This is a genomic window from Burkholderia sp. BCC0398 (assembly GCF_902833245.1).
Classification (GTDB): Bacteria; Pseudomonadota; Gammaproteobacteria; order Burkholderiales; family Burkholderiaceae; genus Burkholderia; species Burkholderia sola.
Window position 1 is genome coordinate 228,934 of the sequence record NZ_CADFEM010000011.1, and the last position, 55,946, is coordinate 284,879.

The window sequence follows — 55,946 nt, forward strand, 5'->3', positions numbered from 1 at the left end:
CCCCTGATCTTCGTACCACTCGGCCGCATGCGCTTCGCCGGTCGCGATCAGCGATTCCGCGAGGCCGCGGTTCGCCTTGCGCGCGACCAGCGAATAGCCGCCCATGCCCGGGAACAGGTTGAACGCGATCTCGGGGAACCCGAGTTTCACGCCCTTCTGCGCGAGCACGTAGTGATGCGCGAGCGCGGCCTCGAAGCCGCCGCCGAGCGCGCTGCCCTCGACCATCGCGATCGAGATCGCGCCGGTGCCGAAGCCGGTGTAGATCTCGTACACGCCGTCGATGCACGAGCGCGCGTAGGCCATCAGTTGATCGCGCCGGCCGCTGCGGATCGCGTCGACGAAGAAGCTCAGGTCGCCGCCGACGTTGAACAGCTCGGGGACGAGCGAGCCCGTCACCCAGAAGTCGAACGTGAGGCCCGAGTCGCGTGCGACGCGCGCGAGATGGATGATGTCGGTGACGAGTTGCTGGTTGAAACACGGCCGCGGCTCCGATCGCAGCATCATCCACATGACATTGCGGCCTTCTTCGTAGAAGGCGGTCAGTTGCGAGAGTTCGCCGGCTTCGTAAAACGGGCGGCATGCCGGATGAGATTGGAGTTGCATGGTATGTCCTCGTGAGATGTGGTTTTTAAAGCGCGCCGCGCCAGGCGCCATGCGGGAATCGGGTCGCCTGCATGGCGCCCGGCGCGAGGCATCGCCATTGTTGCGCGCGCACAAATGTCGAATTGCGGGGAAAAACGCACGACCGGGACGCCGGTGCGGATCGCGTTCGGGCGAAGCGGCGGGGACGACGGACGGCGGAACGAGGGGCCGACGTCGGCGGGGCGGAGGGGGCTGGCGCGGAGCGGGCGCGGCGGCGATGACGCGGCCGGCGTCGCCGGTCGCTTACGCGCCGGAAAGCGCGTCGGGACGCCGATCGGCCGTGGCGGGTCGGGCGACCGGCGTCGGGGCGGCTCGTCTCGCCGCGAGCGTGAGAGATCGCGCGGCGCACATGGCCGCGCGGTGTCGATCGGTTTCGGACGCCGCCGCTCGAGATGCCGCGCCGTCGGCAAGATGCCGAAGCCGATCACGCCGCCCGCGACGCGAACGCAATCACGCGGTCAACGGATCTCGAAAGCGCCGTCGCTCGGCATCACGTTTCCTTCCCGACGGCGCGGCTTGACGCTCGCCGGCACGGCGCCCACACTGGGCCGCACGACGGCCACGCGCGCGGGTGGCGCGGGCGGCCGTCATGTGCGCGTCATGCAGGCACGGCTGCCGCACCGGCGCGCGGCGCTGGCGTCCGGCAACGAACGCGCGGAGAACTTCGACGTGGTGCGTTTTCCTTCCCGATGGACCGGCTGCCTGTTCGCGTGCGCCGTGGCGCTCGGCGCGGGTACGGCCGTGGCCGATATGCGCGACACGGGCGGCATGGGCGACATGAGCGACTCGCGCGCGGCAGCCGATGCGGCGCCCGTCACGCTCGTCAGCGACGTCCACGAGTTCGTGATCCAGCACGACGGTTCGCTCGACGAGCACGACGATTCGACGCTGCGCGCGAACGACGCGAACGGCATCGACGCGGTCGCGCAGCGCTACGTGTGGTTCGACAGGAATCTCGAGAAGGTCGAGCTGGTCGCGGCCGAGACGATCGACCGCGACGGCGTCGCGCATCCGGTCGGTGCGGACGGCATCCGCGACGTGCAGGAGCCGCGCTCGGCCGGCGCGCCGACGTTCCAGGACGGGCTGCTGCGCACCGTCGTGTTTCCCGGCGTCGAGGCCGGGTCGAGCACGCGCGTCGCGTTCCGCAAGACCCGCACGAAGCCGGTCAATCGCGGCTATTTCGGCTACACCGTCGAGCCGTCGCGCGAGCCGGTCGACAGCCAGCGGCTGATCTTCGACCTGCCGGCCGACATGCCGCTGTATGCGGATGCGCGGGGCTACGTCGCGCTGCCGCCCGTCACGGCGAACGGCCGCACGCGCTACGAATTCGACTACCGGCACGGCGCGTACGACCGCATCGAGAGCGGCGCGGTCGGCTATCCGACCTACGGCGACCGGCTCGTCGTGTCGACGCTGCCCGACTACGCGGCGTTCGCCGCACGCTACCGCAACGCGGCCGTCGACCCGCGCGCGAACGATCCGGCCGTCGTGCAACTGGCGCGCGCGCTCACCGCGAATGCCGTCGATCCGCGCGACAGGGCGCGCATCCTGTACGACTGGGTGCAGGCGAACGTGCGCTACGTCGGGCTGTTTCTCGGCGAAACGGCCGCCGCGCCGCATCGCGTGACCGACATCCTGCGCAACCGCTACGGCGACTGCAAGGATCACGTCGCGCTGTTCGGCGCGTTGCTCGCGGCGGTCGGCATTCGCAGCGAACCGGTGCTGATCAATCTCGGCGCCGTGTACACGCTGCCGTCGGTGCCCGGCTACGGCGGCGGCGCGATCAATCATGCGATCACGTGGCTGCCCGATCTCGCGCTCTACGCGGATACGACGACGGCTGGCATCGCGTTCGGCTACCTGCCGCCGATCGTGATGGACCGCCCGGCGCTGCTCGTCGATACCGGCGTGCTGTCGCGCACGCCGGCCACGCAGCCGCGCGGCCGCACCGCGCGAATCGCGATCGATGCCGCGCAGCCGGGCGCCGCGCGTGTTCAGGCTTATGTCCGCGACGACGGCTGGACCGCCGAACTCGAACGCAACCTGTTTCGCCGCGCGTCGCGCGACCGCCTCGCGCAACTGGCGAACGAGCGCTTGCGGCAAAGCAGCCTGCGCGGCCGCGCGCAACTGTCGACCAGCGACCGGCGCGCGACCGACGGGCCGTTCGATGTGACGATCGCCGGCACGCTCGATCATTTCGTGTGGCCGGACGGCACGACCGCGTTGCCCGCGCTGTCGAGCCTGACGGGCGGTATCGCGACGCAGGTCGAAACCTGGCTGGCCGAGCCCGTGCGCACGCAGCCGTGGGGCTGCGTCGGCGGCACGTTCGACGAGACTGGCCAGATCGTGCTGCCGGCGGGCGTGGTCGTGACCGACCTGCCGGCCGATGCGGCCGTGCACGACCGCTTCGTCGATTTCACGTCGCATTACGTGTTCGATGCGGCCGCGCGCGTCGTGCAGGTCACGCGGCGGATGAGCGCGGATTTCGGCCGTCAGGTATGCACGCCGGACGAGTTCGCGGCGCTGCACGCGTCGCTCGAGCGCATCGAGCGCGACACGCAGGCGCAGATCGTCGTGCGGGCGAAGCAGCGTTGAACGGCGCGGGCACGGCATTCGCTCCGAACGGGCGAATCACCGGAATCGCCGACGCGCAGGAGGACATCATGACGGAACGGGATCACGAGATCGCCGAACTCTCGAAGGAATTGCTGGGCAGGATCGTGCAGGGCACGGTCGCGACCGGCGCGGCAGTCGATGTGGAGCAGTGCACGGCGCTCGCCGTGCAGTGCGCGACGGCGCTGGTCGACCGGCTCGACGCGTTGAAGTGATGCAGGGCGGCCCGGCGCCGACGCCGCGCGCCGGGCGTTACGCTTCGGCGCGCACGTCGCCGTCCGCGCGCACGGCGCCCGGCGGCTTGCCGACCACGCGCTTGAACGCGCGGCTGAACGCGGCGAGCGAACCGTAGCCGAGCCGGTACGCGACCGCTTCGATCGTCTCGCGGTCGCGTGCGATCCACTGCGCGGCGAGCCGCATCCGCAGTTCGGTCAGGTAGCGCACGGGCGTCATCCCGGTCGCCGCGAGGAAGCGCTCGGCGAACACCGAGCGCGACACGCCCGCTTCGGTCGCGAGCTCCGCGACGCTCCAGTTGCGGCCCGGGTCGCGATGCAGCGCGACGATCGCGCGGCCGAGCTTCGGCTCGCGCAGCGCCTGCACCCAGCCGGTCGCGTCGCCGCATCCGCACTCGACCCAGCCGCGCACGATGAACGCGGCGACCACGTCCGCGAGCCGCGCGAGGATGCCCGCGAAGCCCGCGCGCGCCGTGCACGCTTCGCGCTCCATCGCGTCGAGCATCGGACGGATCTCCGGGTAGCGCGCGAGCAGCGTGCCCACGTGCATGAACGCGGGCATCGTGCCGACCAGCGGCTGCATGCCGCCGAGGTCGAGCTCCATGCACGCGCTGAAGATCAGCGCATCGCCGGCGCCGGGCTCCGTCGTCGCGCAGGTCGCGGGCGACACGCCGGCCGACGCCACCGACGCGACCGTATCGCAGATCTTCGCGATCTCGAAGCCGTTGATCTCGCGGCATGGCACATCCGGATCGGATACCAGCGCGTGCATGCCGCCGTGCGGCAACAGGATCGCGTCGCCGGCCTCGAGCCGCATCGTCTCACCCGACGCGTCGCGCAGCAGCACCGGCCCGCGCACCACGAAATGAAACTGCGCGCGGCCCGGCGCATGGCCGAAATTCAGCCCGAACGGCCGCGCGACCTGGATGCGGCGGTACTGGACGCCGCTCAGGCGCATCCCCAGCAGCAACTCGCTGACGAGGTCGTGCGCGTCGGGGATCGGGGGAAGCAGGGGCTCGGACATGGCGAGATTCGGACGAACGATCAATAACAACGGATTGTATGTCATAGACCGTCCTGCCGCTGTTCCTTACGATACGCCCTCATCAGTATTTTCCCTAACCGACACGGAATCCCGCATGAATCCCGGAATCTCCTCGGCCGCCTCGACGGCGGCCCCCCGCGAACCGGCCTGGGGCGCGGTATTCGCGATGGCGCTCGGCGTGTTCGGGCTCGTCACGGCCGAATTCCTGCCGGCGAGCCTGCTGACGCCGATGGCCGACAGCCTCGGCGTGACCGAAGGCGTGGCCGGGCAAGCCGTCACGGCCACGGCCACGGTCGCGCTCGTCACGAGCCTGCTGATCTCGGCGCTCACGCGCACGATCGACCGGCGGCGCGTGCTGCTCGTGTTCTCGGTGCTGCTCGTCGCATCGAACCTCGCCGTCGCGTTCGCGCCGAACCTGGGCGTGCTGCTGTTCGGCCGCGTCGTGCTCGGCATCGCGCTCGGCGGCTTCTGGACGATGGCGACCGCCACCGCGATGCGGCTCGTGCCGACGGCGATGGTGCCGCGCGCGCTGTCGATCATCTTCAGCGGCGTGGCGGTCGCGACGATCGCGTCCGCGCCGATGGGCAGCTACTTCGGCCACCTGATCGGCTGGCGCAACGTGTTCCTGATCGCGGCCGTGATCGGCGGCATCGCGTTCGTGTCGCAGATCCTCACGCTGCCGTCGATGCCGCCGAGCGGCACGACGCGACTGCGCACGCTGATCGACGTGCTGCGCCGGCCGACCGTCGGCCTCGGGATGTTCGCGACGATCCTCGTGTTCACCGGGCATTTCGCGTTCTTCACGTATCTGCGGCCGTTCCTCGAACAGGTGGCGGGCGTCGGCGTGAACGGACTGTCGGCGATCCTGCTCGGCTACGGCATCGCGAACTTCGTCGGCACGTCGCTCGCGGGCCGCGTGCTCGAACACCGGCTGCGGCCGATGCTGATCGGCATGCCCGCGTTGATGGTCGTGCTCGGCATCGCGCTCGTCGTGCTCGGCCGCGCGCCGATGATCGACGCGGTATTGGTCGCGTTGTGGGGGATGGCGTTCGGCGGCGTGCCGGTCGCATGGTCGACGTGGGTGACGCGCACCGTGCCCGACGAAGCCGAGAGCGCGGGCGGGTTGATCGTCGCGGCGATCCAGCTTGCGATCGCGACGGGCGCGGCCGTCGGCGGCGTCGTGTTCGACGCGAACGGCGCGGCAGGCGTGTTCGTCGGCGCGGCGATCGTGCTCGCGGTGGCGGTCGCGACGATCGTGACCGGCGTGCCGAAGCGGGTCGGCGTGGTCGCGTCCTGACCGGCTGGCGGCCTAGCGGCCTAGCGGCCCGGCGGCTCGTGTCGCACGGGCTACCGGGCGATCGGCCGCACGTCAGGCCGCGCCGGCGTCCGCGATGCGGTCGAGTGCCGCGAGCGCGTCGGCCGGCAGATCGAGATCGGCCGCCGCGAGATTCTCGCGCAGATGCGCGACCGACGACGTGCCGGGAATCAGCAGAAGATTCGGCGCGCGGCGCAGCAGCCACGCGAGCGCGACCTGCATCGGCGTCGCGCCGATCCGGGCCGCGACGCCGGACAGCGTCGACGACTGCAGCGGCGAGAAGCCGCCGAGCGGAAAGTACGGCACGTACGCGATGCCGTCACGGGCCAGCGCGTCGATCAGCGCATCGTCGCCGCGATGCGCGATGTTGTAGTGGTTCTGCACGCAGACGATGTCGCAGATCCGCCGGCCTTGCGCGACCTGTGCGGGCGTGACGTTGCTCAGGCCGATGTGCCGGACGAGCCCGCGCCGCTGCAGCTCGGCGAGCGTGGTCAGCGGCGCTTCGATCGATCCTTCGGCCGGCCCGTGCGTGTCGAACATGATGCGCAGGTTGACGATGTCGAGCACGTCGAGCCCCAGGTTGCGCAGGTTGTCGTGCACGGCCCGTTCGAGTTCGTCGGGCGCGAAGGCGGGCAGCCACGATGCGTCGTCGCCGCGCCGCGCACCGATCTTGGTGACGATCACGAGATCGTCGCGGTACGGATGCAATGCGTCGCGAATCAACTGGTTCGTGACATGCGGGCCGTAGAAGTCGCTGGTGTCGAGATGGTCGACGCCGGATTCCACGGCTTCGCGCAACACGTTCAATGCGGCCTCGCGATCTTTCGGCGGGCCGAATACACCGGGGCCCGCCAGCTGCATCGCGCCGTAGCCGATCCGTTTGACGTGGCGATCGCCGAGCCTGAAGGTGGCGGTGTGGCGAATATCGGGCATGACCTTGCTCCTGTCGAAGAGATGAATGCGTTCAGCATAAGGACGAGTCGGCTGCGCGATAAGCGGGCATAATTCGCACGGGTTGTACGAAAAGGCGAACAATGCAAACCGATCTCGGCGATCTGAACGCATTCATGGCCGTCGCACGCGCGAGCGGCTTCCGCGACGCCGCACGCGTGACGGGCCTCAGCGCGTCGGGGCTGAGCGAGGCCGTGCGCCGGCTGGAAGCGCGGCTCGGCGTGCGGCTGCTGCATCGCACGACGCGCAGCGTCGTGCCCACCGAAGCCGGCGAGCGCCTGCTCGCGCGCCTCGGGCCGGCGCTGACCGAAGTGGCGGCGGCGCTCGACGGTATCGACGAGTTCCGCGGCCGACCAGCCGGCACGCTGAAGCTCAACGTGCCGGTCAGCGCATCGCGGCTCGTGTTGCCGGCGATCGTGCCGCGCTTTCTCGATGCGTATCCGGACATCCGGCTGGAAGTGACGGCCGACGAAAGTTTCGTCGACGTGCTGGCGGCCGGATGCGACGCGGGCATCCGCTACGACGAACGGCTCGAACAGGACATGATCGCGGTGCCGATCGGCCCGCGCATCCAGCGGTTCGCGACCGCGGCGGCGCCCGGCTATCTCGACCGGCACGGCCGGCCGCAACATCCGCGCGACCTGCTCGACCATCGGTGCCTGCGCGGGCGTTTCGCCAGCGGCGCGATGCCGCCGTGGGAGTTCGAGCGCGACGGCGAGGTCGTGCGGGTCGAGCCGGCCGCGGGGCCGTTGCTGGTCCAGATCGGCGGGGCGACGGAGTTGATGGTCGATGCGGCGATCGCCGGTACCGGCATCGTGCATCTGTTCGAAGACTGGCTGCGCCCGCATGTCGACAGCGGCGCGCTCGAACCTGTGCTCGAACCGTGGTGGCGGCCGTTCTCGGGGCCTTTTCTGTATTACCCGGGGCGGCGGCTCGTGCCGCCGGCGCTACGCGCGTTCATCGATTTCATCAAGGCATCCTGAGCGCCGATCAGCGCGCCGGGGCGTGTGCGTCGAGCAGGCGCCGCGCGTCGTCGTCGCTCATGCGGCCGACCCACGCGCTGCGGCAAACGCGCGACAACCGAAGCGCGGAAGCGGGCGCCGATGACACGGAAGGTCGTCGTTTGATGGGCAGCAGGCACCCGCCGCCCCGTGAAGCCGTTACCCGCCTTGCTTGACCAGCGCCGCCAGCGCTTTCATCGCCTGCAGATACGGATACGGCCCGTGGCTGATGCGCGCCACGCCGTACTCGGCGAGTTCCGCGATCGTCGGCGTTTCCGACACGCGCATCACGTTCACCGGCAGCGGCGACGCGGCCGTCAGTGCGCGAATCAGCGCCGGCGAGCGCAGGCCCGGCACGAACAGGCCGTCGGCGCCGGCGGCCGCATACGCGCGGGCGCGCGCCAGCGTCGCGTCGAGCAAGCGTTCGTCGTGCGTATCGGCCGCCGCCGTGAAGAACACGTCGGTGCGCGCGTTGATGAAGTAGTCGGCGCCCGCGCGATCGGCCGCCTGCCGGGCTGCCGCGACGCGGGCCGCCGCTTCGTCGACGTCGCGCAGTTCGCCCGTGGCCGGAAAACTGTCTTCGAGGTTGCAGCCGATCGCGCCGGCCTGGATGCTCAGCATGATCGTGTCGCCGACATCCTCCGGCCGTTCGCCGTACCCGCTTTCGAGATCGACGGTGACGGGCAGGTCCGTCGCGCGCACGATCCGCTCCAGCACGTCCATCATCAGTGCGCGCGGCATCTGCTCGCCATCGGCGAAACCGTTGGCCGCCGCGACCGACCAACTGCCGGTGGCCAATGCGACGGCGCCCGCGTCGGCCGCCGTGCGCGCACTGCCGGCATCCCACACGTTGAACAGCGCGAGCGGCTGGCCCGCGCGGTGAAGCGACCGGAAAATCGCGCCTTTCTCGTTGTTGCCCATACTCGTCTCCTGATGGATGGATACCGGACTGATTGTCGTGCCGAGCGATATTGCCACCGAATCGGGCGGTGCGACCGGCGTGCGCAATGTCTGCTGACAGCGCGTGACAGGAAGTGCGCGCGACCGCCGCGGCGCGATCCGAGCGCCGTTCAGTCGCGCGAGCCCGGATCGACCGATAGCGCGCGCAGCTGGCCGCGCAACTGGTCGACTTCGCCCGGCGCGAACGGCCGCTCGATCTCGGCGTGCGCCTGTTGCCACAGCGGGAACGCTTCGGCCAGCAGGTCGTGCCCGGCCGGCGTCAGCGAGAGCAGGCGGCTGCGTCCATCGTCGGGATCCTGGACGATCGTGACGAGGCCGCGCCGCTCGAGCGGCTTGAGCGCGGCGGTGAGCGTGGTGCGGTCCATCGCGAGCAGCGACGCGACCGATTTCATCGGCGCCGGTTGCGGCCGGTTCAACGACATCAGCAGCGAAAACTGGCCGTTGGTGAGGTCGAGCGGGCGCAGCACGTCGTCGAAGATACGCGCGAGATTGCGCGCCGCGCGCTGCATGTGCAAACACAGGCAGCAATCGCGCACCATCAGCGTCGTTTCGAAGGGAAGCTTTTCTTTTCGTGCCATGTTGCAATTGTGTTGATATCAACCTATCTTGTCAAGGTCGAGGCGCGGCAACCCGCCGCGTCCGTCATCGGAGGAGCAGGCATGAGTGCGCAACCACAGTTGTATCTCGCCGTATTTCTCGGGAGCCAGGATAGCCCGGCGATGAAGGCATGGCTCGCGCTGCCGGAGGACGAGCGGCGTACGCGCGAGCGCGACGGCATCGCCGCATGGCATGCGTGGGTCGACCGGCATCGCGACGCGATCGTCGAGCTGGGCGGGCCGCTCGGCAAGACCAAGAACATCGACGCGGCCGGCATCCGCGACACGACCAATGCGTTGACCGGCTTCACCGTCGTGCGGGCGGCGTCGCACGACGCGGCCGCCGCGCTGTTCGAAGGTCATCCGCATTTCACGCTGTTCCCGGGCGTGTCGGTCGACGTGATGCCGGTACTGGCGATTCCCGGCGCGTGAGCGACGCGTGATGCCGCGCGACGCGCGTCGCTTCGTTCGATCCGTCGTGCCCGGCATGCAGACATTTTCCCGACATTCATGGATGGAGACTGGCGATGAAGCTTTACGGATTTGCCGGCACGCGCTCGCAGCGCGCGCTGTGGGGGCTGAAGGAACTGGATGCGGATTTCGAATTCGTGTCGGTCAACCTGCTCGAGGGCGAGCACAAGCGGCCCGAATTCCTGCGCCTCAATCCGGCCGGCAAGGTGCCCGTGCTGGTGGACGGCGACCTCGTGATTCCCGAATCGGCCGCGATCGTACTGTATCTCGCGGACAAGTACCCGGAGAAGGCGCTGCTGCCCGTCGATCCGGCGCTGCGGGCGCAGGCCTATCGGTGGGTCATGTTCGCGGTGACGGAGCTCGAGCAGCCGCTGTGGCGGATCACGCGGCACACGTTCCTCTATCCGCCGGAGAAGCGCTCGCCGGCCGATATCGAACTGGCGCGCGAGGATTTCGCGACGATGGCCGCGATTCTCGACACGCATCTCGAGGGGCGCGAGTTCATCGTCGGCGATACGCTGACGGTGGCCGATTGCGTGACGGCGTACCTGATCGACTGGGCAAGCGAATGCCATTTGATCGAACCGTTCCCGCAACTGCGCGCGTATCTGGAACGGCTGTATGCGCGGCCGAAGGCGCCGCAGCGGATCGCGGAGGCGAGGAAGGCGGCGTGAAATGGTGGTCGGTCATGTCGATTGGCGTGATCGGCCACGAACATTGTTGCAGACCGTTGCAATTCGCTGGACGAGAACCCGGCCATCCTTTATCCCTTCTGCTTCCGAGAAAAACGCGGTTGCTGAGAGGCAAGCATGGCCCGAGAACGAGATACGCAACGCTCAGTCGCGCAGTGGATAACCGGTCGTCAGTCGTATTTCCTCGAGGTGCCCAGCGCACCCGTGGCGCCGGATCTGTCGATCATGTCGTTCGTGCTCGACGAGCGACTCGGCGAGCCCTATCGGATCGAGGTGACGCTGACCAGCCCGGTTTCGCTCGCACGCGCCGATTACCTCAATCGCCCCGCGATCTTTACGATCGAGCCGCCCGGCACGAACGTCGCGACGGACGCGATACGTCGATTCGCCGGCTGCATCACCGCGTTCGGTCAGATCCGCAAGACGCGCGATTTCGTGTCGTACCGGATCGTCGTCGAGCCGTTCGTCGCCCGTTTGCGCCTCGTGGAGGCGACCCGCATTTATCAGCAACAGTCCGTGCCCGAAATCGTCGAATCGATCCTCAGGCGGCACGAATTCCGCGCGCACCAGTTTTCGTTCAAGCTGCGGCGCGCGTATCCGCGTCTTGCGTTTCGCATGCAGTACCGGATGTCCGACTGGGATTACATTCGCCTGCTGATGGAACAAACCGGATTATTCTGTTTTTTCCGCGCGGGACAGCATGGCGACGAACTGCATTTCGGCGATGATGTCGATGCCTATTCATATCGTCCGCAAGTCGTCATTCCGTACCGCGAAGCAAGCGGCCTGGAAAGTGGTCACGAGGCCGTGCTTTCGCTCGAATCGTTAAGCGAAACGATTCCTCGTTCGATCAAGGTCGCCGATTACAACCCCGAGAAGGCTGACGACCGATTCAACGCCGAGGCGACCATCGCGCGCGAAGATCCGACGACTTGGGGGGCGAGCTACGTCTATGGCACTCACCATGCCGACGGCGACGAAGCGCGGCGTGAAGCGCAATTGCGCCGCGAGGCGGCGCTTGCATGGCAGGTCACGTATTCGGGCAAGAGTTCGGTCGTCGACTTCGCGCCGGGGCTTGTCGCGAAGCTCGACGAGCAACCGGCCGACGCGCCGCACGGGATCGTCATCGTGTCGGTGCGCCATGCGGGCGGCCGGGATGCGTCGTATATCAATACGTTCGATGCGATTCCGTGCGGCCGGCCATTTCGGCTGAAACTCGACGAGCGCCGCTGGCCTGCGATTGCGGGTACGTTGTCGGCACGGGTCACGACACCGGGCGCTTCGCCGTATGCGCACCTGACGAGCGACGGCTATTACACCGTGCGCTTCGATTTCGACTTCGACACATGGCCGGCCGGCGGTGAGTGCGTGCCGCTGCGCCTCGCCAAGCCCTTCGCAGGCAGCCATCAGACGGGATTTCACTTTCCGCTGCTGGCCGATACCGAAGTCGCGGTCGCATTTGCCGGCGGCAACCCGAACCGGCCGTATATCGCGCATGCGCACCATCACAGTCAGGCCGTCGATCTGGTCACGAGCCGGGATGGCTTCAACACGCGCAACGTGATTCGCACGCGAGCGAACAACAAGCTTCGCTTCGAGGATCGGAAGGGGCGCGAAAGCATCAAGCTGTCGACGGATTACGGTGGAAAGACGCAGGTCAACCTCGGGCATTTCGTCGACAGCCGACAGCAGACGCGCGGTGAAGGGTTCGAGGTCAGGACCGACGAGCGCGGCGTGCTGCGCGCCGGCAAGGGCCTGTTCCTGTCGGCCGATGCGCAGTCGAGTGCGGGCGGGCACGCTTTCGACATGACGGTCGCGCGGCGGCAACTCGACGCGGCGCGATCCCGCATGCGCAGTCTGAGCGACGCGGTCGAGAAGGCGCGAGCGACGATGGCGGCCTGCGAAGCGCAGCAAGCGTTGCTCGAAGCGCAGGTTCATGATCTCGAAGCTGCCGTGCTGCTCGCATCCGCACCGCACGGGGTTGCCGTGACCAGCGGCGAACACATGCAATTGGCGGCTGACGGCCATCTTTTCACGACGACGGGCGGCAACGCCGATGCGGCGATCGGCGGCAACTATACGGTTGCAGCGGGCAATGCGGTGTCGCTGTATGCGAATGCGCACGGAATGAAGCTGTACGCGGGCGCGGGCAAGGTCGACGTTCAGGCGCAGGCGGATGCGCTCGAACTGACGGCGCTGAAGGGCGTGACGATCGCGAGCACGTCGGATGCGGTGACGCTGAATGCGCAGAAGGCGCTGGTGCTGATGTGCGGCGGCGCCTATATCAAGCTCGAAGGCGGGACAGTGGAGATCGGCAGTGCGGGCGAGATCCGGTTGCGTGGGCCGGTGAGTGCCGGGCCGTCCGCGACCCGTCGGCAGGCGTTGCCGCTGATGCCGGCACAGGAACAAACCGGCATGCAACTCTGGCATGCGTATCCGAATGGCGAGCCGGTCAGGAACGCAAAGTATCGCGTGACGTTCCCGGACGGTTCGTGGCGCGAGGGCAGGCTCGATGCCGACGGCCGGGGCACGGTGGCCGATATGCCGCGCGGCGGTGGCTCGGTCCAGTATTTCGAGGAAGACCACGATCTTCAGGACACCACGCACAAGTGGGGCGATCCGCAAGGGACGCCACCATTTTCGCCGGCGAGCGGGGATGCCGGCCACACGGTGCCGAGTCTCGTCGGGGCGTCGATGACGGCCGCGATTCCCATAGCGGAGTCGGCCGGGCAAGCGCTCGGGGCGGCCGCGCTCGTCAGGGAAGCTGCATCGGGCGGGGCGGCGAACGTCGCGAACGGCGATGCCGCTGCGCTTGCCCGGGCCTCGCTCGACGCTGTCGGCAAGCCAGTCGCGAATTCCACAAGCAATCACGCGGCGGCTTCGATGCCCGGCGCCGCCCCCGGTCTCGTCAAAACCACCGTGTCGCGCTGATCGCGCGCGGTGTTCGCTTCCTATTCGAAACAGATAACAACTTATGGCCGGAACCACCGCACCCTCGACCCCGCAGCGCCCGATACCCAACGCGATTCTTCAGAATGCCGAAGCACGGCGCGTGATCGTCAGTCCGGTGCCCGCACCGGACACCTCACCGAAGCTGATCGCGACCGACGTCGAATCGGTCGGTAACCCCGGCCTCGAGATCTTCGTGCAGTGCCTGTACATGGTGCCGTTCGTCGGCAATGCGATGTCGCTGTACGACGTCGGTGTCGACATCTATCGGATCTGCAGCGAGCCGGACGGCACGAAGAAGGTACTCAACTGGGGCATTCTCGCGATCGATGCGATCGGCGTGGTGCCGGCCGCTGGCAATGCGACGCGGCCAGCGCGCGCGATCGTCAAGGAAGTGTTGCTCGCATTTGCAAAGGGCGCGGGCGCGGCGATGCTCGTCGACCTGTTCTGGGCGACGGCCGGCGGCGACGTGCTCGCATTCATGGCCGAGCTCGATACGCACCTCGGCGCGTGGAAGAAAGACATCGTCGCGGGCGTGCGCGAAGCGTCGCGCACGGTGCGCCGCTTCGTGCTCGATCCTGTTTCGGCGGCCGAGCAGATGGGGCGCATCAAGAAGAACCCGGGCTTCCTGTCGTGGGTGCCGTCGACGGAGGAGATCGCGCTCATCGGCATCGACCAGTTGCTCAAGGTGTCGGGTCAGCGCGATGCGATCGTCGCCTGGCTCGACGCGTTCGACCGCGACACCGAGCCGATGCTCGACCGCGCGTTCGGCAGCGTGGACGAAGCGGGCGGTTTGCTGTTCATGGCCGCGCAGATCACCGCGGAGATCAAGGCGCGCAAGGCGCGCGGGATGCCGTCGCACGTCGCGCAGGCCACGCCGGGTACGATGCGCGCGCCGCACCGCAAGCCGGGCGAGCACCGCGATTCGACGCAGAAGGGCGCGACACCCAGCCCGCTGCCGCCGAAGGACGGGTGCGGCTGTCCGAAGACGGCGAGCGCGAAGCCCGTCAATTACGCAATGGGCGACGAGCACCTCGCGCAGACCGACTTCGTGCTCGACGGTGTCGTGCCGATCGTGTGGGCGCGACGCTATCGGTCGAGCCTTGCGGCCTACGATGCGAGCCCGCTGGGCGCGCGCTGGAGCAGTGCGTATCATCTGTCGCTGGAGGAGCGGGACGGTACGCTGACGTTCTTCGATCCGGACAGCCGCGCGGTGCCGTTGCCGCCGGTCGGATTCGGGGAGTCTGTCGAGGTGCCGGCCGAGCAGTTCACGATTGCACGCCCGGATGGCCGCCGAATCCATTTGACCTATCCGGACGGTAGTCGAGAGGAATACGAACTGAGCGGCCGCATTGCGTCGGCCCGTTACCGCCTCGTTTCCCGCATCAACCGCGACGGCCTCGGTCTCGGCTTCACGTACAACGCCGCCGGCGAACTCGTTACCATCAGCGATGGTGCGGCGAACGCGATCCGCATCGAGTACGTCGACGGCCGCGTCTCGGCGATCTACCGTGCAGGCGTTCCGGGGCTCGCCAACGAAGCCCTCGCGCGCTACACGTACAGCGCCGACGGCGACCTGAGCGGCCACGTCGACATGCTCGGCTTCCGGCGTACGTACACGTACGAGCAACACCTGCTCACGCGTTATACGGATTTCAACGGACACCCCGCGAACCTCGCATGGGACTGGCCGGGCCGACGCGAAGGCGTGCCCGCGCCGGCCGACGCCCGGTGCGTGCGGACGTGGTATGGCAACGAAGGCCAGCATGTCCAGGACGACATGCACTTCGAGTACCACCGCGAACACTGGTACACAAAGGTGACCGATGCGGACGGCCATGCGACGATTCACCGCTACGATTTCCACAACCGGATCGTGCTGGTCGAGCATCCTGACGGCTCGACCGAATCGTACGAATGGGGCGACCAGCACCGTCTGGTCGGCATGCGCAACGCGCCGGGTCACACGCAGCGTTTCGAGTACGACGCGCACGGCCGGCTGACGGCCGAGATCGACGCACTCGGCAATGTCACGCGTACCGAATACGACGCGGGCGGTTTGCCGGTCCAGGTCACCGGGCCGGATGGCCGTGTCACCCAAACGGCCTACGACGCGCTTGGCCGGCCGGTCTCCGTGACGGACGCGGCAGGCCGCACGACCCGCTACGTGTGGGGTGTACGCAGCGAATTGCTGTCGGTGACCGATCCGAAAGGCGGCGTAAAACGCTTCCGTTATGACCACGGTGGACGGCTCGCGGAGGCGGCCGACTGCTCCGGCCACGCGACACGCTACGGCTACGACGAGCGCGGTCATCCGTCGCGGGTCACCGATGCCGCGGGCCACGACACGCTCTATCGCTGCGACGCGCGAGGGCAGGTCGTCAGCGTCGTGCATCCGGACGGCGCCGAGGAACGCTTCACGTGGGACGGAGAAGGCAACCTGCGCACGTATCGCGACGGCGCGGGCCACGTCACCGAGTACACGTTCAATGCACGCGGGCAGCCGACCTGGCGCAAGGACGCCGCAGGCCGGGAACTGGCATACGGATACGACCGGCAATGGCGGCTCGACACGCTGACCAACGAGAACCGGGACCGGACGCGGTTCGGCTACGACCGGCTGGGGCGCATCGTTGAGCAGACGGATTTCGACGGCAGCACGACCCGCTACCAATGGGACGATGCCGGGCAACTGATCGGTTCGCAGGCCGGGGACGTCGAGACGACCTACGCGCGCGACCCGCTCGGCCGGCTGACGCGGCGGGAGACGAAGGGGCCGGGTGGCCGGGGCCGGGTGACCGAGCTCTTCCATTACGACGCCCGCGGCCGGCTGACGACCGCGCAGGGATATCACAGCCGTGTGCACCTGCACTACGACGATGCCGATAACCTGATCGCCGAAGAGCAGACGATCTACCCGGACAGCGACGGTTCCTACACGACGGTGACGCGTCACGAATACGACGTGCTCGGCAACCGGATCCGCACGCAACTGCCGAACACGCGCACGATCGACTGGCTGCGCTACGGTTCGGGCCATTTGCACGGCGTGTTGCTGGACGGCCGGCCGCTGGTGGACTTCGAGCGCGACAAACTGCATCGTGAGATCGTGCGCCGGTATCGCAGCTTCGAGCAGGTTCGGGAATACGATCCGGCAGGTCGATTGCGGCGCATGTCCGTGCGGCGTGACGGGAGTGCGCGGCTGGCGGACTGGATGGCCACGCGCCGGTTGCAGTACGACGCGGCGGGCCAACTGACGCGTATCGAGGATCGCACGCGCGGCGTCACGGAGTATGCGTACGACCCGACCGGGCGTCTGCTGAAGGCGACGACACGGGACCTGAAGGAGGTGTTCGCATTCGATCCGGCGGGCAACCCGGTGGATCCGGACAAGATCCCGCCGCGCCCGAGCGACGAAACGATCGAGTCGGCCACGGCGCGGATGCAGCGGCAAATGGCGCAGGATCGTGCGTGGTGGGACGCCCATCCGGGCGAACGGTTGCCCGACGAACAACTCGCGCGGCGCTTGCGGATTGCCGACGAGGTCGACGCGCTGACCGGCTGGGAGCGGTCATTGCCGAAGTGCATCGGCAACGTGTCGAAGGAACTGAACCGCACGCGCTACGAGCACGACTCGCACGGCAATCTGGTGCGCAAGACGGAGCCGGGTGGCGTGACTTGGCTGTACGAATACGACGCGGCGAACCGGCTCACGCAGGCCGAACGCTATGCGAGGCGGCCGGCGGCGAACGAGATCGACCGGATCGAGCGGACGCAACACGGCGTGACGTCGACCCCGGGCACGGTGCGGCCGGAATTGGGCGTGCACTTTACTTACGACGCGTTCGGCCGGCGGCGGTTGAAAGAGGTGAAGAGCAGGGACGGCCGCATCGATCGGACGGTGTTCACGTGGGACGGCGACGTGCTGCTGATGGAGGAGCGGTTCCATCTCGCACCGCTTGAGCCGGGGGAACGCGGCGAGCGGGTGAGGGATCGCTCGACGCCGGTGGTACGGGAGGATCCGGCCGATCCGTACTCGGTGCCGGTGGCGCAGCGGGTCCATACGTTCATTGAGCGGCACCGGTGGCAGGGGGCGTCGCTATACCTGCACGAACCGGGGACGTTCGTGCCGCTGGCGCGACTGGACGAGACGCTGATGGAGGCGGCGTTCGTGGCGACGGGCACGGATGGAAGGTTCGTGCAGGTGCCGGCGAAGACGCGGCATGCGACGCTGTTCTACCAGAACGACCACCTGGGGACACCGCAGGAACTGCTGGATGAGTCAGGGAAGGTGGTGTGGCTGGGGCGGTATCGGGCGTGGGGTGGCGAGAAGACGGTGTGGGGGGAGGTGCCGGAGCGCAACGAGGTGGGGAACACGGTTCGGTTCCAGGGGCAGTACCGGGATGAGGAGACGGGGCTGCATTACAACCGGTATCGGTACTATGATCCGAGTAGCGGACGGTTCACCTCCAAGGATCCGATCGGGCTTGCAGGCGGGATCAACGTCTACCAATACGCGCCGAATCCCATCACGTGGATCGATCCGCTTGGGCTGACTGGTAAGCCTCTTCCTGGGGCCACGAAGGTCAATCGGATTGGGGGTAACTCGATTGATAACCTCCGCTTGAAAGAGCCAGAAAAGAAGCTCAATCCTCCTGGGATATCCGTCCTACATGGTTGTTGTCCCTGCGCTGCAGCTCAACAGATGAGGGATGCTTTTCCGAAGGCTACGGGTTTGCAGAAGGCAACAGAAACTGTTGCATCAGGTACGGCAGATGCCATCCGAGGAGCCGGGTTCGATGTTATTGAGGACCCGACTAATAAATTTCCAAATCATGCTCGAATCATTCATCCTGGTGGCGCAGACGGCTTCAGCGATGAGAACCTCAAGGGGTTGTCCGAAGCACTTGGGAAAACCACAGGGTGCCCACGATGATGAAGTTCTATTTGAACGATTGCAGTGGAGATTTAGCAGGAGAGGTCACGGTGACTTCCGCCGATGGGATACTCATGCTCGGAAACTTTGCCCCTGGTCCGCATTTCTGCTCGTATGAACAACTCTTCATGGAATTTGAGCAAGCTGCAAACAATCAGCTCTTTGTAGAGATAGATCGGTTGGAGCGAGAAATCACCGAACTTGGCTTTTATTTGGTTGGTCCACTTCCGCAAGAGAACCGACTTGAAATTGACGATTTGCAAATCATGGGAAGCGATGTGAGCTTTCGAGTGAGGCGTTAAGCACCAAGGGCCGCAGTTGCGGCCCTTGTAGTTAGTGTGGTTAGCCGCAATCGGGGGTGATTTGCGCGGCGGTAATGGTGAGCTTGCCGTGTTCGACGTGAACGCGGAGCTTCTGGCCGGCGTGGAAGCCTGCATCGTGGATCAACCAGCGGCCGGCGATCTTGAGCCAGAGGTGCAGCGGCTCGCAGCTCTCATCATAGATGGCCCTCATCCCGTAACGACCGATGTCGCGCTTGCGCTGCATGGTGATGAAACGTTCCGTGACGGGTGGACGTGCTTCAAGATTGGCGTCAGCCATGATCAACTCCTGGCGTGAGTTGGTGGTGGTCAGCGGGCCGTATGGGTTGGCGCCCATGCGGCCGGCGCTCTTTTACAGCGGTGTTACCTCGCCATGAGCTTCGACATCTGCGAGCGTTTGACAAGGCTGTCCCTCAGGACGATCAGCGCTTGCTGATCCTCGTCCGAAAGCAAATCCATCTGTTCGTACAGTGCATGCAGCCGCGGGTTATGAATACGCGGCTCGATGGGCGGCTCGAGTCCGACGAGGGAGTCCACGCTGGTTTGCAGCACTTGCGCGATGCGCACGACCGCATCGAGTTGCGGCAGCGATGGCGGGCTTGCGGACGTGGGGCATCGATTACGCACGACGTCTGGTGCTGGTTCGCGAGGGCAAGGGATGGCGGGACCGGATGGTGCTGATCGGCAAGCGCGCGTTGCAGTGGCTGGACGTGTACATGCGCGAGGCACGCGAGGAACTGACGACAGGCGGTCACCAAGCGTTATGGGTGACGGACTTCGGTGAACCGCTGGATGCGTCGTACCTGGCGCACATTGTGAAGCGGCTGATGGCGTCGGCGGGAATCAAGAAGGTCGGGTCGTGCCACCTGCTGCGTCACGCGATGGCCACGCACATGCTGGATAACGGAGCGGATACGCGATTCATCCAGGCGATGTTGGGGCACGTGTCGCTGTCGACGACGCAGATTTATACGATGGTGTCGTTGGAGAAGCTGAAGCACATCCATGCGGCGACGCATCCGGCGCGCGGAGATGGACGGATGCGGGAGCCGGAGTATGTGGATGACAAGGCGGCGCAGGGGTTGAAAGCGGGCTCCTTTTAGCGGCCATCGATGCGGAGTCGGAAGCGGATGCGCAGGAGTAAAGGCCAGCGCCCCTGCGGGGCGAAGGATATGATCTGCGAACGATCCGATTGAATGTATCCAACCGTCGTACGGACGTCTACGACACGTCGTCCGGCCCGCCGAGCACGCGACAAAGCATCGACAGGTCGCGCAGCCTGAGATGCGGCGCCGCGGCGTACCCCGGCGCGTATTCTCCCGCAGAAACCGGCTCGCGCACGATCCACGCGGCCTGAAGCCCCGCATTCACCGCGCCGACGATATCGAGGTGGAAGTCGTCGCCGACATGCAGCAATTCGGCCGGCCGTACGCCGAGTGCGTCCGCCGCCGCATGGAAGATCTCGGGTTCCGGCTTGGCGAAGCCGAATGCACGCGCGCTGAGCGTCGTGCGGAAGAATTCGCCGCCGCCCGTGAGCCGAAGGTCGGCGTTACCGTTGGTGACCGCGATCAACGGAAAGCGCGCGCTCAACCACGCGAGCGCCGGCAGCGCGTCTTCGTAGAACTCGACGCGATTGCGCGCCGCATAGAAGACGTCGTAAGCGCGCTCGGTCAGCGAGACATCTTCGTTCGCGCGCTCCAGCGCAAGCCGGATCGACCCGATTCGCATCGCGCGATAGTCGCTCGCGAGATCGGGGCGCAACCGTTCGTATTCCTCACGTAGCGCTGCGAGTGTTTGTTGCGTCGGCAGCACGCGCTCGGTATTCGGCGCGTGCTCGATCAACCATGCGCGAAGCGTCGCCTCGGCCCGTACGACGGACGGCCCGAACGGCCACAGGGTGTCGTCGAGGTCGAACGAGACGGCGGAAACTTTGGCGAGACGCATGGCGGTTGAAAGCGGGAAGTCGTTTACCAGGGCCACGGAACGGCGGTTCCGGTGCCGTTGTCGAGCGCGTGTCGATAGAGGAAGCGCGCGACGGTCAGGTCCTGCAGCGCGAGCCCCGTCATGTCGAAGACGGTGATCTCGTGCGCGGCACGATCGACCGATGCCGCACCCGCGAGGATGTCACCGATTTCCGTGCGCGGCAAATCCGGCGCCCACTGGCACTCGCCGATGGTGCGCGCCTGATCGTGATCGTCGACGACGATGCGCGCGCGTTCCAGCACGCCGGCCGGTAGTTCGCGCTTGCCCGCGGTATCGGCGCCCACGCAGGTCAGGTGGGTGCCCGGCTGAACCGCATCCGCGTCGAACAACGCGCCGCCGCCGGGCGTGGCTGTGATCACCACGTCGCTATGGGCGACCGCATCGTTCCGGTCGCGCGCCACGCCGATCGTGCACCGTTCGACGAAGTGCGTTTCGAACGCCGGATCCGGCTCGCCGTTGACGGTCACGTACTGCACCGTGCATCGCTGCGGCAGCAGCGCGAGCGCGTAGTCGAGCTGCACGCGCGCCTGCACGCCGGTGCCGAACACGCAGAGCCGCGTGCTGTCGCGACGCGCGAGCTGTTGCAGCCCGAGGCCGCCCGCGGCGCCGGTTCGCGCGGTGGTGATCGCGTTGCCGTCCATGATGCACAGCGGCCGGCCGGTCGCCGGATCGAACAACGCGACGGTGGCCTGATGCGGCTCGCCGCCGCGCGCCCGATTGCCGGGCCAGAACCCGGCCGCCTTGAAGCCGAGCAAGTCCCGATCGGCGACGTCGCCCGACTTGATGCCGAACACGCCGCCTGTGTGCAGTTTCTCGCGCACGACCGGAAATACGCGTCCGGCCCTTTGACTGTGCAGCACGAAGGCTTCGCGGACGGCCGCCATCACTTGCCCGGCTTGCAGGGCGGGCTCGACGGCATCGCGGTCGAGGAGAAGGAGGCGGGCGTCGGTCGGCATGGTCGGGGGTGCCTGGTCGGCACGAGACGAATTCAGGGTATTTAAAGTTTGTCCAGATTTGGACAAATAGTCAATGCGCGGATGACGCGGCGGGGACTGATGCTCACCACCCGTAGAAGCGCGGCCACGTCTGCGCGGCGCCGTCGTCGCCGACGGCCTGGTATTCGGGATGCTGCGCGCCGGTCGCGCACGCATGATTCGGCAGGATGCGCAGCCGCGTGCCGATTGGAAACCGCTGCGCGATGCCCGTATCCGGCGTACCGGTTCGCGACACGATCCCGTGTTCCTGGTTGGCGCCGCTCAGCAGGTAGCCGCCGAGCACGTCGCCCGCTTCGGTGCAGACCTGCCCGTAGCCGAAATCGTGCGCCTGGCGCTGCGTGCCGCGGTCGCGGCTCATCGCCATCCAGCCCGCGTCGACGATCGCCCAGCCTTTCTCTTCCTGATGGCCGATGACGGTGGTCAACACTGACAGCGCGATGTCGGACGGCTCGCACACGCCGATGTTGTGCATCACGAGGTCGAACATCACGTACACGCCGGCGCGCACTTCGGTCACGCCGTCGAGCCGTTCCGCCGCCAGCGCGGTGGGCGTCGACCCGATGCTCACGACCGGGCACGGCAACCCGGCGGCCCGCAGGCGCTCCGCGGCCCGCACGGTGCGGCTGCGTTCCTGCTCGGCGATCGCGACGAGTGCTGCGTGCGTGTCGTATTCGTAGCTGGAGCCCGCGTGAGCCATCACGCCGCCGAGCAGCATGCCGCCGTCGGTCAGCGCGCGGCCGACATCGATCAGCAAATCGGCGTCGGGCGGGATGCCCGAGCGGTGGCCGTCGACGTCGACCTCGATCCATACGTCGAAACGTTCGCCGTGCTCGCGCCCGAACGCGGCGATCGCATGGGCGGCCGGCAGGCTGTCGGCGACGATCTTCAGGTCGCAGCCTTGCCGACGCAGCGCAAGCGCCTGGCCGAGCTTCGCGGGCACCATGCCGACCGCGTAGACGATGTCGCGGATGCCGTCCGCGAAGAACTGCTCGGCTTCCTTGAGCGTCGATACCGTGATGCCCTGCGCGCCCGCCGCGATCTGCGCGTCGACGACGTGCCGGCATTTGGTGGTCTTGACGTGCGGCCGGAACCGCACGCCGAGTGCGTCCAGATGCGTCTGCATGCGCGCGATGTTGCGCTGCATGCGGCCGACGTCGATCAAGGCGGCGGGGGTGTTGAGGGTGTGAAGGTCCACGATGCGTCCGATGACGAGGTTGCCGATGTGGACACTGTACGGCGGCTAGCCCGCATCATGTTTAATGCGAGACTAATCCGCCATTAAGCAGAATTTAATCTGTCGACTCTCGCGGAGCGCGGCCCCGGCTCACGCTTTGCCGCGCCACGGCGGCGGATCGAGAAACTGCCGCGCGGCGTCGAGAAACACCCGCTGCCGCGCGGAGCGGCCGGTCCGCGACGGCAACAGCGCCGTCACCGGCGCGGGCGGCAGGCTCCAGCCGGGCAGCAGCCGCACGAGCTTGCCGTTCGCGAGCAACTGCGCGACGTCCCACTCCGAGCGTTCGACGATGCCGAGCCCGGCCAGCGCCCATTCGGTGATGACGGTGCCGTCGTTGGACGACAGCGCGCCGGTCACGCGGATGACGGTCGCCCGCCGCGATTCGCCCTTGACGCCGCGGCCGGGCGAGAAGCGCCAGCGCGGGATGTCTTCGTCGTTCTCGCGCAGGCACAGGCAGTCGTAGCGCGTCAGGTCGGATGGATGGTTCAGGTCTTTGAGGCGGCGCGCATACGCGGGGCTCGCGCACAGGAAGCGCTCGTTGGGCGCGAGCGGATAGCCGATCCACGAAGACGACTTGAGGCTGCCGACATGGACGACCACGTCGGCGCCCGATGCGCTGGTCAACGGGCTTTCCGACAGATGGAGCGAGATTTCGAGCTTCGGATGCGCGCGCTGCACGTCGCGCACGATCCGCGCGACGTACTTGCGGCCGAAGCCGAGCGGGGCGACGACGCGCAGCGTGCCCTGCACGTCGCCGTGGTCGCCCGCGATGCTGACTGGCAGCGCCTCCACGCGCTCGAGAATGCCGACGGCTTCCTGGTACAGCCGCTGCCCTTCGTCGGTGAGCGCAATCCCTTTCGGCTGCCGCACGGCGAGCCTCGCGTTCAGGCGCGCCTCCATCCGTTGCAGCCGAATCGTGACCGCGGGCGGCGTGAGGTCGAGCAGCCGGGCCGCCGCGGCCAGCGAGCGCGACGTGCCGATCGCGCGGACGAGTCGAAGGTCGTCGAGGTCGAGCATTTCATGACTCTTAATGCATAGGGTATCGAGCATTAAACCGCAGATCGCGCGGCGAAGCCATCGACGTGGCGCGGGGTGGCTGCGGTGAGGATGGCCGGAAGGCGCCCGCTTCCTTCGCCTGATACATCGACGACCGTGACGCCCCCGCTGTCCACCCGCCTACGCGTCCAGCCCGAAAATCAGCGATCGATGTACGCCCACGCCGGCCGCCACGCCCGATGCCGATGCGAACGTCGCATTGGTCATCAGGCTCGACGCATCGCCGGCCGCATACACGCCTGCGACGCTCGTCCGCTTCCACGCATCGACGCGAATCGCGGTGCCGAGCGGCCCTTCGTCGAACGCGCAGCCGAGCTGCTGCGCGAGGTCGCTCGCCATGTCGGTGCGCGCGCCGACGAACAACGCGTCGATCGGCACGACCTGCCCGTCGGCGAGCCGCAGCGCGTCGATACGCGGCGCGTCGCCGACGATCTCGACGACCGGCGAGCGTTCGATGCGCACGCCGCGCGCGGCGAGCAACGCGGCTTCCTCCTCGTTCGCTTCGACCACGCGCTGCGTGAACCACGTCGTCGGGCCCCAGTCCGGAATCAGGATCGCCTGATGGACCGACAGCGGATGCGTGGCGAGCACGCCGAGCCGCTGGCCGCTCACTTCGTATCCATGACAGTACGGACAATGCAGCACGCTGATGCCCCAGCGTTCGGCGAGCCCCGGCAGCGCGGGCAGTTCGTCGCGGATGCCGGTCGCGAGAATCAGCCGGTCGGCGCTCGCGCGGCTGCCGTCGGCGAGCGTCACGTGAAAGCGTTCATCCGCGTCGCGTTCGGCCGCACGTACTTCGCCGTCGATGCGCTGCACGGTCGGATACGCGGCAAGCTGCGCGCTCGCTTCGGCGATGATCCGCGCGGGCGGCTTGCCGTCCTGCCCGAAGAAGCCGTGCGCATGCTCGGCAAAGCGGTTGCGCGGCCGGCCGGCGTCGATCACGAGCACGCGGCGGCGTGCGCGCGCCAGTTGCATCGCGGCCGACAGCCCGGCAAAGCTGCCGCCGATCACGATCACTTCATGATGGGTATCCATGCATCCACTCCTTTCTGAATCTGCGTGACGGATAGACGTGCTTCGCTGGCGGCCAACTCATGAAACACGAGAAGTTGCATGATAGGGCGATGGTATCATTCATGCAACTTCAGAAGTTTCGAGAGAGGGGAGTCCCGCCCGTGAGAACCGACAGCCGTTTGTCGCGCATGCTGCATGCGCTGATCCACATGGACCAGGCCGACGGCCCGCTGACGTCGGAAACGATCGCGACGATGCTGGGCACGAATCCGGTCGTCGTGCGGCGCCTGCTCGGCGGGTTGCGCGATTGCGGCTACGTGCAGTCGGAGAAGGGGCACGGCGGTGGCTGGGCGCTGAGCGTCGCGCTCGACGACATCACGCTGCTCGACGTCTATCGCGCGGTGGGCGAGCCGCCGCTGTTTTCCGACCAGGTGTCCGAGGACGCGCCCGAATGCCTGGTCGAACAGGCGGTCAACGCGCATCTGTCGGCGGCGCTGAAGGAGGCTGAAGCGTCGCTGCTCGCGCGCTTCGGCGAAGTCACGCTCGGCATGCTGTCGCGCGATTTCGAAGCGAAGGCGGCGCGGCTGCGCAAGCCGCGCTGACGCAGCGCAGCACGGCCGCCGTACGCGCGTCACGCACGCGCAGGCGCGGCCGAAACCGCCGCGCCGCCATGTTCTGTCCCCCGACTTCTGCCCGGTTCGCCCGCCACAGGGCAAAATACGGGTTTTCCGCACCCGCGAGGGCGCGTTCGAATCACGCGCCCGGCGGCGGCAGTGCGCATGCCGCACGCCGCCGCCGGGCGCCCAGGCAAGAAACGCTCGCCCTGCCGCGAGCCCACAGGAGTCCAGACCCCATGCCCGAATCCAACCTGTCCTTTTTCGGCCGGCTGTCGCTGGCCGTCGGCACGTTCTTCTCCGTGCTCGGCAACCGCGAGTTCGCGGCCGGCGTGCTGCGCGTGCGCGACGGCGCCCCGGCGCCGGTCCCGACGCCGGCCCCCGCTGCCGCGCCCGTCGCACCCGCGCCGGTGAAGGCGCCGGCCCCCGAGCTGCGCGAAGCGAGCCCGCAGGCCGCGCTGCAACTGCTCGGCCTGCTGCAGCGCGATGCGCGCTTCATCGATTTCGTCGAGGAAGACATCGCCGGCTATGCGGACGCCGACATCGGCGCGGCCGCGCGCCTCGTGCACGACGGCTGCCGCGCGGCGCTGCGCGAGCACTTCACGATCGTGCCGGTGCGCGACGAAGCGGAAGGCAGCCGCGTGACGCTGCCGGCCGGCTTCGACGCGACGGCCGTGCGCGTGACCGGCAACGTGGTCGGCTCCGCGCCGTTCACGGGCACCGTCAGCCATCGCGGCTGGCGTGTTTCCGACGTGCGCCTGCCGAAGCTGACGGGCAGCCACGACGCATCGGTCATCGCACCGGCGGAGGTGGAACTGTGAGCGATCCGCGCTATTCGATCGGTATCGACCTCGGGACGACCCACTGCGCGCTGTCGTACGTCGACAGCAGCACGAGCGACGGCGAAAAGATCGTGCAGCAGGTGCTGCCGATCGCGCAGCTGACCGCACCGGGCGCGCTGGAATCGCGCGACCTGCTGCCGTCGTTCCTCTACCTGCCGCATGAAAGCGAACTGACGCAGGGCGACCTGACGCTGCCGTGGACGGCCTCGCGCGCGTTCGCGGTCGGCGAGATGGCGCGCACGCGCGGCGCCGGCACGCCGATCCGCCTCGTGTCGAGCGCGAAAAGCTGGCTGTGCCACCCGGGCGTCGATCGCCGCGCGGCGATCCTGCCGAGCGATGCGCCGCCGGAAGTGGCGCGCGTGTCGCCGCTGGAAAGCTCGATCCGCTATCTCACGCACCTGCGCGAAGCGTGGGACCACGCGCATCCCGACGCGCCGTTCGCCGACCAGGACGTGACGGTCACGATCCCCGCGTCGTTCGACCCGGCCGCGCGCGAACTGACGGCCGAGGCCGCGCGCGCCGCCGGCTACACGCGGATGACGCTGCTCGAAGAGCCGCAAGCGGCGCTCTACAGCTGGATCCAGAAAAGCGAAGGTGGCTGGCGCAAGCAGGTGCAGGTCGGCGACCTGATCCTGTGCGTCGACGTCGGCGGCGGCACGACCGACCTGTCGCTGATCGCGGTGGTCGAGCGCGACGGCAATCTCGAACTGCATCGCGTCGCCGTCGGCGAGCACATCCTGCTCGGCGGCGACAACATGGACCTCGCGCTCGCGCACGTGGTCGCACGCAAGCTCGCGCAGCAGGGCACGCAGGCCGATCCGTGGCAACTGCGCGCGCTGACCTACGCGTGCCGCGCGGCCAAGGAAACGCTGCTGTCCGATCCGACCACCGACGCGGTGCCGCTCGTCGTGCCGAGCCGCGGCTCGAAGCTGATCGGCGGCTCGATCCGCACCGAGCTGACGCGCGCGGAACTGACGCAGACGATCCTCGAAGGTTTCTTCCCGCAGGTCGATGCGGCCGCGCGCCCGGTGAGCCGCGCGCGTGTCGGCCTGACGCAGCTCGGCCTGCCGTATGCGCAGGACGCGGGCATCACCCGCCATCTCGCGGCGTTCCTCGGCCGCCAGGTCGCGGCGCTCGACACGCTCGAAGGCGTGCAGCGCACGCTGCCGCAAGGCGCGACGTTCCTGCATCCGACCGCCGTGCTGTTCAACGGCGGCGTGTTCAAGTCGACGCTGCTCACGCAGCGCGTGCTCGACACGCTCAACGGCTGGCTCGCCGCCGAAGGCGCGCCGCCCGCGCGCCTGCTCGAAGGCGCCGATCTCGATCTCGCGGTCGCGCGCGGCGCGGCGTACTACGGCTACGTGAAGCGCGGCCGGGGCGTGCGCATTCGCGGCGGCACGGCGCGTGCGTACTACGTCGCGATCGAATCGGCGATGCCCGCGGTGCCGGGGCTCGAGCCGCCGGTGCAGGCGCTGTGCGTCGCGCCGTTCGGGATGGAGGAGGGCACGGACGCGGCGCTGCCGCCGCAGGAGTTCGGTCTCGTCGTCGGCGAACCGGTGCAGTTCCGCTTCTTCGGTTCGTCGGTGCGTCGTCAGGACCAGGTCGGCACGCTGCTCGACTACTGGTCGGCGGAAGAGCTGCAGGAGCTGGAGGAAATCCAGGCGACGCTGCCCGCCGAAGGGCGCACCGTCGGCGAAGTCGTGCCGGTGAAGCTGCATGCGCGCGTGACCGAAGCCGGCACGCTCGAACTCGAGGCGATCCCGAGCGGCACGAACGAGCGCTGGAAGGTCGAGTTCGACGTGCGCGGCGCCGCCTGAGCGCGATGAAGCGTTATACGGTCGGCATCGACCTCGGCACGAGCAATACGGTCGTCGCGTACGTCGAGGCCGGTTCCGACGCGATCCGCGTGTTCGACGTCGAGCAGCTGGTCGGCCCGGGCGCGGTGGCCGCGCAGCCGCTGCTGCCGTCGGTGCGCTATCACCCGGCGGCGGGCGAGCTGCCGCCGGACGCGCTGCGGCTGCCGTGGGCGGCCAATTCGAAGGCTGATCCGAAGGCCAGCGCGAATGCGGCCGATTCGCCGCCGGCCGTGATCGGCCGCTACGCGCGCACGCTCGGCGCGCAGGTGCCGGGCCGGCTCGTGTCGAGCGCGAAGAGCTGGCTGTCGCACGCCGCGGTCGACCGGCTCGCGGCGATCCTGCCGTGGGGCGCGGCCGATGGCGTCGACAAGGTGTCGCCGGTTGATGCGAGCGCGAGCTATCTCGCGCATGTGCGCGACGCGTGGAACGCGCGTTTTCCCGATGAGCCGCTCGCGCAGCAGGACGTGATCCTGACGGTGCCCGCGTCGTTCGACGACGGCGCGCGTGCGTTGACCGTCGAGGCCGCGCGGCGCGCGAAGCTGCCGGCGCTGCGCTTGCTCGAAGAACCGCAGGCCGCGTTCTACGACTGGCTGTACGGCCAGCGCGACACGTTGCGCGAGACGTTCGCCGCGCCGCGGCGCGTGCTGATCTGCGACGTCGGCGGCGGCACGACCGACCTCACGCTCGTCGACGTCGCGCCGGGTGACGACGGCCAACCCACCTTCACGCGCGTCGGCGTCGGCAACCACCTGATGCTTGGCGGCGACAACATGGACCTCGCGCTCGCGCGCCTGGTCGAGTCGCGGCTGACCGAGCCCGGTACGCGGCTGTCGGCCGCGAGCCTGTCGCAACTCGTCGAGCGCTGCCGCGCGGCGAAGGAGCGGCTGCTCGGTGACGACGCGCCGGCGTCCGTCACCGTCACGCTGCTCGGCGCGGGCAGCAAGCTCGTCGGCGGTGCGCGTTCGGCGGAGCTGACGCGGCAGGAAGTCGAGCAGATCGTCGTCGACGGGTTCTTTCCGCAGGTCGAGGCCGGCGAATTGCCGCGCCGTGCGCGCGCGGCGATCGTCGAATTCGGCTTGCCGTATGCGAGCGACGCGGCCGTCACGCGCCACGTCGCCGCGTTCCTGAACCGTCATGCGGAAGGCCCGCTGCCGGACACGCTGCTGCTCAACGGCGGCGTGTTCCGCGCGGGCGCGCTTGCCGGCCGTCTCGCGCAGACGCTCGGTGCGTGGCGCGGCGCACCGCTCGACGTGCTGCACAACGCGCATCCCGATGTGGCCGTCGCGCGCGGCGCGGTGGCCTACGGGCTTGCGCGCGCCGGGCATGCGCCGCGCATCGGCGGCGGCTCCGCGCGCAGCTATTTCCTCGTGCTCGACGATGGCGAAGGCGACGCAGCCGCCCGCGGCGTCTGCCTGCTGCCGCGCGGCGCGGAAGAGGGCCGCGAGATCCGCCTCGACGATCGCACGTTCGCGCTGCAGCTCGGGCAGCCGGTGCGTTTCCACCTCGTGTCGACGGTGGCCGACACGAAGTATCAACCCGGCGATCTCGTCGATCTCGACGGCGGCGATTTCGTGCGGCTGCCGCCGATCGCGACGGTCGTCGATGCGAAGGCGGGCGGCGACGCGCGCGAAACGCCGGTGAAGCTCACCGCGTCGCTGACCGAGGTCGGCACGCTCGAAATGCATTGCATCGCGACGGGCGACGCGGCGCGCCGCTGGCGGCTCGAATTCCAGTTGCGCGGCGATGCGCCGGTGCAAGGCGACGATGCGGCGCTCGCGCGGCATCCGCGGCTCGACCAGGCGCTCGAGCTGATCGAGCGTTCGTTCGGCAGCAAGGCCGCGGGCGTCACGCCGAAGGACACGCGTCGGTTGCGCGCGCAACTCGAACAGGTGCTCGGCGCGCGCGAAGACTGGGATGTCGCGCTCGCGCGCGAACTGTTCGACGCATTGCTCGCGCGGGTGCGGCGGCGGCGGCGCTCGGCCGATCACGAGCGCGCGTGGCTGAATCTCGCCGGGTATTGCCTGCGTCCGGGTTTCGGCCATCCGCTCGACGCATGGCGCATCGAGCAGCTGTGGCCGCTCTTCGACGACGGCATTCAGTATGTGACCGATGCACAGGTGTGGTCCGAGTGGTGGACGCTGTGGCGGCGCGTGGCCGGCGGCCTCGACGACGATGCGCAGACGCAGGTGCGCGACGCGATCGCGTTCCTCGAGCCGTCCGACGACAAGCGGCGCAAGTTGCCGTTCGATCCGGCCAAGGTCGGGCCGGCCGACATGACGCGATTGTCCGCGTCGCTCGAACGGCTGCCCGTCGCGCGCAAGGTCGAGCTGGCCGAGCGCCTGATCGCGCAATTGCAGAAGCCGGCCGATCGCGCGTTGTGCGCGTGGGCGCTCGGGCGGATCGGTGCAAGGCGGCCGTTCTATGGCAGCGCGCATAGCGTCGTGCCGGCGGAAATCGTCAACGGCTGGCTCGATGCGCTGTTCGCGCTCGACTGGAAGCAGGTCGAACCGGCTGCGTTCGCGGCCGCACAGATCGCGCGGATGACGGGCGACCGCTCGCGCGATTTGCCGGACGACACGCGCGAGGCCGTCATCAAGCGCCTGTCGGCCGCCAACGTGTCGGCGGCGTGGATCGACATGGTCCGTGAAGCGACCGCGTTCGACGAAGCCGATACGGTGCGCGTGTTCGGCGAAACGCTGCCGGCCGGATTGAAGCTGCTGGGTGATTGAGAGCAGTGCGGGATGCGTCGATCTCGTTCGCGGATCGAAGCGTCCGGTCTCGGTCGCGCCGCCCATCGCACGACGTCGAAGCCGGTTTCATTCAGGCATGCGACACCCCTTCGCGACGCTTTTCCGCTGATCCGGTTTCTGCGCCATCGCGCGCGGTTACCGAACGGGAATCGCCAACACCGAGACGAGCATTTTGTTGTCGACGCACAAGGCGCGACGCGGCACGTTCCTGCGTGCGGTCAGGCGCCCGCCGCCGATTCCGGAAACACCGGCTCACCAAGCGTCAGCATCAGCCGGTTCGCCCACGCGAAGATCGCGATCGCGTGCGACAGGTCGAGAATCTCCTCATGCGTGAGCCCTTCGGCCTCGAGCGCGGCGATATCGCTGTCATCGATCGCGTCGGGCCGTTCGGTCAATGCAATCGCATAGCGGACGATCGCGCGTTCGCGCGCCGTCGTGCCGGCCGTCGCCGGATCGTCGAACACCTGCTCGATCGCATCGGTGCGTTTCGCGAGCTGCGTGAAGCGCTGCGCATGCACCGACGCGCAGTACACGCAACCGTTCACGCGCGACACCGCCGTGCTCGCCAGTTCGCGCTCGGCGCGCGACAGCCCGCCGGGGCCGTACATGATCGCGTTGAACACGCCCGAGCGCTGCAGCAGGATCTCGGGCAGATGGACGAGCAGCAGGTAATAGTCGGATGTTTTCGCTTGCGGGTGGCTCGCGTCGAGCACCGCGAGCTGATCGGGTGTCGCCGCGTCGAGCGATACCGTGTCGAGCCATGCGCGCCAGCCGAGCGTGTCGAACGTGAAGCCGTGGGCCGTAGTCGTCATGCGGCCTCCTTGGCGGCGCGCGCTTGAAGTGCCCGCGCGGCGGCGGCCACGCGCAACTGATACGCGACGAACGCGATGAGCTGCGACAACGCGACGATCGCGGATGTCGTGAGTCCGGCCGATTTCAACGCGGCGAGATCGGCCGCGCGTGCGTCGACCGGCGCGTGCGTCAGGCGCTTCGCGTGCAACAGGATCGCGCCGACGCGGCGAGGCAGCGCGTCGAACGCGTCGGCATCGGCTCGTTCGATATCGTCGAGCGTGCCGCCTGCGTCGAGCAGTCGCGTGCGATAGATGTCGGTCAGCGCGTGTGCGTTCGACTGTCGCGCGACATAGCGTGCCGCATGCAGCCGCTCGACCGGCGAAAGATCGGGCAGGGGGGGATCGAACAGCGCGGCTTCGCTCAGTTGCGTATGCAACAGCACCTTGCCGCGTGCGCGGCGCAGCGCGGCGACGGCGTCGCCTTCGCGCAGGCCGGCTGCCGCATCGATCGTATCCGGCACGGCCGCCGGCGTGAGAGAGTCAGTCATCGTTTCGGTTTTCCTTCGTCGTCAAAGTGACCGATGGCGTCGGCGTCGCGCCATTCGTCGCCTTGCAGTTCGGCATTCGCGTACGCGACGAGCGCGTCGTAGTGGCGGTCGCGATCGGCATCGAACAGCCGGCTCGCAATGCCGCGCGCGAGCCGCTGCGCGCCTGCGCTGATGGCCGGAATGTCGCCGGACAGCTTGCCGTGGCTCAGGCTCGCCGCATGATTGAAGCAATGGATGCGCGTGACGGCCGGGCACGCACCGCGCTCGCGCTCCTGGAACGCGAACGCTGGGCCGAGATCGGGCGACTCGGCGAGCTCGTCGAGCCATCGCGCCGGTTCCGGCCGATAGCGATCCTTCCAGCGCCGCACGTGCGCGCCGAACGACGCGAATTCGTCGCGCGTCGTCCAGTCCGAATGAAAGCCCGTCGCGAAGATCAGGAAGTCGACCGTGTAGCGGCCGCGCGGCGTCGTCACGTCGAGGCCGTCCGCGTGGTCGGCGAGCGCCTCGATCGGGCTGCCCGCATGGAAATGCGCATGATCGTGACGCGACACGCGCAGCACGCTGTCGCGCGGCGGCGGCGTCTGCGACGTCAGCGCGTAGTGCATGAAGCGCCATTTCGTCGCGTCGTCGAGGTCGGCGTAGCCGTGCACGAGGCCCGGGCTGCCGATGCCGGTCAGCTTGTTGATGCGTGGAATGTCCGCGCGGCGGAAGAACAGGTCGACGCGTGCGGCGCCCGCTTCGAGCGCGGTGCCCGCGTTGTCGAACGCGGACGCGCCCGCGCCGACCACGCCGACGCGCTTGCCCGCGAGCGCGGCGAAATCGATCGGCTCGGACGAGTGGGCCCAGCGCGTGCGCGGCGCGCGTTGCGCGACGGGCGGCACGTACGGGCCGCCGAGGCCGTCGCGGCCGGTCGCGAGCACGACGTGCCGCGCGAGCAGCGTGTCTCTTCCGCCGTTTGCGCGGATATCGAGCGCGAGCAGGCCGTCGTCGCGCGGGCGCAGCGCGACGAGCGTCGTGTCGTTGCGCACCTGCAGGTCGAGCACGCGCCGATACCAGCGCAGGTACTCCATCCATTGCGGGCGCGGAATCTTGTACAGTGCATCCCACGCGTCGCGGCCGTATTGCGTTTCGAACCACGCGCGGAACGTCAGCGCGGGCAGGCCGAGCGCGGGGCCCGCAAGCTGCTTCGGCGAACGCAGCGTTTCCATCCGCGCGAACGTGACCCACGGGCCTTCGTAGCCGGCCGGCGCGCGATCGATCACGCACTGGTTGTCGATGCCGAGCAGGCGCAGTTCGGCGGATGCCGCGAGCCCGGCCATCCCGCCGCCGACGATCGCGACGTCGAGCACGCGCGCGCCGTCCACGTCACGTGGCGGCACCCACGACGGCGCGGGCAGGTCGAGCCAGCGCAGGTCCTGTGCGAGCCGTGCTTCGAGTGCGTCGAGTGGCGTCGTCATGCGGCCTCCGAGCGCGCGCGGCGGGTTCGTGTCGGGCGAGGCGGGCGCGCCGTGCGTTCGGTGCGCAGCCGGTCGCCGCGCAGCAGCGCATCGTGCGCGGCGGCGTCGTGAAAAATCACGTCGTCGAGCAGCGTGCGCGTCGTGCGGCGCAGCGCGTCGAGCAGCGCATCGACGGCCGCCGTGCGCGCCTTGCCGGTCGGCGTCGCGACGCCGAACGCGAACGGGATGTCGACGTCGAGCGGGCGTGCGACGACCCCGTCCACCGGCAGCGCGACGCCGGTTGCCGGATCGACGATGCCGATCCCGATGCCCGCGCGCGCGGCCATCACCGCATTCAGCGACGCATTGGTTTCGATGAACACGCGCGCCTCGACACGCGCGGCCGCGAACGCCGCGTCGATCCGCTGGCGCAGCCGATGCCGGTTCGCGACCGTCACGATGCGGCGCCGCGCGAGGTCGCGCAACGCAATGCGAGGTTTCGCCGCGAGCGGATCGCCGGCCGGCAGCACGGCGACGCACGGCGTCTGCGCGATCCAGTGCACGTCGAGCCCGGCATGCGCCATCGGCAGCGTGACGACGCCGACATCGGCCGTGCCGGCCAGCACCTCGTGCACCACATGCTCGGCCGATTCGCTGCGCAACTGGTAGTGCGGCGCATGCGTATCGTCGGGCAGCGCGGCGAGCGCGGTCGGCACGAGCGTGGCCGCGAGCGACGGCGTGGCCGCGATGCGCACGGGTTCGGCGGTGTCGTCGCCGAGCGCGCGGGCCCGCGCCTCGATCGCGCGCAGGCCGACCAGCGAGCGTTCGACTTCCTCGTACAGCAGAAACGCGCGCCGCGTCGGCGTGACGCGCGGGCCGTGCCGGTCGAACAGCGCGTAGCCGAGATCGGCTTCGAGTTCCTGGATCTGCCGCGTGACGGCCGGCTGCGAGCGGCCGAGCAGTTCGCCCGCGCCGGTGACGCTGCCGGCCGACATGACCGCGGAAAAGGCTTCGAGTTGATGCAACTCCATGACGCGTTCCGATGATGCGATTTGCGCATTGTAGGAGTGCAAGCATGCGCGATTCATATAATGATTTTTGCTATCGACAGCGGGAAAACTGCGAAGCGCGCGATCGTCGCGGCGGCCGGCCATGCGCGCATGCGCGCCGGTTGCGCGGGGTGACAAAAACGAAAGGCCAATCGAATCAACGCGATGCGACGCATGCCGGCATGTCGATCGAGGCAGCGGGTAGCCTGGATCGATCATGAGCGTCATCCGCTTCGCGCCGCGTGCGATATCGATATGCGCAAAACTTCGTTGGATCGTCCTGAACCCGATGGTTACATGCCCTCACTCTTTTCGATTGACTGAAGCAGGGGGACGCATGAACGTTTCGGGGAACGACGCGCGCGGCGCATGGTGGCGCGTGCTGGGCACGGTGGCGGCGCTCGCCGCCGCATGGGGCTTGTCGACAGGCGGTGCGCTCGCGGCCGGCGTGTCGGGCGAGCCGGTGGTGATCGGCGCGAGCGGGCCGCTCACGGGCCAGGACGCGCAATACGGCGAGCAGTGGAAGCGCGGCTTCGATCTCGCGCTCGACGAGATCAACGGCAGCGGCGGCATTCACGGCCGGCCGCTCGCGATCGACTTCCAGGACAGTCGCAGCGACCCGCGCCAGGCGGTGGCGATCGCGCAGAAGTTCGTCGCCGATCCGCGCATCGCGATCGAGCTCGGCGACTTCTCGAGCGCGACGTCGATGGCCGCGTCGCCGATCTACCAGCGCGGGCAACTGATCCAGTTCGGCTTCACGAATTCGCATCCGGATTTCACGAAGGGCGGCGACTATCTGTGGAGCACCGCGCTGAGCCAGGCGGAGGAACAACCGCTGCTCGCGCGCTATGCGGTGAGGGAACTCGGCTTCAAGCGGATCGCGGTGCTGTACCTGAACACGGACTGGGGCCGCACCAGCAAGGACATCTTCGCGAAGGCGGTGACGGGGTTCGGCGCGCAGGTCGTCGCGGCCGAAGGCTACCAGCCGGCGGAGAAGGATTTCCGCTCGACGCTCGTGCGCATCGGCGAATCGAAGCCGGATTCGATCGTGCTGATCTCGTACTACGCGGACGGCGCGCAGATCGTGCGCCAGGCGCGCACGTCGGGCGTCGCGCTGCCGATCGCGGCGGTGGGCTCCGTGTATTCGCCGAAGTTCCTCGAACTGGGCGGTACGGCCGTCGAAGGCGTCTATACGGAATCGAACTTCTTCCCGGCCGAACCGCGCCCCGAGGTGCAGGCGTTCGTGCAGCGCTATCGCGCGAAATTCCACGCCGATCCCGATTCGTTCGTCGCGCGCGCGTACGACGCGCTGATCCTGTCGGCGGAAGTGCTGCGCCGCTACGGCACGACGCGCCAGGCCGCGCACGACGGCTTCGCGAAGATCAGCGACGTGCCGAGCGTGATCTTCGGCAAGGTGCGCTTCGATCCGCAGACGCGCCGCGTCGCCGGCGCGCGCACCGTGTATCTGGTCGTGAAGCAGGGGCAGTGGGCGCTGTGGGACGGCGCGAAGCCGCAACTCGCGGCGCGCTGAACCCGAACCGCACGCACATGACGGACGCATCCTGATGGCTTCCTGGCTCGACTACACGCTCAACGGCCTCATCGTCGGCAACATCTACGCGCTGCTCGCGGTCGGGCTCGCGCTGATCTTCGGCGTGTCGCACCTGATCAACTTCGCGCACGGCTCGGTGTACATGGTCGGCGCGTTCATCGGCTGGCTGTGCCTGACGCGCTTCGGGCTGCCGCTGCCGGTTGCGCTTGCGGCGGTCGTGGTCGGGTGCGGCGCGCTCGGCATCGCGATCGAGCGGATCGGGTTGCGGCCGCTGCGCCACGCCGCGCGCATCGCGCCGCTGCTCGCGACGATCGGCATCAGCTTCATCCTCGATCAGCTCGCGCAGCTCGCGTTCGGCGCGGACCCGCGCGCGGTGCCGACGCCGCTGCCCGACTGGCACGTGCGGATCGCCGGCGCGACGCTCGGCTCGCTCGACCTGCTGATCGCGGGCATCGGCATCGCGGCGGCCGCGCTGCTGTACGGCTTCCTGCGCTTCACGCGGCTCGGCTGGGCCGTGCGCGCGACCGCGCAGGATCGCGACGCCGCGTTGCAGATGGGCGTCGACGTCGATCGCGTGAACCAGACCGTGTTCGCGATCGCGTGCGCGCTCGGTGGCGTGAGCGGGCTGCTGGTCGGCATGTACTACAACAGCATCGATCCGGCGATGGGCTTCCAGGCGACGCTGAAGGGCGTCGTCGCGCTGCTGATCGGCGGGCTCGGCAACGTGCCGGGTGCGATCGCGGGCAGCCTGCTGCTCGGTCTCGTCGAAAGCTACGGCGTCGCGCTGTTCGGCACCAGCTATCGCGACCTGTTCGCGTTCGGACTGCTGATCGTCTTCCTCGTGTGGCGGCCGAACGGCTTGTTCAGTGCGAACCGTGCGCTGCCGCCGGAGCCGATGACGGGCACCTTCCTCGCTGCCGCGAAAGCCGTGCGCGTGCCGCGCCCGGTGCTCGTCGCGCTGATCGCGGCGGCGGCCGTGCTGCCGTGGCTCGGGGCATCGCCTTACGTGCTGCAGACGCTGACCAACGCGTGGCTGTACGGGCTGCTCGCGCTGAGTCTCACGCTCGTCGCGGGTACGGTCGGGCAGATCTCGCTCGGCCACGCCGCGCTGCTCGTGATCGGTGCGTATGCGTCGGCGCTGCTGTCGTCGGATCTCGGCTGGTCGCCGGCCGTGACGATTCCGTGCGCGGGCGCGATCACCGCCGTGTTCGGCACGCTGCTCGTCTATCCGGCGTTCCGCTTGCGCGGGCACTACGTGTCGATCGCGACGCTCGGGATCGGCGAAGTGGTGAGTCTCGTGATCCTGAACTGGGACAGCCTGACGCGCGGCCCGCTCGGCATCACCGGCATCGCGCCGCTGCCGTGGGCGACGACCGCGCGCGCCGCGTACTGGTTCACGTTCGCGGTGCTCGTCGTGTTCGCGCTCGTACAGGTGCGGCTGCTGCGTTCGCATCTGGGCCGCACGCTACGCGCGGTGCGCGAGGACGACGTCGCCGCGCGTGCGCACGGCATCGCGCCGAACCGCTACAAGGCGATCGCGTTCGCGGTCGGCGGCGTCGCGGCGGGCGTGAGCGGCGGCATCGCCGCGCATCTGTACAGCTACATCAATCACCAGACCTTCGATTCGCAGGTGTCGATCCTCGCGCTGACGATGGTGATCCTGGGCGGGCTCGGCAACGTGCTCGGCGGCATCGTCGGCGCGATCGCGCTGATCGGGCTGCCCGAGCTGTTCCGCTGGGCGGCTGACTACCGGATGCTGATCTACGGCCTCGTGCTGCTGCTGCTCGTCCGGTTCCGGCCGCAGGGCCTGCTCGGCACGGTGTGAGGAGATACGCGATGACCACGACCCGACCCCTGCTCGACGTGCAGGGCCTGACGCGCCGCTTCGACGGCGTGACCGCGCTCGACGGCGCGAGCCTGACGCTCGCCGACGGCGAACTGCTGAGCGTGATCGGCCCGAACGGCGCGGGCAAGTCGACGCTGTTCAACCTGATCGCGGGCGCCGACCGGCCCGATGCCGGCCGCGTGACGTTCGACGGCCGCGACATCACGGGCACGGCGCCCGAGCGGCTCGCGGCGCTCGGCATCGCGCGCACGTTCCAGCACGGCCGCGTGTTCGGCAACCTGAGCGTGCTCGACAACGTGCTGATCGGCGCGCATGCGCGGCTGCGCGCGGCGCGGCCGGGCTGGCCCGCGCTCGGCGCGGCGGCCGAGGTGTGGCGTGCGCTCGTGCGGCCCGCGGCGGTGCGGCGCGAGGAAGCCGCGCTGCGCGAGGAGGCGCGCGCGATCGTCGCCGGCTTCGGCGAACGGCTCACGCCGCGCATCGATCATCCGGCGCACAGCCTGTCGTATGCGAACCGGCGGCGTGTGGAGATCGGCCGCGCGCTTGCGCTGCATCCGCGCCTGCTGCTGCTCGACGAGCCGACGGCCGGGATGAACGAGACGGAAACGGCCGAGATGCTGCAACTGATCCAGTCGCTGAAGGCGCGCGGGCTGACGATCCTGCTGATCGAGCACAAGCTCGAACTCGTGATGCGCGTGTCCGATCGCGTGATGGTGCTCGACAACGGCGTGAAGATCGCCGAAGGCGCGCCGCGCGACGTGCGGCACGACCCGCGCGTGATCGAGGCTTATCTCGGCCGCCGCCATGCGGGCGGTGCGCCGGCCGAGCGCGCCGCGCAGGCGGCCGCATGAGCTTGCAATCTTCCGGACCCGATACGACCATGACCGACGCGCTGCTGAAACTCGAACACCTCGACACGTTCTACGGGCCCGTGCAGGTGCATTTCGACGTGAATTTCGAAGTCGGCCGCGGGCAGATCGTCAGCCTGCTCGGCGGCAACGCGAGCGGCAAGTCGACGACGATGAAGCTGATCCTCGGGCTGATGCGTCCGCGTCGCGGCGTCGTGCGTTTCGACGGCGACGACGTGACCGCGCTCGCGACGCCGCAGCGCGTGCGGCGCGGGATCGCGGCCGTGCCGGAAGCGCGGCGGCTGTTCGGCGACATGAGCGTGCGCGAGAACCTGCTGATGGGCGCTTACACGCGCGGCGATCGTGCGGCGGTGGCCGACGACTACGCGCGTGTGCTCGATTTGTTTCCGCGGGTGCGCGAACGGCTCGCTCAGCGCGCGGGCACGCTGTCGGGCGGCGAGCAGCAGATGCTCGCGATGGCGCGTGCGCTGATGGCGCGGCCGAAACTGATCTGCATGGACGAGCCGACGATGGGGCTGTCGCCGCTGTACGTCGACAAGGTGCTGGAGCTGATCGACGCGATCAACAAGCAAGGCGTGACGGTGTTCATGGTCGAGCAGAACGCGAGCCTCGCGCTGGAGATCGCGCATTACGGGTATGTGCTGCAGACGGGGCGCGTCGTGCTCGAAGGGCCCGCGAAAACGCTGCTCGACGATGAGCGCGTGCGCGATGCGTATCTCGGTGGGGAGGCGGTGGCGGCGTAGGCGGCGCAAGCAGGCGCTGCCAGGCGCCGCGAAATGTGGAGTAGATTGGCGTTCTGTCGCGATCGACACCACGGAGAGCACCGCGCCATGTTGACCTATTCCATCCAGAAAGTCGGCTACGATTTCAACCAGCTCGATCAGCAGGGCGCGACCGACTACGCGTCGTTCGTTCATGCGTTCGATGCGTTCCCTTGGGCTGCTCAGCACGTCGAATGGAACGAGACGCAGGACGGCCCGCTGCCGGCGCTCGTGCTGCAGCATGCCGACGATCAGCGCGAGCTGTGGGTGACCGCGTTGACGGATGCGCATTCGGACGGCTTCCAGTTGAATGCGGTGTCCATGCGGATGAAGAAGGGGCTCTTCGGCATCGGCAAGGGCAAGCTGGAGCAGCACGTCGACACGATCGACGTGAGAAAGCGCGTCGATGTCGATGCGTTGTGCAGGCTGTTCTGCGAGCGCCAGTATGACGAGCTGGACCAATTGGTTGCGCGACACGCGCAGCGCAACGCCGACGACGCGGATCGGGACAGCGACGACTGAACGCGTGTCGCCCGGTGGCGTTCGATCGAACGTGCGTGCGCCGGATTCGCGGTTGCCTAATCGTCGCTCGCGGCGTGCGTCGCCGCCGCGCGCGGAAACGTCAGCACCACCGCGAACCCGCCCGCATCGGGAAACGCAAACCGCACGCGCCCGCCGTGCGCCTTCATCACTTCCTGCACGATCGCGAGCCCGAGGCCGGACCCGGTACGCCGCTCGCTGCCGTCCGGCGCGATTCGCACGAACGGCTGCAACGCCGCGTCCCAGTGCTCGCGCGGTATCCCGCGCCCGTTGTCGGTGACGGTCAGCGTCACCGTGCCCTCTGCATTGCCGGCGGTCGCGACCGACACGACGATGTCGTCCGCGTGGCCGTGCAGCAGCGCGTTGTGCAGCACGTTCGACAGCGCTTCCTGAAGACTGATCGCATCGCCGTCGATCCATGCGTGCGGCGCGTCGCTCGCGAACGCAACGGCCACGTCGCGTTCGCCGGCGAGCGGAATCGTGCGGCCCAGGACCTCTTTCGCGAGCGTGACGAGTTCGACCGGTTGCAGTGGCACGGCCTCGGTGCGATGAATCACCATCGCATGATTGAGCAACTGGCCGGTGAGCCGGCCGACGTCCGAAGAAGTCGCACGCAACGCATCGAGCCGCGCCGCGTGACGCGCGGGATCCGATTCGCCGTCGAGCAGCTCGATCTGCGCGTCGAGCCGCGCGAGCGGCGTGCGCATCTGGTGCGCGGCGTCGGCGATGAAGCGCTGCATCGCGTTGATCCGCTCGGCAAGGCGGTGCATCAGGCCATTGATCGACCCGATGATCGCGTCGATCTCGCTCGGCGTATCGACGGCCACCGGCCGCAGGTCGGCCGGGTCGCGCGCGGCGATGATCGTGCCGATCTGCGCGAGCGGGCGCAGGCCACGCCGGATCGCGAGGCCGCTCGCGCCGATCGCGAGTACGCTCATCAGCAGGATCAGCGTCCATACCTTGATGCTCATGTCGTTCGTCAGCTGCTGGCGCGCGTTGGTTGTCTGCGCAACCGTCACGAGCGCCCAGCCCGGCGTGCTTTCCTCGGGCATGAAGCGCGCGATCGTCGCGGTGCGCACCCGATGCCCCTGGTAGACGGCGTTCGCGAACGCGGGGCCCTGCTTCGCGGCGGCGAGCGTCGCGGGGCTCGCGAGATCGTGGTACCCAGCCACGACCACGCCGCGCGAATCGACCACCTTGTAGTAGACGAGGTCGTAGCGCGACAGCGTCGACAGCGCGGCCACCGGCGGATTCAGCGCGAGCACGCCGCCTTGCACGTAGAGGTTTTCGGCGACCTGGATCGATGCGCCGGCGAGCAATTGGTCGTACGCGCGTTCGGCCGCGACGCCCGCGTAGTAGCGCGCGATCGCCGCGAGCGCGAGCGCGCCGGTCGCGACGACGAGCGCGATGAACAGCAGCGTGCGCCCGAACAGCGTCTTCGGGAACCAGTCAATGCGCGGCAATCTGATACCCCATCCCGCGTGCGGTGCGGATCTCGACCGAGCTGCCCTGCAGCTTCTTGCGCACGCGCGTCACGTATTGCTCGACCGCGTTCGCGGTCGGCTCGTTGCCGAAGCTGAACAACTGGTTCAGCAGTTCTTCCTTCGAGAAGATGCGTTGCGGGCGACTCGCGAGGATTTCGAGCAGCGCGAATTCCTGGCGCGACAGCGACAGCGGCTGGCCGTCGAGTTCCGCGAGACGGCTGCTGCGGTCGATCACGAGGCCGCCGAGCGTCAGCACGTCGTTCGCATGGCCGCTGTTGCGGCGCAGGAGCGCCTGCACGCGTGCGTCGAGTTCGCGGTAGTCGAACGGCTTCACGAGGTAGTCGTCGGCGCCGAGGCCGAGGCCGCTCACGCGGTCGTCGATCGCCGAGCGCGCGGTGACGAGCAGCACGGGCGTCGTGCTGCCCGTCGCGCGCAGGTTGCGCAGTACCGTGAAGCCGTCCATGCCGGGCAGGTTCGCATCGAGCACGACGAGATCGAAGCGCTCGACGCGCAGCAGCCCGTTCGCGGTCGCGCCGTCGGTTTCGAGATCGACGGCGTGGCCGAGCCGGGCCAGACGGCTGCGGATCGCCGCGCCGATTTCGGCATCGTCCTCCACGACGAGAATGCGCATGGTGCCGTTTGAAGGTAGGTGGGTTAGGGGTTTTCCCGGGGCCGGGATGTCAGCATTTTCTCAGACTCGGCCGATAACCTGTGTCGAGCCGGAAGCAGGATGCAAGGACGGCATTAATACCAGAAATATTCATGGAGACGGCAACATGCAGCATGTCACGGGCACGACGAACGCGCGCCGCGGCGCCACGCCGGCCTGCGCGTGGCCGCAGGCCGTCCGCTGCACGGCGGCGCGCGCATGACGACGTCGCCGCGCCGCCGCGCGTTGATCGCAGCCGGCCTCGGCGTGCTGGGCGTGCTCGGGGCGCCGGCGCGGGTGCGCGCGAAGCCGCGCACCGTGCGGATCTCGAAAGGCTATGGCGTGCTGTACCTGCCGCTGCTCGTGATGGAGAAGCAGCGGCTGTTCGAGCGGCATGCGGCGCGCCGCGGCGTGCGCGACGTCGCGGTCGAATGGGTGCTGCTCGACGGCGGCAATTCCGTCAACGACGCGATGATGGCCGGCACGCTCGATTTCGCGGCCGCCGGCGCGCCGGGTTTCATCGAGCTGTGGGCGCGGGCGCGCGGCATTCCGAACGTCGAGGTGATCGGCGTCAGCGGGCTGTCGACCACGTCGCTGTCGCTGAACGCGAACCGCGCGGGCCTCGTGTCGCTGCGCGACTTCACGCCGTCCGACCGGATCGCGGTGCCGGGCATCCGCACGTCGCTGTCGGCGGTCGTGCTGCAGATGGTCGCGAGCCGGCAGCTCGGCCCGACGCATTTCGCGCAACTCGATTCGATCACCGTGAACCTGCCGCATCCGCAGGCGATGCAGGCGCTGGTCCGCCGCGAGAACGGCGTGACCGCGCACTTCACGTCGCCGCCGTTCTCGACGCTCGAATTGCGGCAGCCGGGCATCCATCGCGTGGTGAATTCGGTCGACGTGCTCGGCCCGCTGACGCTCGACGTCGTGTTCGCGCCGAAGCGGCTCGTCGATGCGGAGCCGGCGCTCGCCGCCGCGTTTCTGGGCGCGCTCGACGAGGCGAATCGAATGATCGCGCAGGACCCGCGCGCGGCGGCCGCGCTCTATGCGTCGTCGTCGGGCGTCGGCGTGTCGCACGACGACGTGATGCGGATGCTCGCCGCGCCCGACACGCGCTTCTCGGTGTTGCCGAACCAGCTGATGGACTACGTCGAATTCCTGTACCTCGCCGGCACGATCAAGGCGAAGCCGCGCGCGTGGCACGAGATGTTCGCGCCGATGCTCGACGACTACCGGGCGGGTTGAGCCACGCGGGCCGCGATCCGAGTCCGTTTATCGAACCACGTGACGCCCGCGCGTTCATCAAGCGCGGCGCCGATTCAACCGACAAGCAACCGATATGCAATCGATTCACCCAAGGAGCCTGAAGTGAACGCTACCGACACCCTGGACCCCGCGTCCGCCGAAGAACAGCGCATCATGTCGAAGATGGCGCGGCGCCTGCTGCCCATCCTCGTCGTGATGTTCCTGATCGCGTTCATCGACCGGCAGAACGTCGGTTTCGCGAAACTGCAGATGGTGCACAGCCTCGGGATGACGGAAGCCGCGTTCGGGCTCGCGTCGTCGCTGTTCTTCATCGGCTACCTGCTGTTCGAGGTGCCGAGCACCCTTGCGCTGCATCGTTACGGCGCGCGCGTGTGGCTCGCGCGGATCATGCTGACGTGGGGGCTCATCACGGTGCTGATGGGCTTCACGACGTCGATGCCCGCGTTCTGCTCGCTGCGCTTCCTGCTCGGCATCGCCGAGGCCGGCTTCTATCCGGGCGTGATCTATTACCTGACGCTGTGGTTTCCGCAGAGCTACCGCGCGAAGGTGCTCGGCATCTTCACGCTCGGCAGCGCGCTCGCGAACATGCTCGGCTCGCTGGTCGGCGGCGTGCTGCTGAGCCTGAACGGCGTGTGGGGGCTCGCGGGCTGGCAGTGGGTGTTCGTCGCGACGGGCATTCCGGCCGTGGTCGTCGCGATCGTCGTGTTTCGCGTGCTGCCCGCGTCGTTCCGAGAAGCGCCGTTCCTCGACGCGCGCGAGAAGCAGATCGTCGCGGCCGCGCTGGAGCGCGAGAAGCCGGCGCAGGCCGAGCACGGTCAGCCGTGGAAGGCGCTGCTCGATCCGCGCGTGATGCTGTTCGCGGCGACCTACATGCTGATGTCGACGTCGCTGTACGGCGTCACGTACTGGCTGCCGACGCTCGTGAAATCGTTCGGCGTGTCGAGCACCACGAATGGCTTCCTGAGCATGCTGCCGTGGGCGCTCGCGGTGGTGCTGCTGGTGTGGCTGCCGGCGAAGCTGCGTCGCGCGAAGAGCATCCTCCGCACGATCGCGATCGTCGCGGCGCTCGGCGCGCTCGGCTTCCTGCTGAGCCTCGTGCTGCCGTCGACGCCGCTGCGCTTCATCGCGCTCGTGCTGGGCGGCGCGTGCATCCCGCTGCTGTATCCGTGCTTCTGGTCGATGCCGCCGCGTTACTTCACCGGCGCGCGGGCGGCCGCGAGCGTCGCGGCGATCAACTCGATCGGCAACCTCGGCGGCTTCTTCAGCCAGAACCTGATGCCGTTCGCGGGCAAGGTGACGGGCACCGCGTTCGGGCCGATGATCGTGCCGATCGTGTGCCTCGCGTTGCTCGGCGTCGGTGCGCTGGTCGCGTGGACGCGCTCGGAGCGGGGGATGGTCGCGGCGCGGGCGTGATGGCGTGCGGCGCTATCGCAGCGTCGGCCGGTTTTCGATGATCCTGAAACAGGACGACGCATGCCGGTTCGACGGCAAGTACTCGAGCGCATGCTGAAAGCGGCGCGCTCGACGAAGGCAGTCGACCAAGCCATCGTTGTCCGGCGTCTCCCGCCGCCCGTCTAGCCCCGCGAAACCCCGTGCCCGCCATGCGCGAGCGCCACGGGCGCCGGCACCCGCGGAATCTCGACCTCGACCGTCGTGCCTTCGCCGAGCGTCGTCGCGATCCGCAGCGTGCCGCCGACCAGATACGCACGCTCGCGCAACCCCACCAGCCCGAACGAAGCCGACTTGCGCGGCACCGCGGGATCGAAGCCCGCGCCGTCGTCGCGTATCGTCAGCGCGATCGCTTCGCTGCCGCACACGAGCTCGACGTCCGCGTGCGACGCGGCCGCGTGCCGGGCGACGTTCGCGAGCGCTTCCTGCGCGATGCGGAACACGGCCGTCGCATACGGTTCGTCGAGTTGCAGTTCGGGCGGCTCGACGTGCAGCGAACAGGCGATCCCATGGCGGTGCCGGAAATCCTCCACGAGCCATTGCATCGCCGCCGCGAAGCCGAGATCGTCCAGCATCAGCGGGCGCAGGTCCGACGCGATGCGGCGCGTCGCGGCCACCGCGCCGCGCGCGAGCGCATGCATCGCCGCGATCTTGCGTGCGAGCGATGCGTCGTCCTGCGGCACGCGGTCGATCAGCCATTCGAGATCGTTCTTCAGCGCCGCGAGCGACTGCGCGAGTTCATCGTGCAGTTCGCGCGCGATGCGGCGCTGCTCGGCTTCGCGCGCGCTGGCGCTGATCGCGGCGATCTCGCGCAGCTCCTCGCGCGACGCCTGCAACGCCCGCTCCGCGCGCACGCGCTCCTCGACTTCGCGTCGCAGGTCGCGGTTCGACGCGCTCAGCTGCGCGGTGCGCGCGGCGACGCGTTGTTCGAGCCGTTCGTTCGCGTCGTTCAGCTGCGCGCTTTTCTGCACGACGAGCAGATGCTGGAAGCGTGCGCCGGCCAGCGCGCGCACCGTCTGCGCGTGCAGCCGGCCGTTCTCGAACAGCATCGCGAACAGCACGACACCCGACGCGACGAGGCCGTACGCGCGCCCGGCGTAGAAGCCGAGATCGAAGCGCCCGTGGTTCAGCATCGACGACAGCGCGATGTCGAACAGCCACGCGACGAGCACCGTCATCACCCACAGGTCGAGCACCGAATGGCGGCGCCGCTGCCGCCACATCAGCATCAGCGCGACGAGATTCAACCCCCAGACGACCGTGATCGCTTTCGTCATCGTCGCGGTCATCCGGTTGCCGCTCATGATGCGCGGCAGCAGGTCGTGGCCGGCGGTCGCGAGCAGCGCGAGCGCGACCGTCGCGCCGATCGCGGCGGCGATGCAGAGGCCGACCGGAATCGCCGCGCGGCGCTGCGGGGCCGGGCTCGGGGCCGGATGCCCGCGCGACGTCGCGCGCAGCAGCGCGTACGCGGCGACCGAGAGCGGAAAGCCGCCATGCCAGAACAGGTATAGCCATGCGGTGGTCTGTTCGCCGGCGCCGAGCAGGCCGGTCCGCGCGAACAGCCCGGGGAAGGTCAGCATGTGCGTGCCGGCCATGAACGCCGTGAACAGGTAGCCGCCCGCCAGCACGAGCAGCGGCTTCTCGCGCAGGATCGCGTACTGACCGAGCAGCAGGCCGGCCGTCACCATGTCGTTGACGACGATCGCCGACTGGTAAACGGGAATGAACGCCCAGCCGGGCGCGAGCGGCATCGCCGCGAACGGCGCGAGCGCGGCGAAGATCACGGCCGACACGAGTACCGTCGCGAGCGCGAGCCGCCTTTCGCGCCGGCCCGGCGGCAGCGACGACATGAACAGGCGCGACGTGTCCGGATCGTCGTTGTCCGACGACGGCGACGGCGGCGACGGCGGTGCGGGCGGGAAGCGGAAGGCGGCCATCATGCGTCGTCGGCCCCGAGGTCGAGATCGTGGCGCACCGTGTAGCGGACCAGTGCGGCTTCGTGCGGCAGCCCCATCTTCTCGAGGATCCGCGTCTTGTACGTGCTGACCGTCTTCGCGCTCAGTGCGAGTTCGGACGCGATCCGCGTGACGGTCTGACCGGCGACGATGCGGCGCATCACGTCGAACTCGCGCGCGGACAGTCGCTCGTGCGGCAGCGCCTGAGCCGGTGCGCGCAGCGTGTGCGCGAGGCTTTCCGCCGCGGACGGGCTCACGTAGACGCCGCCCGCCGCCACCTTGCCGACGGCCTCGACGAGTTCGGCGGTCGCACTGTCCTTCGTCAGGTAGCCGGTGGCGCCGGCCTTGAACGCGCGCGCCGCGTACTGCGCTTCCGCGTGCATCGTCAACACCAGCGTGCGCAGCGACGGCGCCTGGCGCTTGACCAGCCGGATCAGCTCGATGCCGGTCGGCGCGGGCATCGACAGGTCGAGCAGCAGCACGTCGGCGGCCATGCGTTCGGCCAGCGCGAGCGTGCCCGAGCCGTCGCTTGCCTCGCCGACGATCTCGAAACCGCCGGCCATCTCCAGAATGTGACGCAGTCCGTCCCGCATGACTGCGTGATCGTCAGCCAGAATTACCCTGATCATCTTCCAGCGGTCCTCTTCGGGATGACGCCGCGCGTTGCCGTCGTGGCTGTCCGGTTGTCGCCGCGGCCGTTCTTCTGACCAATATATGCCCCCGAACCCGAAAACGGTACTCGTTCGAGAAATTTTCAAGGGGGTTGATCGCGGAATGCGCACTGCGACGAAATAATTTACCGGCAAGCGTATCGTGCGCAGCGCACGCGAATCAGGGTATTCCCGGATGATCGTTGTACCGGACGCGGGCCGGCGCGGCATCGACGGCTCGCCCCGCGAACCGCTCCGATTCGGGACTAAACTGGTGCCCGATGCCATCTGCGCGAACCGAGGAGTCCTGCAATGATCGAGCTGGCCGATATCCTGCCGTCCGCCCTGCCTGCCGCCGTTGCCTGGGCCGAAGCGGAGGCAGCGCGCGGACTCGCGCAGGGCGCGCCGCTGACCCTCGGGCAGGCCGACGACGCGCGCACGGTGGGTGTCGCGCAGCCGGAGCGGATTCGCGTGATGACGGTCGAGCGCATGCCGTTTCCGGACACGCCGACGCTTGCCGCGATCGCCCGCGACACGGGGCTGCTGTCGCCCGGGACGATCGGCCTCACGCTCGGTCATGCGGTGTACGTGCTGCGCGGGCAGGACACGCGCCGGCTGCTGACTCACGAGTTCCGTCACGTGCACCAATACGAGGCCGCCGGCTCGATCGGCGCGTTTCTTGCGCGCTACCTGCACGAGATCGCGACGGTCGGCTACCACGACGCACCGCTCGAGGCCGACGCGCGGCAACACGAGTTCGATTGACCCACCCCCTAGCCTCCGACGCCGGCGCGAGCGTGCGCATGTCGCGATGAACGTATCCAATGCCCCTCCCGGCCCGCTGTTCGCGCATCGGGCCGCACCGTTCGGGAGTGTGCGATGAGCGACACGATCCATGCGTGGATCGGCGCGATCGGCGCGCATCCGCTTCTCGTGCTGGCGGTCGTGTTCGTGGCCGCGTGCGCCGAGGCGATCGCGCTGATCGGCACGGTCGTGCCGGCGGGCGCCGTGATGTTCGCGGCCGGCGCGCTGATCGGCGCGGGTGCGCTCGACGCATGGGCGACGATCGGCGTCGCGGCCGTCGGCGCGGTGATCGGCGACGGGATCAGCTACGAACTCGGCCGACGTTACCGCGGGATGATCCGCACTGCGTGGGCGCGCTTCGGCTCGGCGAACGCGTACGCACGCGGCGAGGAATTCGTGCTGCGTCACGGCATGAAGAGCATCGTGCTCGCGCGCTTTCTCGCGCCGGTGCGTGCGGTCGTACCGGTCGTCGTCGGTTGCGCGACGCTGCCGCGCCGGTTGTTCTATCCGGTCAACGTGATCTCGGCGCTCGTGTGGGCGCCCGTGCACGTCGCGCCCGGCATCCTGTTCGGCGCGTCGGCCGCGCTGGCCGCGGCGATCAGTGTGCGGGTCGCCGCGATCCTGCTGGTCGTGGCCGCGCTGGTCGCGCTCGTGTGGATCGGCGTGCGCGTCGCGCTGCGGCGCGGCTGGCCGTTGTTGTGTCGTGCGCTCGCCGAAGCCGTGCATGCATGCGTGCGCCGCTGGCCGCGGTTCGGCGCGCGGCTGCACGACGGGATCGCGTACCTGCGCGGGCTGCCGGGCGCGGTGCCCGTGCTCGCGCTGTTGTTCGTCGGCTGCGTGTGGCTGTTCGCGGGGATCGTGCAGGACGTCGTCGCGAACGATCCGCTGATGCACGCGGACATCGCGCTGTACGCGTTCTTGCAGCACCTGCGCACGCCGCCCGCCGACGCCGCGATGAGCGCGCTCGCCGTGCTGCACGGACACGACACGGGGCTGATCGTCGCGGCCGCGTTTCTCGTCTGGCTGATGATCCACCGCTGCTGGCTGACGGCCGCATGGTGGCTCGCGACGATCGGCGTCGCCGTCGTGCTCGTGCCGGTGTTCGGCGCGGGCGCGCCCGGCGCGACGCCTGCGAGCCTGCCGCCCGGCGCGCTGCACGTGCCGCTGCCGGACGGCGACGCCGCGTTCGCGATCCTCGCGAGCAGCGGCCTTGGCTGGGTGCTGGCGCGCGACCGGCCCGCGCGGTGGCGCATTCCGGTCGTGACGGCGGTCGTGCTGTGGATCGTGCTCGGCGGCTTCGCGCGGCTGTACGTCGGCGATACCTGGTTGTCGGGCTTGCTGGGCGGATGGAGCCTCGGGCTCGCCTGGTTCGCATTGCTCGCCGGCGCCTATGCGTACTGGCGCGTGCGCGAGCACGTGCAGCCGCGCGGCGCGCTCGTCGCGGTCGTCGTCGTGCTCGCGACGGCCGGCGTATGGACGGTGCCCGCGCAGTGGCAGCTCGATCGCGCGGCGCGTCCGCATGTCGGCGACGTGGTCGCGATGACCGTCGACCAGTGGCTGCGCGGCGGGTGGCAGCGCGTGCCGGCGCGGCGCACCGAGATCGGCGGCGACCGCGAGGAATATCTGCCGCTGCAATGGAGCGCGACGTCGGACACGCTCGACCGCCATCTCGCGCAGGCCGGCTGGCAGCGCGCGACGCCGTGGTCGCCGGCCACCGCGCTGCGTTGGCTATTGCCGCAGGCGCCCGCCGATACGCTGCCCGTGCTGCCGCGTTATACGCACGGCGAGAGCACGCGACGCGTGTTCGTCCGCGTCGATCCCGCCCACCCGGAAAGCCGCTTCGTGCTGCGGCTGTGGCGTTATCCGTACGTGTTGCAGGATGCGCTCGGCATGCGGCCGCTGTGGTATGGCGCGTTGTATCGCGAAACGCTGCGCCGGCCGGCGCGGCTGATGACGATCGTGCACACGACGACGATCGACGATGCGGCGACGATCGCACACGCGTTGGCGGTCGAGCCGACGATCGCGCATCCGCCGGCGGGGATGACGGCCTCGCCGGATCAGATGCTGCTGGTGTGGATGGTTCAGCCGTGACGGGGCAGGTGTGACGTGCGCCCTTACGCGTGCGACGGCTGCGCGGGAACGACGGACAGGCGCAGGCCGACGGTCTTGAGCACCGCGAGCAGGGTTTTCAGCGTCGGGTTGCCGTTCGGAGACAGCGTGCGATACAGCGATTCGCGGCTGATGCCGGCTTCGGCCGCGACGGCGCCGAGCCCGCCGTACGCTTCCGCGACCGTGCGCAGCGCGAGCAGACCGGCCGCGCGGTTGTCGGGATCGTCGAGCGATTCCATCGCGACGCGCAGATAGGCGACCGCGAGCTCGCGGTCGGCGCCGAGTTCGGCGACTTCCGCATCGTGGTGCGATACCGCGCCTTTGAGCTTGTTCATGTTTGCCTCCGTTTCCAGTTCGACCCGTGTTCCTTGGCGCGCCTGATGTCGTCGGATTGACTCGCATTGTCGCCGCCGGACAGCAGCAGCACCACGGCGCCGCCGTGCCGGCCGAAGTACACGCGATAGCCGGCGCCGACATGGACGCGCAGTTCGATCACGCCTTCGCCGACCGGCTCGCAATCGCCGAAGTTGCCGGTCTGCACGCGGCGCAGCCGCTCGCGGATTCGCGCCTGCGCGGGCTTGTCACGGACGGCGTTCAGCCATTCGGTGAACGGCTCGCGACCGTCGTCGCGTTGATAGCGAAGAAGTTCGAACTTGGAGAGCATTGTAACTTATAAGCTACAAAAAGGTAAATGGAGCGGGGCGGTTCACATCGCAATGGCTGGGCGGCCGATGAGCATGCGGCGTCTTCATCGTTCGGGATTCGAGGGCGTGGAGCGGGCTTCCCGGACGACGATCATTTTTTCATCCGGGATGGCGCGTGACGATTCGGCCAAATGGCCGCTACGGATGGTGCGACGGGACGCGCGTATCGCAGCGCAGCGCGGCGATAACGGCGACCGTCGATGAATCGCGGTACGATCGCTCGTTCGCCCGTCTGGCCTGCCGACATCACCTCACGAGAGACCCCGCATGATCACGATTCGCCCGATGACCGACGACGATTTCGCGCGCTTCTGGCCGACTTACCGCGCGATCGTCGCTGCTCAGGAAACCTATGCATTCGATCCCGAGCCGACCCAGGAAGCGGCGCGCGCACAGTGGCTCGACGCGCCGCTTTGCACGTGGATCGCCGAAGAGGACGGCGTGGTGCTCGGCTCGTATTTCCTGAAGGCGAACGCGGCCGGGCCCGGCAAGCACGTGAGCAACTGCGGCTACATGGTGAGCGAGGCCGCGCGCGGACGCGGCGTCGCGCGCCTGATGTGCGAACACTCGCAGCAGATGGCGCGCGAGCGCGGTTTCCTCGCGATGCAGTTCAATTCGGTGGTCGCGACGAACGCGGTCGCGGTCGCGCTGTGGCAGAAGCTGGGATTCGAGATCGTCGGCCGGGTGCCGCGCGCATACCGTCACGCGCGGCTCGGCTTCGTCGACTGCTTCGTGATGTTCAAGTGGCTCGGCGACGCGGCGGCCGCCGAAGCCTGAGCAACCCGCCGCCGCGTCAGACGGCGAACGCGCCGTCGAACACGATCCGTTCGTCGAGCGCGAGCGTGCCGCGCGCGAAGATCAGGTCGAGATGGTGGCTGCCGTTTTCGCCGCCGCCGAGCCCGAGATGCAGGCCCGGATGGCGTTCCTCGAACCCCGCGTTGCGGCCGTACAGGCCGCGAATGCCGAGGTTCGTGCCGATGCCGAATTCCTCGATCCGCCGATGATTCGCGTGCCGGTCGAGATAGGTCGTGAAATCGCGCCGGAAGCCCGCATCGTCGGTGTCGAAATCGACGATCGTGCTGTGCTCGACATGCAGCGTCGCGAGCCGCTCGGCCACCTTGTACTTGATCGCGAACGGCACGGTGCCGAGAAACGTGCCGCTGAACACGACGGTGCCGTTCAGGTCCGTCACGTGCGTCGCGATCTCGCCGGGCACGACGTCGAGGTTGCCCATGCCGTCCACGCTCGTCCATTTCTGGTCCGGCGCGAGCGAGCCCGTCAGCGTGTTGCCGGCTTCGTCGATGAAGCGGATCTGCGACGCGCGTGCGGCGGCCTCGATCAGCCGGCCGTTGCGCGCGGCGATGTCGTCGAGCGATTCGGCGAACGCCTCGTCGAGGTGCGGGCCGTAATCCTTGAATAAAACCGATTTGCCCCAGTGTTCGACGATCGCGGGGCGGATCGCGGCGAGAAATGGCGGCCCGCTCGGCGACGGCGTCGGCAGGCACGACGAGTCGTACAGCAGCACGAACAGGTCGGCGTCGTCGAGTGCGGCGGCGATATCGGCGGGCGCGGTGCTTTCGAGGCAGAGGGTGGTCGCGTCGAGCGAATCGGGCAGGGCGGAAAAGGCGCGCAACGCGGTGTCGCGGTTGCGGGTGTCATAGCCGACCAGCAGTTTTCCCGATTCGCCGCGTGCCAGCTTGTCGCGCAGCGCCGGGTGAAAACCGAGCGCGCGGTGCAGGTTCAGCATGCGTATCTCCGGAAGCGGCGGAAGGGCCGAGGCCCTTCCGCGAGAACGGGTGGCCCGCTCAGACCGGCCAGAGCGCGGTGCCGAACGGCACCACGGCGTCCTCGACCATCATGTCGACGGCCTCGGGGTGCGTGTCTTCCTGCATCCAGTCAAGCAATTCGATCTGCTGGGTTTCCTGCATGTCAATTCTCCTGTGGTGAACATGAGTGATTCAACATGAAAGCGCGGCAAAAACATGGCCGCTCCTCGTTCGGAATTTTGTGAATGCCGGGCGAGTGGCGTCGATATTAGTCTGACGAATTTACGAATGCAATGCGTCGCATTGTTTTTAGCTGAGGTGCGCTAAACACTGGCGTTTTCGATTCACATATTGGAAAAATGGATAAAACGAGCGACAGATCGCGCATCTTTTTTTAGTGAATTCAAATCCAGAACGCCGAATTGAATTCGGTAATTTTTAATTTGAGTTCAATTGAAATGATTGCTGCACTTTATGTCGTTAAAGAAAGCCGCATGCGAACGTCATCCGAGCAGCGCCTTTCCGATCGCCTTCGTCGGTTCCGAGCGCAGCACCAGCGAAGTCGTGACCGCGCCGAAGCGGGCAATCGCGTCGATCAGGGTTTCGTGCTGGCCCGGCGTCGGCACCAGCACCTTCAGCAGAAAGCAGTCCTCGCCGGTCATGCGGTGGACTTCGATGACATGCGGCATCTCGGCAAACGTGCGCAGCGCCGGTTTGATGTGCTCGTGAGTCGTTTTGAGCCGGATGATCGCCATCATGCCCAACCCCAGCGCCGCCGGATCGATCCGCGCGCCGTAGCCGGCGATGATCCCGCGTTCTTCCAGCCGCTTCACGCGCTCCGACGTGGCGGGCTGCGACAGCCCGATGCGCCTGCCGACTTCCGACAGCGGCGTCCGCGCGTTGTCCTGCAGCGCTTCGAGGATCGCAAGATCCAGGCGATCCAGTGCTTCTTCCGGCATGACGGTCCTCCGGTACCGTTGATTCATCGGCATTTTGTCCCAATAACCGATGACTTGCCATTCCATGCCGACTGATGCGTGGTCACACTCTGGGCTTTCGTCGATGGAGGGAGTGATGGATCGAGCGATCGTGATCGTGCCGGGTATCGGCAATTCGGGACCGGATCATTGGCAGAGCCACTGGGAGGCGGCGTTGCCCGGCGCCGCGCGCATCGCGCCGGCTTCATGGGACGCGCCCGACCTGGCCGACTGGACGGCGGCGCTGGACGAGGCCGTCGCGAACGCCGGGGTGCCTCCGCTCGTGGTGTGTCATTCGCTGGGTTGTCTGTTGTTCGCGCATTGGCATGCCGTGTCGGCTCGGGCGGTGCGCGGCGCGTTTCTCGTGGCCGTGCCCGACCCGGCAGGGCCGCGCTTTCCCGTTGCCGCCGCCGCGTTCGCGAACCTGCCGAACAGTGGGTTCGGGCGCGTGCCTGTGCTGGCGATCGCGAGCGAGGACGATCCGTACGATCCGTCGGGGCGCGCGCTCGAATGGGCAACGGAACAGGGTGCGACGCCGCTTCTGCTCGGCGCGCGCGGCCATCTGAACGCGGCGTCCGGGCTGGCTGGATGGCCCGAAGGGCGCGCGTTGCTGGCGGCGTTTGCGGCCGGACTCGGGCGATAGCGCGTGCCCGCGCCGGCTGGTTTCCCGCGGTGTTCGGCCGTCGTGTCGGGGAGCGGGAACCGGGCGCGGCGGCCGTCGCGGTTGTTCCGCTGCCGCGCGTGCCGATTTCGTGGCGGCTCCAGTATGATCGACCGACGGCGGCGCAAGCCCCGGAATCGAACAACGAAGGAGACACCCCGATGCGTGCAGTGCCGCAACCGGAGCGTGACGGTCGCTCGCGGCCGGACGCCGGCGCGACCGATCCCGGCCGCATGGCCGCGTGGCGGCTCGCGATCTGCCTGTCGCTCGGCAGCGCGATCGCGCTCGGCCTCGCACGCTTTTCGTATGCGTTGCTGCTGTCGCCGATGAAGGCCGATCTCGGCTGGACGTTCGCGCAGGCCGGCGCGCTGAATACGGCGAACGCGGCCGGCTACCTGATCGGCGCGCTTGCATTCCCGCTGCTGTCGCGGCGCTGGCGCGCGGGCACGCTGCTCGCGGCCGGCTGCGCGCTGACCGCCGTGCTGATGGCCGCGGGCGGGCTCACGCCGGACATGCACGCGTTGCTCGCGCAGCGGCTGGCGACGGGTGTCGGCAGCGCGTTGATCTTCATCAGCGGCGGCGTACTGGCCGCGCGGCTCGCCTCCGCGTCGCCGCGCGATGCGGGGCTGCTGCTCGGCCTTTACTACGGCGGCACCGGATGGGGCATCGTCGCGTCGTCGCTGCTCGTGCCGGCCACGCTCGTGTCACGCGTGCACGGCTGGCAGCCCGCGTGGTTCGCACTCGCGACGGCGTGCGTGCTGTTCTCGGCAGTCGCCGTGTCGGCCGCGCGCCGCATCGAGCATGCCCATGCGGCACCGGCCACGCGGGCCGACGGTGCGAAACCGGCGGCTGCCGCGAGCCCGGCCCGCTTCGCACTCGCGCTGGCCGGCTACGCGCTGTTCGGCGTCGGCTATATCGGCTACATGACGTTCATCGTCGCGTTGCTGCGCGGCGCGGGGATGAGCGGCTCGGTCGTCGCCGCGTTCTACGTGATGCTCGGCGTCGCGACCGT

52 protein-coding genes (2 of these 52 only partly in view) are annotated in these 55,946 nt (G+C 68.5%); 26 read left to right on the plus strand and 26 right to left on the minus strand.

Translation table 11 applies throughout. The features are described from left to right. Window positions 1–603 carry the 5' portion of a crotonase/enoyl-CoA hydratase family protein gene (locus HWX76_RS24240; RefSeq protein ID WP_050017230.1) on the minus strand. It extends 261 nt beyond the left edge of the window, so only the first 603 of its 864 coding nucleotides appear in the window; the start codon lies at window positions 601–603; its stop codon lies off the left edge, out of view. A 708-nt stretch (window positions 604–1,311) separates the two neighbouring features. On the opposite strand from HWX76_RS24240, the gene HWX76_RS24245 reads away from it, so the two are divergent. Together HWX76_RS24245 and HWX76_RS24250 are read left to right on the plus strand one after the other, a co-directional pair. After that, a complete protein-coding gene (locus tag HWX76_RS24245; RefSeq protein ID WP_176016502.1) occupies window positions 1,312–3,237 on the plus strand; it encodes a DUF3857 and transglutaminase domain-containing protein in 1,926 nt (641 codons plus the stop codon). A gap of 68 nt (window positions 3,238–3,305) precedes the next feature. Continuing rightward, a complete protein-coding gene (locus tag HWX76_RS24250) occupies window positions 3,306–3,470 on the plus strand; it encodes a hypothetical protein (protein ID WP_176016462.1) in 165 nt (54 codons plus the stop codon). 37 nt (window positions 3,471–3,507) lie between these two features. On the opposite strand, the gene HWX76_RS24255 is transcribed toward HWX76_RS24250, so the two are convergent. Beyond that, window positions 3,508–4,557, minus strand: a complete 1,050-nt coding sequence (locus HWX76_RS24255) for an AraC family transcriptional regulator (protein WP_089489021.1) — start codon at window positions 4,555–4,557, stop codon at window positions 3,508–3,510. 70 nt (window positions 4,558–4,627) lie between these two features. Here HWX76_RS24255 and HWX76_RS24260 point away from each other — a divergent pair, with 70 nt between their 5' ends. Then, a complete protein-coding gene (locus tag HWX76_RS24260; RefSeq protein WP_089489022.1) occupies window positions 4,628–5,830 on the plus strand; it encodes an MFS transporter in 1,203 nt (400 codons plus the stop codon). 72 nt (window positions 5,831–5,902) lie between these two features. Here the strand turns inward: HWX76_RS24260 and HWX76_RS24265 are convergent, their stop codons facing one another. Next, window positions 5,903–6,781, minus strand: coding sequence for an aldo/keto reductase family oxidoreductase (locus HWX76_RS24265; protein ID WP_176016463.1), 879 nt, complete (start codon window positions 6,779–6,781; stop codon window positions 5,903–5,905). 101 nt (window positions 6,782–6,882) lie between these two features. Here HWX76_RS24265 and HWX76_RS24270 point away from each other — a divergent pair, with 101 nt between their 5' ends. After that, complete coding sequence (locus HWX76_RS24270; RefSeq protein ID WP_050014347.1) at window positions 6,883–7,782, plus strand: LysR family transcriptional regulator; 900 nt, start codon at window positions 6,883–6,885, stop codon at window positions 7,780–7,782. A gap of 177 nt (window positions 7,783–7,959) precedes the next feature. Here HWX76_RS24270 and HWX76_RS24275 read toward each other — a convergent pair whose 3' ends face one another. Next, a complete protein-coding gene (locus tag HWX76_RS24275) occupies window positions 7,960–8,721 on the minus strand; it encodes an isocitrate lyase/phosphoenolpyruvate mutase family protein (protein WP_050014349.1) in 762 nt (253 codons plus the stop codon). Window positions 8,722–8,870: 149 nt separating this feature from the next. After that, entirely contained in the window at window positions 8,871–9,338 is a 468-nt protein-coding gene (locus tag HWX76_RS24280) for a MarR family transcriptional regulator (RefSeq protein ID WP_050014351.1), read from the minus strand. A gap of 81 nt (window positions 9,339–9,419) precedes the next feature. Here HWX76_RS24280 and HWX76_RS24285 point away from each other — a divergent pair, with 81 nt between their 5' ends. The 3 genes from HWX76_RS24285 (at window position 9,420) to vgrG (ending at window position 13,450) form a co-directional block, all read left to right on the plus strand. After that, on the plus strand, window positions 9,420–9,788 hold the full coding sequence (locus HWX76_RS24285) for a hypothetical protein (protein ID WP_050014352.1): 369 nt from the start codon (window positions 9,420–9,422) through the stop codon (window positions 9,786–9,788). A gap of 95 nt (window positions 9,789–9,883) precedes the next feature. After that, a complete protein-coding gene (locus tag HWX76_RS24290; RefSeq protein WP_050014353.1) occupies window positions 9,884–10,501 on the plus strand; it encodes a glutathione S-transferase family protein in 618 nt (205 codons plus the stop codon). A gap of 135 nt (window positions 10,502–10,636) precedes the next feature. Beyond that, window positions 10,637–13,450 (plus strand): type VI secretion system Vgr family protein, encoded by a 2,814-nt coding sequence (gene vgrG, locus HWX76_RS24295; RefSeq protein ID WP_176016464.1) that lies wholly within the window; start codon window positions 10,637–10,639, stop codon window positions 13,448–13,450. A 154-nt stretch (window positions 13,451–13,604) separates the two neighbouring features. Here the strand turns inward: vgrG and HWX76_RS36790 are convergent, their stop codons facing one another. Further along, window positions 13,605–13,970: a hypothetical protein gene (locus HWX76_RS36790; protein WP_244138011.1), complete on the minus strand. Its 366-nt coding sequence runs from the start codon at window positions 13,968–13,970 to the stop codon at window positions 13,605–13,607. A gap of 54 nt (window positions 13,971–14,024) precedes the next feature. On the opposite strand from HWX76_RS36790, the gene HWX76_RS24300 reads away from it, so the two are divergent. Continuing rightward, window positions 14,025–18,404 carry an RHS repeat-associated core domain-containing protein gene (locus HWX76_RS24300; protein WP_244138012.1) on the plus strand — a complete coding sequence of 1,460 codons (4,380 nt, stop codon included), beginning with the start codon at window positions 14,025–14,027 and terminating at the stop codon, window positions 18,402–18,404. Beyond that, the gene (locus HWX76_RS24305) at window positions 18,401–18,706 is read left to right on the plus strand and encodes a hypothetical protein (RefSeq protein WP_176016465.1); all 306 of its coding nucleotides are present in this window, start codon (window positions 18,401–18,403) and stop codon (window positions 18,704–18,706) included. The genes HWX76_RS24300 and HWX76_RS24305 overlap by 4 nt, the downstream gene beginning before the upstream one ends. Window positions 18,707–18,746: 40 nt before the next feature. Here HWX76_RS24305 and HWX76_RS24310 read toward each other — a convergent pair whose 3' ends face one another. Both HWX76_RS24310 and HWX76_RS24315 read right to left on the minus strand, forming a co-directional pair. Further along, a complete protein-coding gene (locus HWX76_RS24310; protein ID WP_176016466.1) occupies window positions 18,747–19,004 on the minus strand; it encodes a SymE family type I addiction module toxin in 258 nt (85 codons plus the stop codon). 83 nt (window positions 19,005–19,087) lie between these two features. Then, window positions 19,088–19,291, minus strand: a complete 204-nt coding sequence (locus HWX76_RS24315; protein WP_176016467.1) for a hypothetical protein — start codon at window positions 19,289–19,291, stop codon at window positions 19,088–19,090. Window positions 19,292–19,314: 23 nt separating this feature from the next. On the opposite strand from HWX76_RS24315, the gene HWX76_RS24320 reads away from it, so the two are divergent. Next, a complete protein-coding gene (locus HWX76_RS24320) occupies window positions 19,315–19,827 on the plus strand; it encodes a tyrosine-type recombinase/integrase (protein ID WP_176016468.1) in 513 nt (170 codons plus the stop codon). Window positions 19,828–19,945: 118 nt separating this feature from the next. On the opposite strand, the gene HWX76_RS24325 is transcribed toward HWX76_RS24320, so the two are convergent. From HWX76_RS24325 to HWX76_RS24345, 5 genes are all read right to left on the minus strand, one after another. Further along, window positions 19,946–20,668, minus strand: a complete 723-nt coding sequence (locus tag HWX76_RS24325; protein ID WP_176016469.1) for an HAD family hydrolase — start codon at window positions 20,666–20,668, stop codon at window positions 19,946–19,948. A 23-nt stretch (window positions 20,669–20,691) separates the two neighbouring features. Then, entirely contained in the window at window positions 20,692–21,663 is a 972-nt protein-coding gene (locus HWX76_RS24330; protein ID WP_089489023.1) for an ornithine cyclodeaminase family protein, read from the minus strand. Window positions 21,664–21,766: 103 nt separating this feature from the next. Continuing rightward, complete coding sequence (locus HWX76_RS24335) at window positions 21,767–22,897, minus strand: DSD1 family PLP-dependent enzyme (protein WP_050014357.1); 1,131 nt, start codon at window positions 22,895–22,897, stop codon at window positions 21,767–21,769. A 129-nt stretch (window positions 22,898–23,026) separates the two neighbouring features. After that, window positions 23,027–23,986, minus strand: a complete 960-nt coding sequence (locus HWX76_RS24340; protein WP_176016470.1) for a LysR substrate-binding domain-containing protein — start codon at window positions 23,984–23,986, stop codon at window positions 23,027–23,029. A gap of 126 nt (window positions 23,987–24,112) precedes the next feature. Then, complete coding sequence (locus HWX76_RS24345) at window positions 24,113–25,027, minus strand: NAD(P)/FAD-dependent oxidoreductase (protein WP_176016471.1); 915 nt, start codon at window positions 25,025–25,027, stop codon at window positions 24,113–24,115. A gap of 140 nt (window positions 25,028–25,167) precedes the next feature. Between HWX76_RS24345 and HWX76_RS24350 the strand changes: the two genes are divergently transcribed. The 4 genes from HWX76_RS24350 (at window position 25,168) to HWX76_RS24365 (ending at window position 31,047) form a co-directional block, all read left to right on the plus strand. Continuing rightward, entirely contained in the window at window positions 25,168–25,608 is a 441-nt protein-coding gene (locus tag HWX76_RS24350; protein WP_176016472.1) for an Rrf2 family transcriptional regulator, read from the plus strand. Window positions 25,609–25,859: 251 nt separating this feature from the next. Next, entirely contained in the window at window positions 25,860–26,441 is a 582-nt protein-coding gene (locus HWX76_RS24355) for a DUF2760 domain-containing protein (RefSeq protein WP_176016473.1), read from the plus strand. Further along, the gene (locus tag HWX76_RS24360) at window positions 26,438–28,279 is read left to right on the plus strand and encodes an Hsp70 family protein (RefSeq protein ID WP_050014365.1); all 1,842 of its coding nucleotides are present in this window, start codon (window positions 26,438–26,440) and stop codon (window positions 28,277–28,279) included. The genes HWX76_RS24355 and HWX76_RS24360 overlap by 4 nt, the downstream gene beginning before the upstream one ends. Window positions 28,280–28,284: 5 nt before the next feature. Then, window positions 28,285–31,047 (plus strand): Hsp70 family protein, encoded by a 2,763-nt coding sequence (locus HWX76_RS24365; protein ID WP_050014367.1) that lies wholly within the window; start codon window positions 28,285–28,287, stop codon window positions 31,045–31,047. Window positions 31,048–31,286: 239 nt separating this feature from the next. On the opposite strand, the gene HWX76_RS24370 is transcribed toward HWX76_RS24365, so the two are convergent. Genes HWX76_RS24370 through HWX76_RS24385 form a run of 4 tightly spaced genes read right to left on the minus strand, consistent with a single transcriptional unit; the run spans window position 31,287 to window position 34,874 of the window. Further along, complete coding sequence (locus HWX76_RS24370; protein WP_050014369.1) at window positions 31,287–31,880, minus strand: peroxidase-related enzyme; 594 nt, start codon at window positions 31,878–31,880, stop codon at window positions 31,287–31,289. Beyond that, entirely contained in the window at window positions 31,877–32,407 is a 531-nt protein-coding gene (locus tag HWX76_RS24375) for a hypothetical protein (protein ID WP_050014370.1), read from the minus strand. Before HWX76_RS24375 ends, HWX76_RS24370 begins: the two co-directional genes overlap by 4 nt. Next, window positions 32,404–33,864: an NAD(P)/FAD-dependent oxidoreductase gene (locus HWX76_RS24380; RefSeq protein ID WP_176016474.1), complete on the minus strand. Its 1,461-nt coding sequence runs from the start codon at window positions 33,862–33,864 to the stop codon at window positions 32,404–32,406. Before HWX76_RS24380 ends, HWX76_RS24375 begins: the two co-directional genes overlap by 4 nt. Further along, on the minus strand, window positions 33,861–34,874 hold the full coding sequence (locus tag HWX76_RS24385) for a LysR family transcriptional regulator (RefSeq protein ID WP_089489705.1): 1,014 nt from the start codon (window positions 34,872–34,874) through the stop codon (window positions 33,861–33,863). Before HWX76_RS24385 ends, HWX76_RS24380 begins: the two co-directional genes overlap by 4 nt. A gap of 355 nt (window positions 34,875–35,229) precedes the next feature. Between HWX76_RS24385 and HWX76_RS24390 the strand changes: the two genes are divergently transcribed. The 5 genes from HWX76_RS24390 (at window position 35,230) to HWX76_RS24410 (ending at window position 40,439) form a co-directional block, all read left to right on the plus strand. Further along, window positions 35,230–36,423: an ABC transporter substrate-binding protein gene (locus HWX76_RS24390; protein ID WP_050014373.1), complete on the plus strand. Its 1,194-nt coding sequence runs from the start codon at window positions 35,230–35,232 to the stop codon at window positions 36,421–36,423. Between the two features lie 34 nt (window positions 36,424–36,457). Beyond that, complete coding sequence (locus HWX76_RS24395; RefSeq protein ID WP_050014374.1) at window positions 36,458–38,269, plus strand: ABC transporter permease; 1,812 nt, start codon at window positions 36,458–36,460, stop codon at window positions 38,267–38,269. A gap of 11 nt (window positions 38,270–38,280) precedes the next feature. Next, window positions 38,281–39,138, plus strand: coding sequence for an ABC transporter ATP-binding protein (locus HWX76_RS24400; protein WP_176016475.1), 858 nt, complete (start codon window positions 38,281–38,283; stop codon window positions 39,136–39,138). Continuing rightward, window positions 39,135–39,899: an ABC transporter ATP-binding protein gene (locus tag HWX76_RS24405; RefSeq protein ID WP_050014377.1), complete on the plus strand. Its 765-nt coding sequence runs from the start codon at window positions 39,135–39,137 to the stop codon at window positions 39,897–39,899. Before HWX76_RS24400 ends, HWX76_RS24405 begins: the two co-directional genes overlap by 4 nt. A gap of 87 nt (window positions 39,900–39,986) precedes the next feature. Continuing rightward, complete coding sequence (locus tag HWX76_RS24410; RefSeq protein WP_050014379.1) at window positions 39,987–40,439, plus strand: hypothetical protein; 453 nt, start codon at window positions 39,987–39,989, stop codon at window positions 40,437–40,439. Between the two features lie 56 nt (window positions 40,440–40,495). Here HWX76_RS24410 and HWX76_RS24415 read toward each other — a convergent pair whose 3' ends face one another. Both HWX76_RS24415 and HWX76_RS24420 read right to left on the minus strand, forming a co-directional pair. After that, window positions 40,496–41,920: a sensor histidine kinase gene (locus tag HWX76_RS24415; protein WP_050014381.1), complete on the minus strand. Its 1,425-nt coding sequence runs from the start codon at window positions 41,918–41,920 to the stop codon at window positions 40,496–40,498. Then, window positions 41,907–42,572 carry a response regulator transcription factor gene (locus tag HWX76_RS24420; protein WP_050014383.1) on the minus strand — a complete coding sequence of 222 codons (666 nt, stop codon included), beginning with the start codon at window positions 42,570–42,572 and terminating at the stop codon, window positions 41,907–41,909. The genes HWX76_RS24415 and HWX76_RS24420 overlap by 14 nt, the downstream gene beginning before the upstream one ends. A gap of 237 nt (window positions 42,573–42,809) precedes the next feature. Here HWX76_RS24420 and HWX76_RS24425 point away from each other — a divergent pair, with 237 nt between their 5' ends. Then, window positions 42,810–43,835: an ABC transporter substrate-binding protein gene (locus HWX76_RS24425; RefSeq protein ID WP_050014511.1), complete on the plus strand. Its 1,026-nt coding sequence runs from the start codon at window positions 42,810–42,812 to the stop codon at window positions 43,833–43,835. 123 nt (window positions 43,836–43,958) lie between these two features. Then, window positions 43,959–45,269 (plus strand): MFS transporter, encoded by a 1,311-nt coding sequence (locus tag HWX76_RS24430; protein ID WP_050014384.1) that lies wholly within the window; start codon window positions 43,959–43,961, stop codon window positions 45,267–45,269. Window positions 45,270–45,430: 161 nt separating this feature from the next. Here HWX76_RS24430 and HWX76_RS24435 read toward each other — a convergent pair whose 3' ends face one another. Together HWX76_RS24435 and HWX76_RS24440 are read right to left on the minus strand one after the other, a co-directional pair. Next, window positions 45,431–47,245, minus strand: a complete 1,815-nt coding sequence (locus HWX76_RS24435) for a sensor histidine kinase (protein WP_176016476.1) — start codon at window positions 47,243–47,245, stop codon at window positions 45,431–45,433. After that, window positions 47,242–47,889 (minus strand): response regulator transcription factor, encoded by a 648-nt coding sequence (locus HWX76_RS24440; protein WP_050014388.1) that lies wholly within the window; start codon window positions 47,887–47,889, stop codon window positions 47,242–47,244. Before HWX76_RS24440 ends, HWX76_RS24435 begins: the two co-directional genes overlap by 4 nt. Before the next feature lie 333 nt (window positions 47,890–48,222). On the opposite strand from HWX76_RS24440, the gene HWX76_RS24445 reads away from it, so the two are divergent. Continuing rightward, window positions 48,223–48,675 carry a hypothetical protein gene (locus tag HWX76_RS24445; RefSeq protein WP_124630851.1) on the plus strand — a complete coding sequence of 151 codons (453 nt, stop codon included), beginning with the start codon at window positions 48,223–48,225 and terminating at the stop codon, window positions 48,673–48,675. A gap of 114 nt (window positions 48,676–48,789) precedes the next feature. Beyond that, window positions 48,790–50,808, plus strand: a complete 2,019-nt coding sequence (locus tag HWX76_RS24450; protein WP_176016477.1) for an LssY C-terminal domain-containing protein — start codon at window positions 48,790–48,792, stop codon at window positions 50,806–50,808. Between the two features lie 23 nt (window positions 50,809–50,831). On the opposite strand, the gene HWX76_RS24455 is transcribed toward HWX76_RS24450, so the two are convergent. Next, window positions 50,832–51,161 (minus strand): transcriptional regulator, encoded by a 330-nt coding sequence (locus HWX76_RS24455; RefSeq protein ID WP_006479699.1) that lies wholly within the window; start codon window positions 51,159–51,161, stop codon window positions 50,832–50,834. Then, window positions 51,158–51,490 (minus strand): type II toxin-antitoxin system RelE/ParE family toxin, encoded by a 333-nt coding sequence (locus tag HWX76_RS24460; RefSeq protein WP_050014394.1) that lies wholly within the window; start codon window positions 51,488–51,490, stop codon window positions 51,158–51,160. Before HWX76_RS24460 ends, HWX76_RS24455 begins: the two co-directional genes overlap by 4 nt. 307 nt (window positions 51,491–51,797) lie before the next feature. Here HWX76_RS24460 and HWX76_RS24465 point away from each other — a divergent pair, with 307 nt between their 5' ends. Continuing rightward, window positions 51,798–52,307 (plus strand): GNAT family N-acetyltransferase, encoded by a 510-nt coding sequence (locus HWX76_RS24465; RefSeq protein ID WP_050014396.1) that lies wholly within the window; start codon window positions 51,798–51,800, stop codon window positions 52,305–52,307. Between the two features lie 16 nt (window positions 52,308–52,323). Here the strand turns inward: HWX76_RS24465 and HWX76_RS24470 are convergent, their stop codons facing one another. From HWX76_RS24470 to HWX76_RS24475, 3 genes are all read right to left on the minus strand, one after another. Further along, window positions 52,324–53,277 (minus strand): leucyl aminopeptidase, encoded by a 954-nt coding sequence (locus HWX76_RS24470; RefSeq protein ID WP_050014398.1) that lies wholly within the window; start codon window positions 53,275–53,277, stop codon window positions 52,324–52,326. A 58-nt stretch (window positions 53,278–53,335) separates the two neighbouring features. Continuing rightward, window positions 53,336–53,458: a hypothetical protein gene (locus HWX76_RS36955; RefSeq protein ID WP_006479692.1), complete on the minus strand. Its 123-nt coding sequence runs from the start codon at window positions 53,456–53,458 to the stop codon at window positions 53,336–53,338. A 341-nt stretch (window positions 53,459–53,799) separates the two neighbouring features. Beyond that, window positions 53,800–54,255 carry an Lrp/AsnC family transcriptional regulator gene (locus HWX76_RS24475; protein WP_176016478.1) on the minus strand — a complete coding sequence of 152 codons (456 nt, stop codon included), beginning with the start codon at window positions 54,253–54,255 and terminating at the stop codon, window positions 53,800–53,802. 115 nt (window positions 54,256–54,370) lie between these two features. Between HWX76_RS24475 and HWX76_RS24480 the strand changes: the two genes are divergently transcribed. Both HWX76_RS24480 and HWX76_RS24485 read left to right on the plus strand, forming a co-directional pair. Further along, complete coding sequence (locus tag HWX76_RS24480; RefSeq protein ID WP_050014401.1) at window positions 54,371–54,916, plus strand: alpha/beta hydrolase; 546 nt, start codon at window positions 54,371–54,373, stop codon at window positions 54,914–54,916. 179 nt (window positions 54,917–55,095) lie between these two features. Continuing rightward, window positions 55,096–55,946: the 5' portion of a YbfB/YjiJ family MFS transporter gene (locus HWX76_RS24485; RefSeq protein ID WP_050014403.1), read on the plus strand. The gene runs 403 nt beyond the window's last position; the window shows 851 of its 1,254 coding nt (coding positions 1–851); its start codon is at window positions 55,096–55,098; its stop codon lies beyond the right edge, outside the window.

What these genes read in the sequence shown, in the direction of transcription:
- HWX76_RS24310 (WP_176016466.1), bottom strand. Translation starts at nt 19,004, where the DNA reads ATGGCTGACGCCAATCTTGAAGCACGTCCACCCGTCACGGAACGTTTC.
- HWX76_RS24425 (WP_050014511.1), top strand. Translation starts at nt 42,810, where the DNA reads ATGACGACGTCGCCGCGCCGCCGCGCGTTGATCGCAGCCGGCCTCGGC.
- HWX76_RS24475 (WP_176016478.1), bottom strand. Translation starts at nt 54,255, where the DNA reads ATGCCGGAAGAAGCACTGGATCGCCTGGATCTTGCGATCCTCGAAGCG.
- HWX76_RS24390 (WP_050014373.1), top strand. Translation starts at nt 35,230, where the DNA reads ATGAACGTTTCGGGGAACGACGCGCGCGGCGCATGGTGGCGCGTGCTG.
- HWX76_RS24275 (WP_050014349.1), bottom strand. Translation starts at nt 8,721, where the DNA reads ATGGGCAACAACGAGAAAGGCGCGATTTTCCGGTCGCTTCACCGCGCG.
- HWX76_RS24365 (WP_050014367.1), top strand. Translation starts at nt 28,285, where the DNA reads ATGAAGCGTTATACGGTCGGCATCGACCTCGGCACGAGCAATACGGTC.
- HWX76_RS24470 (WP_050014398.1), bottom strand. Translation starts at nt 53,277, where the DNA reads ATGCTGAACCTGCACCGCGCGCTCGGTTTTCACCCGGCGCTGCGCGAC.
- HWX76_RS24340 (WP_176016470.1), bottom strand. Translation starts at nt 23,986, where the DNA reads ATGCTCGATACCCTATGCATTAAGAGTCATGAAATGCTCGACCTCGAC.
- HWX76_RS24380 (WP_176016474.1), bottom strand. Translation starts at nt 33,864, where the DNA reads ATGACGACGCCACTCGACGCACTCGAAGCACGGCTCGCACAGGACCTG.
- HWX76_RS24480 (WP_050014401.1), top strand. Translation starts at nt 54,371, where the DNA reads ATGGATCGAGCGATCGTGATCGTGCCGGGTATCGGCAATTCGGGACCG.
- HWX76_RS24410 (WP_050014379.1), top strand. Translation starts at nt 39,987, where the DNA reads ATGTTGACCTATTCCATCCAGAAAGTCGGCTACGATTTCAACCAGCTC.
- HWX76_RS24460 (WP_050014394.1), bottom strand. Translation starts at nt 51,490, where the DNA reads ATGCTCTCCAAGTTCGAACTTCTTCGCTATCAACGCGACGACGGTCGC.
- HWX76_RS24345 (WP_176016471.1), bottom strand. Translation starts at nt 25,027, where the DNA reads ATGGATACCCATCATGAAGTGATCGTGATCGGCGGCAGCTTTGCCGGG.
- HWX76_RS24255 (WP_089489021.1), bottom strand. Translation starts at nt 4,557, where the DNA reads ATGACATACAATCCGTTGTTATTGATCGTTCGTCCGAATCTCGCCATG.
- HWX76_RS24320 (WP_176016468.1), top strand. Translation starts at nt 19,315, where the DNA reads ATGGCGGGCTTGCGGACGTGGGGCATCGATTACGCACGACGTCTGGTG.
- HWX76_RS24285 (WP_050014352.1), top strand. Translation starts at nt 9,420, where the DNA reads ATGAGTGCGCAACCACAGTTGTATCTCGCCGTATTTCTCGGGAGCCAG.
- vgrG (WP_176016464.1), top strand. Translation starts at nt 10,637, where the DNA reads ATGGCCCGAGAACGAGATACGCAACGCTCAGTCGCGCAGTGGATAACC.
- HWX76_RS24250 (WP_176016462.1), top strand. Translation starts at nt 3,306, where the DNA reads ATGACGGAACGGGATCACGAGATCGCCGAACTCTCGAAGGAATTGCTG.
- HWX76_RS24420 (WP_050014383.1), bottom strand. Translation starts at nt 42,572, where the DNA reads ATGCGCATTCTCGTCGTGGAGGACGATGCCGAAATCGGCGCGGCGATC.
- HWX76_RS24355 (WP_176016473.1), top strand. Translation starts at nt 25,860, where the DNA reads ATGCCCGAATCCAACCTGTCCTTTTTCGGCCGGCTGTCGCTGGCCGTC.
- HWX76_RS24265 (WP_176016463.1), bottom strand. Translation starts at nt 6,781, where the DNA reads ATGCCCGATATTCGCCACACCGCCACCTTCAGGCTCGGCGATCGCCAC.
- HWX76_RS24370 (WP_050014369.1), bottom strand. Translation starts at nt 31,880, where the DNA reads ATGACGACTACGGCCCACGGCTTCACGTTCGACACGCTCGGCTGGCGC.
- HWX76_RS24465 (WP_050014396.1), top strand. Translation starts at nt 51,798, where the DNA reads ATGATCACGATTCGCCCGATGACCGACGACGATTTCGCGCGCTTCTGG.
- HWX76_RS24435 (WP_176016476.1), bottom strand. Translation starts at nt 47,245, where the DNA reads ATGATGGCCGCCTTCCGCTTCCCGCCCGCACCGCCGTCGCCGCCGTCG.
- HWX76_RS24270 (WP_050014347.1), top strand. Translation starts at nt 6,883, where the DNA reads ATGCAAACCGATCTCGGCGATCTGAACGCATTCATGGCCGTCGCACGC.
- HWX76_RS24445 (WP_124630851.1), top strand. Translation starts at nt 48,223, where the DNA reads ATGATCGAGCTGGCCGATATCCTGCCGTCCGCCCTGCCTGCCGCCGTT.
- HWX76_RS24405 (WP_050014377.1), top strand. Translation starts at nt 39,135, where the DNA reads ATGAGCTTGCAATCTTCCGGACCCGATACGACCATGACCGACGCGCTG.
- HWX76_RS24280 (WP_050014351.1), bottom strand. Translation starts at nt 9,338, where the DNA reads ATGGCACGAAAAGAAAAGCTTCCCTTCGAAACGACGCTGATGGTGCGC.
- HWX76_RS24385 (WP_089489705.1), bottom strand. Translation starts at nt 34,874, where the DNA reads ATGGAGTTGCATCAACTCGAAGCCTTTTCCGCGGTCATGTCGGCCGGC.
- HWX76_RS24450 (WP_176016477.1), top strand. Translation starts at nt 48,790, where the DNA reads ATGAGCGACACGATCCATGCGTGGATCGGCGCGATCGGCGCGCATCCG.
- HWX76_RS24290 (WP_050014353.1), top strand. Translation starts at nt 9,884, where the DNA reads ATGAAGCTTTACGGATTTGCCGGCACGCGCTCGCAGCGCGCGCTGTGG.
- HWX76_RS24400 (WP_176016475.1), top strand. Translation starts at nt 38,281, where the DNA reads ATGACCACGACCCGACCCCTGCTCGACGTGCAGGGCCTGACGCGCCGC.
- HWX76_RS24440 (WP_050014388.1), bottom strand. Translation starts at nt 47,889, where the DNA reads ATGATCAGGGTAATTCTGGCTGACGATCACGCAGTCATGCGGGACGGA.
- HWX76_RS36955 (WP_006479692.1), bottom strand. Translation starts at nt 53,458, where the DNA reads ATGCAGGAAACCCAGCAGATCGAATTGCTTGACTGGATGCAGGAAGAC.
- HWX76_RS24455 (WP_006479699.1), bottom strand. Translation starts at nt 51,161, where the DNA reads ATGAACAAGCTCAAAGGCGCGGTATCGCACCACGATGCGGAAGTCGCC.
- HWX76_RS24325 (WP_176016469.1), bottom strand. Translation starts at nt 20,668, where the DNA reads ATGCGTCTCGCCAAAGTTTCCGCCGTCTCGTTCGACCTCGACGACACC.
- HWX76_RS24260 (WP_089489022.1), top strand. Translation starts at nt 4,628, where the DNA reads ATGAATCCCGGAATCTCCTCGGCCGCCTCGACGGCGGCCCCCCGCGAA.
- HWX76_RS24395 (WP_050014374.1), top strand. Translation starts at nt 36,458, where the DNA reads ATGGCTTCCTGGCTCGACTACACGCTCAACGGCCTCATCGTCGGCAAC.
- HWX76_RS24330 (WP_089489023.1), bottom strand. Translation starts at nt 21,663, where the DNA reads ATGCCGACCGACGCCCGCCTCCTTCTCCTCGACCGCGATGCCGTCGAG.
- HWX76_RS24375 (WP_050014370.1), bottom strand. Translation starts at nt 32,407, where the DNA reads ATGACTGACTCTCTCACGCCGGCGGCCGTGCCGGATACGATCGATGCG.
- HWX76_RS24305 (WP_176016465.1), top strand. Translation starts at nt 18,401, where the DNA reads ATGATGAAGTTCTATTTGAACGATTGCAGTGGAGATTTAGCAGGAGAG.